At 73.7% G+C, this 57,671-nt stretch carries 40 protein-coding genes and 1 other RNA gene (1 of these 41 cut by a window edge); 24 read left to right on the forward strand and 17 right to left on the reverse strand.

The annotated features are described in order from the left end of the window. The first annotated feature begins 736 nt into the window (after positions 1-736). The 4 genes from ABZ858_RS31815 to ABZ858_RS31830 all read left to right on the forward strand — a co-directional run bounded on the left by ABZ858_RS31815 (position 737) and on the right by ABZ858_RS31830 (position 9,137). Entirely contained in the window at positions 737-1,246 is a 510-nt protein-coding gene (locus tag ABZ858_RS31815) for a hypothetical protein (RefSeq protein ID WP_361386475.1), read from the forward strand. A gap of 30 nt (positions 1,247-1,276) precedes the next feature. Next, positions 1,277-1,945, forward strand: a complete 669-nt coding sequence (locus tag ABZ858_RS31820) for an HAD hydrolase-like protein (protein WP_361386478.1) — start codon at positions 1,277-1,279, stop codon at positions 1,943-1,945. A gap of 502 nt (positions 1,946-2,447) precedes the next feature. After that, a complete protein-coding gene (locus ABZ858_RS31825) occupies positions 2,448-7,382 on the forward strand; it encodes an NAD-glutamate dehydrogenase (protein ID WP_361386481.1) in 4,935 nt (1,644 codons plus the stop codon). Positions 7,383-7,622: 240 nt separating this feature from the next. Next, positions 7,623-9,137, forward strand: a complete 1,515-nt coding sequence (locus ABZ858_RS31830) for a hypothetical protein (protein ID WP_361386484.1) — start codon at positions 7,623-7,625, stop codon at positions 9,135-9,137. 37 nt (positions 9,138-9,174) lie between these two features. Here ABZ858_RS31830 and ABZ858_RS31835 read toward each other — a convergent pair whose 3' ends face one another. Together ABZ858_RS31835 and ABZ858_RS31840 are read right to left on the reverse strand one after the other, a co-directional pair. Beyond that, on the reverse strand, positions 9,175-9,972 hold the full coding sequence (locus ABZ858_RS31835; RefSeq protein ID WP_361386487.1) for an ABC transporter ATP-binding protein: 798 nt from the start codon (positions 9,970-9,972) through the stop codon (positions 9,175-9,177). Beyond that, entirely contained in the window at positions 9,965-10,879 is a 915-nt protein-coding gene (locus tag ABZ858_RS31840) for an ABC transporter permease (RefSeq protein WP_361386490.1), read from the reverse strand. The genes ABZ858_RS31835 and ABZ858_RS31840 overlap by 8 nt, the downstream gene beginning before the upstream one ends. 182 nt (positions 10,880-11,061) lie before the next feature. Between ABZ858_RS31840 and ABZ858_RS31845 the strand changes: the two genes are divergently transcribed. Next, positions 11,062-11,688, forward strand: a complete 627-nt coding sequence (locus ABZ858_RS31845) for a TetR/AcrR family transcriptional regulator (RefSeq protein WP_361386493.1) — start codon at positions 11,062-11,064, stop codon at positions 11,686-11,688. A gap of 1,096 nt (positions 11,689-12,784) precedes the next feature. On the opposite strand, the gene galE is transcribed toward ABZ858_RS31845, so the two are convergent. The 4 genes from galE to ABZ858_RS31865 form a co-directional block, all read right to left on the reverse strand. Further along, on the reverse strand, positions 12,785-13,765 hold the full coding sequence (galE, locus tag ABZ858_RS31850) for a UDP-glucose 4-epimerase GalE (RefSeq protein ID WP_361386496.1): 981 nt from the start codon (positions 13,763-13,765) through the stop codon (positions 12,785-12,787). 93 nt (positions 13,766-13,858) lie between these two features. Beyond that, entirely contained in the window at positions 13,859-15,475 is a 1,617-nt protein-coding gene (locus ABZ858_RS31855) for a glycosyltransferase family 2 protein (RefSeq protein WP_361386787.1), read from the reverse strand. 46 nt (positions 15,476-15,521) lie between these two features. Continuing rightward, positions 15,522-16,808, reverse strand: coding sequence for a glycosyltransferase 87 family protein (locus ABZ858_RS31860; RefSeq protein ID WP_361386499.1), 1,287 nt, complete (start codon positions 16,806-16,808; stop codon positions 15,522-15,524). Positions 16,809-16,917: 109 nt separating this feature from the next. Next, entirely contained in the window at positions 16,918-17,412 is a 495-nt protein-coding gene (locus ABZ858_RS31865) for a MarR family transcriptional regulator (RefSeq protein ID WP_361386502.1), read from the reverse strand. A 108-nt stretch (positions 17,413-17,520) separates the two neighbouring features. Between ABZ858_RS31865 and ABZ858_RS31870 the strand changes: the two genes are divergently transcribed. Beyond that, positions 17,521-17,934 carry an organic hydroperoxide resistance protein gene (locus tag ABZ858_RS31870; protein WP_361386505.1) on the forward strand — a complete coding sequence of 138 codons (414 nt, stop codon included), beginning with the start codon at positions 17,521-17,523 and terminating at the stop codon, positions 17,932-17,934. Between the two features lie 11 nt (positions 17,935-17,945). Here ABZ858_RS31870 and ABZ858_RS31875 read toward each other — a convergent pair whose 3' ends face one another. The 8 genes from ABZ858_RS31875 to ABZ858_RS31910 all read right to left on the reverse strand — a co-directional run bounded on the left by ABZ858_RS31875 (position 17,946) and on the right by ABZ858_RS31910 (position 34,569). Next, positions 17,946-19,277, reverse strand: coding sequence for a hypothetical protein (locus tag ABZ858_RS31875; protein ID WP_361386790.1), 1,332 nt, complete (start codon positions 19,275-19,277; stop codon positions 17,946-17,948). A gap of 38 nt (positions 19,278-19,315) precedes the next feature. After that, positions 19,316-21,670, reverse strand: a complete 2,355-nt coding sequence (locus ABZ858_RS31880) for a CDP-glycerol glycerophosphotransferase family protein (protein WP_361386508.1) — start codon at positions 21,668-21,670, stop codon at positions 19,316-19,318. Positions 21,671-21,677: 7 nt separating this feature from the next. After that, a complete protein-coding gene (locus ABZ858_RS31885) occupies positions 21,678-23,921 on the reverse strand; it encodes a bifunctional glycosyltransferase family 2 protein/CDP-glycerol:glycerophosphate glycerophosphotransferase (RefSeq protein WP_361386511.1) in 2,244 nt (747 codons plus the stop codon). Positions 23,922-24,150: 229 nt separating this feature from the next. Beyond that, the gene (locus ABZ858_RS31890) at positions 24,151-26,442 is read right to left on the reverse strand and encodes a CDP-glycerol glycerophosphotransferase family protein (protein WP_361386514.1); all 2,292 of its coding nucleotides are present in this window, start codon (positions 26,440-26,442) and stop codon (positions 24,151-24,153) included. A 177-nt stretch (positions 26,443-26,619) separates the two neighbouring features. Beyond that, positions 26,620-27,549, reverse strand: a complete 930-nt coding sequence (locus ABZ858_RS31895) for a carbohydrate ABC transporter permease (protein WP_361386517.1) — start codon at positions 27,547-27,549, stop codon at positions 26,620-26,622. Beyond that, on the reverse strand, positions 27,546-28,826 hold the full coding sequence (locus ABZ858_RS31900; protein ID WP_361386793.1) for a sugar ABC transporter permease: 1,281 nt from the start codon (positions 28,824-28,826) through the stop codon (positions 27,546-27,548). The genes ABZ858_RS31895 and ABZ858_RS31900 overlap by 4 nt, the downstream gene beginning before the upstream one ends. A gap of 79 nt (positions 28,827-28,905) precedes the next feature. Continuing rightward, positions 28,906-30,336: an extracellular solute-binding protein gene (locus ABZ858_RS31905; protein WP_361386520.1), complete on the reverse strand. Its 1,431-nt coding sequence runs from the start codon at positions 30,334-30,336 to the stop codon at positions 28,906-28,908. Positions 30,337-30,627: 291 nt separating this feature from the next. Continuing rightward, on the reverse strand, positions 30,628-34,569 hold the full coding sequence (locus tag ABZ858_RS31910) for an FHA domain-containing protein (protein ID WP_361386523.1): 3,942 nt from the start codon (positions 34,567-34,569) through the stop codon (positions 30,628-30,630). 369 nt (positions 34,570-34,938) lie between these two features. On the opposite strand from ABZ858_RS31910, the gene ABZ858_RS31915 reads away from it, so the two are divergent. The 4 genes from ABZ858_RS31915 to ABZ858_RS31930 all read left to right on the forward strand — a co-directional run bounded on the left by ABZ858_RS31915 (position 34,939) and on the right by ABZ858_RS31930 (position 40,247). Beyond that, positions 34,939-36,687: a protein kinase gene (locus tag ABZ858_RS31915; protein ID WP_361386526.1), complete on the forward strand. Its 1,749-nt coding sequence runs from the start codon at positions 34,939-34,941 to the stop codon at positions 36,685-36,687. 163 nt (positions 36,688-36,850) lie between these two features. Next, the gene (locus ABZ858_RS31920; RefSeq protein WP_361386529.1) at positions 36,851-38,095 is read left to right on the forward strand and encodes a serine/threonine-protein kinase; all 1,245 of its coding nucleotides are present in this window, start codon (positions 36,851-36,853) and stop codon (positions 38,093-38,095) included. A gap of 67 nt (positions 38,096-38,162) precedes the next feature. After that, the gene (prfB, locus tag ABZ858_RS31925) at positions 38,163-39,278 is read left to right on the forward strand and encodes a peptide chain release factor 2 (protein WP_361386532.1); all 1,116 of its coding nucleotides are present in this window, start codon (positions 38,163-38,165) and stop codon (positions 39,276-39,278) included. Between the two features lie 303 nt (positions 39,279-39,581). Then, entirely contained in the window at positions 39,582-40,247 is a 666-nt protein-coding gene (locus ABZ858_RS31930) for an LPXTG cell wall anchor domain-containing protein (RefSeq protein WP_361386534.1), read from the forward strand. Between the two features lie 115 nt (positions 40,248-40,362). Here the strand turns inward: ABZ858_RS31930 and ABZ858_RS31935 are convergent, their stop codons facing one another. Next, entirely contained in the window at positions 40,363-40,560 is a 198-nt protein-coding gene (locus ABZ858_RS31935; RefSeq protein WP_361386537.1) for a hypothetical protein, read from the reverse strand. Between the two features lie 326 nt (positions 40,561-40,886). On the opposite strand from ABZ858_RS31935, the gene ftsE reads away from it, so the two are divergent. The 7 genes from ftsE to ABZ858_RS31970 all read left to right on the forward strand — a co-directional run bounded on the left by ftsE (position 40,887) and on the right by ABZ858_RS31970 (position 50,444). Further along, positions 40,887-41,576 carry a cell division ATP-binding protein FtsE gene (ftsE, locus tag ABZ858_RS31940; RefSeq protein WP_361386540.1) on the forward strand — a complete coding sequence of 230 codons (690 nt, stop codon included), beginning with the start codon at positions 40,887-40,889 and terminating at the stop codon, positions 41,574-41,576. Positions 41,577-41,608: 32 nt separating this feature from the next. Next, positions 41,609-42,526 (forward strand): permease-like cell division protein FtsX, encoded by a 918-nt coding sequence (gene ftsX / locus ABZ858_RS31945; RefSeq protein WP_361386543.1) that lies wholly within the window; start codon positions 41,609-41,611, stop codon positions 42,524-42,526. A 68-nt stretch (positions 42,527-42,594) separates the two neighbouring features. Further along, positions 42,595-43,776, forward strand: coding sequence for a S41 family peptidase (locus ABZ858_RS31950; RefSeq protein WP_361386546.1), 1,182 nt, complete (start codon positions 42,595-42,597; stop codon positions 43,774-43,776). 87 nt (positions 43,777-43,863) lie between these two features. Further along, the gene (gene smpB, locus ABZ858_RS31955) at positions 43,864-44,343 is read left to right on the forward strand and encodes an SsrA-binding protein SmpB (RefSeq protein WP_361386549.1); all 480 of its coding nucleotides are present in this window, start codon (positions 43,864-43,866) and stop codon (positions 44,341-44,343) included. A 162-nt stretch (positions 44,344-44,505) separates the two neighbouring features. Next, positions 44,506-44,906, forward strand: a transfer-messenger RNA (tmRNA) gene (ssrA, locus tag ABZ858_RS31960). A gap of 346 nt (positions 44,907-45,252) precedes the next feature. Next, entirely contained in the window at positions 45,253-49,719 is a 4,467-nt protein-coding gene (locus tag ABZ858_RS31965) for an RICIN domain-containing protein (RefSeq protein ID WP_361386552.1), read from the forward strand. Then, positions 49,716-50,444 carry a hypothetical protein gene (locus ABZ858_RS31970; RefSeq protein ID WP_361386555.1) on the forward strand — a complete coding sequence of 243 codons (729 nt, stop codon included), beginning with the start codon at positions 49,716-49,718 and terminating at the stop codon, positions 50,442-50,444. The genes ABZ858_RS31965 and ABZ858_RS31970 overlap by 4 nt, the downstream gene beginning before the upstream one ends. A 74-nt stretch (positions 50,445-50,518) precedes the next feature. On the opposite strand, the gene ABZ858_RS31975 is transcribed toward ABZ858_RS31970, so the two are convergent. Both ABZ858_RS31975 and ABZ858_RS31980 read right to left on the reverse strand, forming a co-directional pair. Continuing rightward, complete coding sequence (locus ABZ858_RS31975) at positions 50,519-50,881, reverse strand: hypothetical protein (RefSeq protein WP_361386558.1); 363 nt, start codon at positions 50,879-50,881, stop codon at positions 50,519-50,521. A 53-nt stretch (positions 50,882-50,934) separates the two neighbouring features. Then, positions 50,935-51,324, reverse strand: a complete 390-nt coding sequence (locus ABZ858_RS31980; RefSeq protein WP_361386796.1) for an ATP-binding protein — start codon at positions 51,322-51,324, stop codon at positions 50,935-50,937. Positions 51,325-51,550: 226 nt separating this feature from the next. Between ABZ858_RS31980 and ABZ858_RS31985 the strand changes: the two genes are divergently transcribed. The 7 genes from ABZ858_RS31985 to ABZ858_RS32015 all read left to right on the forward strand — a co-directional run. Beyond that, positions 51,551-52,375: a helix-turn-helix transcriptional regulator gene (locus tag ABZ858_RS31985; RefSeq protein WP_361386561.1), complete on the forward strand. Its 825-nt coding sequence runs from the start codon at positions 51,551-51,553 to the stop codon at positions 52,373-52,375. Continuing rightward, complete coding sequence (locus ABZ858_RS31990) at positions 52,360-52,671, forward strand: DUF397 domain-containing protein (protein WP_361386564.1); 312 nt, start codon at positions 52,360-52,362, stop codon at positions 52,669-52,671. Before ABZ858_RS31985 ends, ABZ858_RS31990 begins: the two co-directional genes overlap by 16 nt. Before the next feature lie 210 nt (positions 52,672-52,881). Continuing rightward, positions 52,882-53,613, forward strand: coding sequence for a translation initiation factor IF-2 (locus tag ABZ858_RS31995; RefSeq protein WP_361386567.1), 732 nt, complete (start codon positions 52,882-52,884; stop codon positions 53,611-53,613). Positions 53,614-53,810: 197 nt separating this feature from the next. Then, entirely contained in the window at positions 53,811-54,467 is a 657-nt protein-coding gene (locus ABZ858_RS32000) for a hypothetical protein (RefSeq protein WP_361386570.1), read from the forward strand. Continuing rightward, positions 54,455-55,486 carry a hypothetical protein gene (locus ABZ858_RS32005; RefSeq protein ID WP_361386573.1) on the forward strand — a complete coding sequence of 344 codons (1,032 nt, stop codon included), beginning with the start codon at positions 54,455-54,457 and terminating at the stop codon, positions 55,484-55,486. Before ABZ858_RS32000 ends, ABZ858_RS32005 begins: the two co-directional genes overlap by 13 nt. Positions 55,487-55,634: 148 nt before the next feature. After that, entirely contained in the window at positions 55,635-55,943 is a 309-nt protein-coding gene (locus ABZ858_RS32010) for a hypothetical protein (RefSeq protein ID WP_361386576.1), read from the forward strand. Between the two features lie 6 nt (positions 55,944-55,949). Continuing rightward, positions 55,950-57,671: the start of a DUF6531 domain-containing protein gene (locus ABZ858_RS32015; protein WP_361386579.1), read on the forward strand. The gene runs 2,736 nt beyond the window's last position; the window shows 1,722 of its 4,458 coding nt (coding positions 1-1,722); the start codon lies at positions 55,950-55,952; the stop codon falls past the right edge of the window.

Below are 57,671 nucleotides of genomic sequence, written 5' to 3' on the forward strand. Positions count from 1 at the left end.
GGTCTCCGCCGTACGGCTCTGGCTCGCGGCTGCCGTGCGATCCCGGCTCGTGCTTGTCGTGCCGTCTCGGTCGGTCTCCGCCGTACGGCTCTGGCTCGCGGCTGCCGTGCGATCCCGGCTCGTGCTTGTCGTGCCGTCTCGGTCGGTCTCCGCCGTACGGCTCTGGCCCGCTCCGGCCCCACGGCCTCGGCCCGTGCCCGCCGTGCCGTCACGGTCGGTCCCCGCCGTGTGGCCCTGGCTCGCCCTCGCCCTCGCCCCCGCCCCCGCCATCCGGTCCCGGCCGGCAGGGTCCGCCGTGCGGGGTGGTGTGCCGCCGGGGCGGCGGGTGTCGTGGCGGCTCGGGGGGCGGGTGGCCGGGCGGCGCTGGGCCCTGGTCATGACCTTGTTCATGAGTCCCCGTTCTGCGATGTCGTCATGGCTGCGACGCACGGTTCCACCGAGTTCTACCGATCGGTAACTTCGTGCAGGGATCTTGTACGGGACCCGGTTCGGCAGGGGCAAGCAAGGCGTCGCCCGCGTCGCACGCCCGGCGGATTCACCTATCCGGGTGACCGCGGGGTGCGAAATCCGGGCGGTGAGAGGGACGTACCGGGTGACTTGTGAGGCGTGGGGTGGACGGGTCCGAGGGGGTCGGCGGGGACACGAAAGGGGACCCCCGCGCGGCCCCGCACGTATCCTGAAGGGCGTCCGGGCGGCCTGGAGCTACGCCGCCCCTCCGACCAGAAAGCGGCCAGCCATGCGCGTCTACGTCCCCCTGACCCTCCCCGGGCTCGCCGCGGCGTACCAGGCGGGAGAGCTGGGCGCGGGGCCGCTCGTCGCCTACGCCGTCACGCCCGCCCTGCGCGAGTGGTACCGCTCCGACGACCTGGAGGAACTGGAGTACGCCGCGCTGAACCAGGCCGCGCTGGCCTCCCTGCGGCTGCTGGCCGCCGACGGAGCCGCCGCGCGGCGCCGGGTCGTGGTCGCCGTGGACGTCCCCGACGGCGCGGCGAGCGGCGGCGCGGACGCCGCGGAGCCCGGCGAGGTGCGGGTGACCGGGCCCGTGCCGCTGGCCAGGGCGGCGGCGGTGCACGTCGACGCGGACGACGCCGGGCCGGACGTGACCGCGGCGGCGGGCGCCCTGGCCGCGGCGGACGCCGGTGACGACGGGGCGCGGTCCACCGTGGAGGCGGCCGAGGACCACGAGCTGCTGTGGTTCGCCACGCAGGAGATCGCGAATCTGGTGGCGGTGGGCGAGAGGTTCTGACTGTCAGTGGTGGCGGGTACGGTCTTGGACATGGGGATGCACTCAGGGGCGCACATCGTCTGGGACTGGAACGGCACGCTGTTCCACGACAACGACGCGATCATCGGAGCGACGAACGCGGCGTTCGCCGAACTCGGCCTGGCGCCGATCACACTGGAGCGGTACCGGGCGCTGTACTGCGTGCCGGTGCCCAAGTTCTACGAGCGGCTGATGGGGCGGCTGCCCACCGAGGCCGAGTGGGACATCATGGACGGGACGTTCCACCGGCACTACACCGAGCACCGGGTCCGCTGCGGCCTGGCCGAGGGCGCGGTGGAGCTGCTCACCGGCTGGACCACGGCCGGGCACAGCCAGTCCATCCTGAGCATGTACGGGCACGACGATCTGGTCCCGCTGGTGCGCGGCTTCGGGATAGAGGCGCACTTCCTACGCGTCGACGGGCGCACCGGGCCGTCCGGCGGCAGCAAGGCCGAGGACATGGTGCGCCACCTCGGCGCGCTGGCCGGCGTCGCCGACCCGGCGCGCACGGTGGTGATCGGGGATGCCGCCGACGACGCGCTGGCCGCGCGGCACGCGGGGGCCAAGGCCGTGCTGTACACGGGCGGTTCGCACGGCCGGGCCAGCCTGGAGGGGGCCGGTGTGCCGGTGGTGGACACCCTGCACGAGGCGGTCGAGGAGGCCCAGCGCCTGGCCGCGTGACGGCCGGGGACGGACCGCCCCCGTCACGGGGGACGGACCGCCCCCGTCACGGGAACCGGCCGGACCTCTCCCGTCGCTGTGCAGAACGTCAAAGTTCCACCCCCGGTTTTGTACACATACGGCTCATGACGGGAGCCCCGTGAAGAGCGATAGCCTGGTGGCGTGATCAGCGCGATAGTTCGCGGGGGCGCCTTCGCCTCCGCCCTGCGCCCGGTGTGCACGGAACACAACCGTGACCGGGCGGCGGTCGCTGGTCCTCGCGGGCGGGACGGGGCCCCGACGGCCCCCAGGACGCCGCGTCACCCCCGGGCAGCGGCGCCGCCGAGAGCAGCGTCACACCCCTCGGGTGCGCCGAAGATGGCCGATATCCCCCCGCTCCTCGCGTCTCGCGGCATAGCGTCGACAGGGTCCGGACACCCCGGGCCGGGACGGTACGCCGAAAGGGACGAGACCGTACTTCCATCAACGTCACGCAACGGCGCGCGACAGGAGCCAGAGGACAATGCAGACCAAGCTGGACGAAGCCAAGGCCGAATTGCTCGGAAGGGCCGTTCGGGTAGCTGAGAACAGTCCGGCCGGGGGGCACCTCCCGGCCGGGATGACAGGCGAGGGCAGCCCGGACCGGGACTCCGTCCTCGCGTTCCTCCAGCGCTACTACCTGCACACAGCTCCCGAGGACCTCGCCGACCGTGACCCGGTCGACGTCTTCGGAGCCGCTTTCTCGCACTACCGCCTCGCGGAGAACCGCCCGCAGGGCACGGCCAACGTCCGGGTGCACACCCCGACCGTCGAGGAGAACGGCTGGACCTGCAGCCACTCCGTCGTCGAGGTCGTCACCGACGACATGCCCTTCCTCGTGGACTCGGTCACCAACGAGCTGACCCGCCAGGGACGCGGCATCCATGTCGTGGTGCACCCGCAGTTCGTGGTCCGCCGCGACCTGACCGGCAAGCTCCTGGAGGTGCTGCCGGCCGGCCCGAGCGGGCAGCCGCTGCCGCACGACGCGCACATCGAGTCCTGGATCCACGTCGAGATCGACCGTGAGACCGACCGCGCCGACCTCAAGCAGATCACCGCCGACCTGCTGCGCGTGCTCTCCGACGTCCGCGAGGCCGTCGAGGACTGGGAGAAGATGCGCGACGCCGCCGTCCGCATCGCCGACGGCCTGGCCGACGAGCCGGTCCCGGCCGACCTGCCCGGGCCGCAGGTCGAGGAGGCCCGCGAGCTGCTGCGCTGGCTCTCCGCCGACCACTTCACCTTCCTCGGCTACCGCGAGTACGAGCTGCGCGGCGACGACTCCCTGAGCGCGGTGCCCGGCACCGGTCTCGGCATACTGCGATCGGACCCGCAGCACGCCGGTGAGGACAGCCACCCGGTCAGCCCGTCCTTCGAGCGGCTGCCCGCCGACGCCCGCGCCAAGGCCCGCGAGCACAAGCTGCTCGTGCTGACCAAGGCCAACAGCCGGGCCACCGTGCACCGGCCGTCGTACCTGGACTACATCGGCGTCAAGAAGTTCGACGCCGACGGCGAGGTGATCGGCGAGCGCCGCTTCCTCGGCCTGTTCTCCTCGGCCGCGTACACCGAGTCGGTGCGCCGCGTCCCGGTCATCCGCCGCAAGGTGGACGAGGTCCTGGACCTGGCCGGGTTCTCGCCCAACAGCCACGACGGGCGCGACCTGCTCCAGATCATGGAGACCTACCCGCGCGACGAGCTGTTCCAGACCCCGCCCGCCGAGCTGGAGCCGATCGTCACCTCCGTGCTCTACCTGCAAGAACGCCGCCGGCTGCGGCTGTACCTGCGCCAGGACGAGTACGGCCGCTACTACTCGGCCCTCGTCTACCTGCCGCGCGACCGCTACACCACGGGCGTGCGCCTGCGGATCATCGACATCCTCAAGGAGGAGCTGGGCGGCACCAGCGTCGACTTCACCGCCTGGAACACCGAGTCGATCCTGTCCCGGCTGCACTTCGTCGTCCGCGTCCCGCAGGGCACCGACCTGCCCGAGCTGTCCGACGCCGACAAGGAGCGCATCGAGGCCCGCCTGGTGGAGGCCGCCCGGTCCTGGGCCGATGCCTTCTCCGAGGCGCTCAACGCCGAGCTGGGCGAGGAGCGCGCCGCCGAGCTGCTGCGCCGCTACTCCGCCGCCTTCCCCGAGGGCTACAAGGCCGACCACTCCCCGCGCGGCGCCGTCGCCGACCTGGTCAACCTGGAGCAGCTGAACGAGGACAAGAAGTTCGCGCTCAGCCTGTACGAGCCGGTGGGCGCCGCCCCCGAGGAGCGCCGCTTCAAGATCTACCAGAAGGGCGGCTCGGTCTCCCTCTCGCAGGTCCTGCCGGTGCTCAGCCGGCTCGGCGTGGAGGTCACCGACGAGCGGCCGTACGAGCTGCGCTGCGCGGACCGCACCACGGCCTGGATCTACGACTTCGGCCTGCGCATGCCGAGGACGGGCACCGGCAACGGCGACCACCTCGCCGACGACGCCCGGGAGCGGTTCCAGGACGCCTTCGCCGCGGCCTGGACCGGCAAGGCGGAGAACGACGGCTTCAACGCGCTGGTGCTGAGCGCCGGGCTGGGCTGGCGCCAGGCGATGGTGCTGCGCGCCTACGCGAAGTACCTGCGCCAGGCGGGCTCCACGTTCAGCCAGGACTACATGGAGGACACCCTCCGCAACAACGTCCACACCACCCGGCTGCTCGTCTCCCTGTTCGAGGCGCGGATGTCCCCGGAGCGCCAGCGCGCCGGGCACGAGCTGGTCGACGCCCTGCTCGAAGAGCTGGACGCGGCCCTCGACCAGGTGGCCTCCCTCGACGAGGACCGCATCCTGCGGTCGTTCCTCACCGTCATCAAGGCCACCCTGCGCACCAACTTCTTCCAGGAGTCCGCGCAGGGCCGTCCGCACGACTACGTCTCGATGAAGTTCGACCCGCAGGCCATCCCGGACCTGCCGGCGCCGCGCCCGGCGTACGAGATCTGGGTGTACTCGCCGCGGGTGGAGGGCGTGCACCTGCGCTTCGGCAAGGTCGCGCGCGGCGGCCTGCGCTGGTCCGACCGGCGCGAGGACTTCCGCACCGAGATCCTGGGCCTGGTCAAGGCGCAGATGGTGAAGAACACCGTGATCGTGCCGGTGGGCGCCAAGGGCGGCTTCGTCGCCAAGCAGCTGCCCGACCCGTCCGCGGACCGCGACGCCTGGCTGGCCGAGGGCATCGCCAGCTACCGGATGTTCATCTCGGCGCTGCTCGACATCACCGACAACATGGTGGCCGGCGAGGTCGTGCCCCCGCAGGACGTGGTCCGCCACGACGGCGACGACACCTATCTGGTGGTCGCGGCCGACAAGGGCACGGCGACGTTCTCGGACATCGCCAACGAGGTCGCCGAGTCGTACGACTTCTGGCTCGGCGACGCCTTCGCCTCCGGCGGCTCCGCGGGCTACGACCACAAGGGCATGGGCATCACCGCCCGCGGCGCCTGGGAGTCGGTCAAGCGGCACTTCCGGGAGCTGGGCGTGGACACCCAGTCCCAGGACTTCACGGTCGTCGGCATCGGTGACATGTCCGGTGACGTGTTCGGCAACGGGATGCTGCTGAGCGAGCACATCCGCCTGGTCGCCGCCTTCGACCACCGGCACATCTTCATCGACCCGAACCCGGACGCGGCCACCGGCTACGCCGAGCGGCGCCGGATCTTCGACCTGCCCCGCTCCTCCTGGGCCGACTACGACACCGAGCTGCTGTCGGCGGGCGGCGGGATCTTCCCGCGCGCCCTGAAGTCCATCCCGGTCAACGCGCACATCCGCGAGGCCCTGGGCATCGAGTCGCACGTCACCAAGCTGACCCCGGCCGACCTGATGCGGGCCATCCTCCAGGCTCCGGTGGACCTGCTGTGGAACGGCGGCATCGGCACGTACGTCAAGGCGTCCACCGAGACCCACGCGGACGTCGGCGACAAGGCCAACGACGCCATCCGGGTGGACGGCGGCGACCTGCGGGCCCGCGTGATCGGCGAGGGCGGCAACCTGGGCTGCACCCAGCTGGGCCGGATCGAGTTCGCGCAGTCCGGCGGCAAGGTCAACACCGACGCCATCGACAACAGCGCGGGCGTGGACACCTCCGACCACGAGGTGAACATCAAGGTCCTGCTGAACGGCCTGGTCACGGACGGCGACATGACCGTCAAGCAGCGCAACAAGCTGCTCGCCGAGATGACCGACGAGGTCGGCGCGCTGGTGCTGCGCAACAACTACGCGCAGAACACGGCGATCGCCAACGCGCTCGCCCAGTCCAAGGACATGGTCCACGCCCAGCAGCGCTTCATGAAGCACCTGGTGCGCGAGGGCCACCTGGACCGGGCGCTGGAGTTCCTGCCCACCGACCGCCAGATCCGCGAGCGTCTCGCCGCCGGCAACGGCCTGACCGGCCCGGAGACGGCCGTCCTGCTGGCGTACACGAAGATCACGGTCGCCGAGGAACTGCTGCACACCTCGCTGCCCGACGACCCGCACCTGCGGGGCCTGCTGCACACCTACTTCCCGACCCAGCTGCGCGAGCGGTTCGGCGAGCAGATCGACAGCCACCCGCTGCACCGCGAGATCACCACCACGGTCCTGGTCAACGACACCGTGAACACCGGTGGCACGACCTACCTGCACCGGCTGCGGGAGGAGACCGGCGCGTCGCTGGAGGAGATCGTCCGGGCGCAGACCGTGGCCCGCGCGATCTTCCGCTCGGGTTCGGTGTGGGACGCGGTGGAGGCGCTGGACAACAAGGTCGAGGCCGACGTCCAGACCCGCATCCGGCTGCACTCGCGCCGCCTGGTCGAGCGCGGCACGCGCTGGCTGCTGAACAACCGGCCGCAGCCGCTGGAGCTGGGCGGGACGGTCGAGTTCTTCGCCGAGCGGGTGGGGCTGGTCTGGGCCGAACTGCCGAAGCTGCTCAAGGGCGCGGACCTGGAGTGGTACCAGCAGGTCTTCGACGAGCTGTCCGACGCGGGCGTCCCGGACGAGCTGGCCACGCGGGTGGCCGGGTTCTCCTCCGCCTTCCCGGCGCTGGACATCGTCTCGGTGGCCGACCGCATGGGCAAGGACCCGATGGACGTCGCCGAGGTGTACTACGACCTCGCCGACCGGCTGTCCATCACCCAGCTGATGGACCGCATCATCGAGCTGCCGCGGGACGACCGCTGGCAGTCGATGGCGCGCGCGGCGATCCGCGAGGACCTGTACGCGGCGCACGCCTCCCTGACGGCGGACGTCCTGGCCGCGGGCAACGGCACGGCCACGCCGGAGCAGCGGTTCAAGGTCTGGGAGCAGAAGAACGCGGCGATCCTCTCCCGGGCGCGCACCACGCTGGAGGAGATCCGCGGGTCGGACGCGTTCGACCTCGCCAACCTGTCGGTGGCGATGCGGACGATGCGGACGCTGCTGCGCACGCACGCGTAGTACGGCGTGCGTAGTACGCACGCGTAGTACGGCGTGAAGGAGGGCGCCCCGGGCCGGACAGCCTGGGGCGCCCTCCCGCCGTTTCCGGGCCGCCGACCGCCGACCGCCGACCGCCGACCGCCGACCGCCGACCGCGAGACACGGCACGGCAAATTTCTCCTTTCCTGCTAATCGGGATCATCAGGAATGATTCGGATAAAGTGGCGCGCGTGACTGTGACCCCCCTGGTCCTGCGGCACGATGCGCGCCGCGCCGTCTGAGGCGCGCCCCGCCGGACGGGCCGCCGCGCGGCCGCCGGCCGCCGCGAAACGTTCCGTCGCCCCCCGGGCCGCCGCCGCGCTGGTCCTCGTCCTGCTCCTCCTGGTCGTCGTCCGGCTGCCCTGGGCCGGGGACCTCGGCATGCACGCCGCGACCGTCCAGCGCCTGCGCCACGACCTGGCACACCCGGGCAACCCGCTCGTCGACGCCGACACCCCGAGCCCGTACTACTCGCCCTGGATGCTCCTGCTCGGCGGCATCGCACGGCTGACCGGCTGGTCGGTCTTCGTCGTCCTGCGGCTGGCCGCGCTGGCCGCGCTGGCGCTGCTGGCGACGGGCGTACGGCGGTACGTGCGCGCCCTGAGCGCGCACCGGGCCGCGCCCGCCCTGGCCGCGCTGAGCCTGCTCCTGCTCTGGGGCACCGTCCTGATCAACTGGAGCGGCTTCCCCTCGCTCAACTCCCTGGCGCTGACGGTGTCCTACCCGAGCGCGTTCGCCCTGGGCCTCGCCTTCCACCACTGGGCGTGGCTGACCCGGGCGCTGCGCACGTGCGCCGGCTGGGAGGTGTGGCTCGGGCTCGGGGCGCTGTGGGCGCTGATCCTGCTCTGCCACCAGTTCACCGGCGTGGTCGCCACCCTGGGCGCGCTCGCCACCGTGATCGCCGCCCGGCCCGGCCGGTCACTGGCGCCGCGGCTCGCCGCCGGGGCGGCCCTCGGGCTGCTGGTGCTGTGGCTGTGGCCGTACTACGACTTCTTCGCGCTGTTCTCGGCCGGCGGCGACCTGGAGGGCGTGCACCGCGCGCTGTACGCGTACTTCCCGGGCCGGTACTGGCTGGCGCTGCTCGGGGTGGCGGCGCTCATCCCGCGCGGGCGGCGCGACCACCGGGACGCGCTCGTGGTCTTCTTCGCGCTGGGCGCGCTGGTGTGCGCGGCGGGCTTCGCCACCGGTCACTACTCCTGGGGCCGGGCGCTGCCCGCCGCCCTGATCCCGGCGCAGCTCGCCGCCGCGCTGGCCGTGGTGGGGCCCGCCCGGCGCGCGGTGCGGGTGCGCTGGGCCCGGGTGCTGGGCGCCGCGTTCGCCGTGGGCGCCTGGACGCAGTCCGGGATGCTCGGCTACGTGGTGGGCCGGGCCGCGCTGCCCGCCGCGGTCGCCGTCAACTACACGCGCCCATGGCCCGGGTACCACTGGATCACCCCGCATGTGCGGTACGGCGACGTCGTGATGGCCCGGGACGAGCCGTCGCGGATGATCCCGGCGTACGGGGCCTACACCGTGGCGGCCGGCTACCCGGAGTTCTTCCTGCCGGACGAGGCCCGCCGGGAGCGGGCGGTGCGCCGCTACTACACGCGCAGCACACCGCTCGGCGTACGCCGGGACATCCTGCGCGCGTACGCCGTGCGCTGGGTGCTGGACGGCACCCGGCCCGAACGGGGCCCGCGGCTGCGCCCGGTGGCCCACGGCCCCGGCCGCCAGGTCCTGTACGCGGTGCTGCCCTGAGCGGCCCGGACAGGCCCACGGCCCCCCCGGAACCGAGCTAGGACTTCCCGCCGGTGAAGGACTCGTACGCCTCCAGGACCTCCTCGGTCGGCCCGTCCATGCGCAGCACACCCCGCTCCAGCCACAGTACGCGCTCGCAGGTGTCGCGGATGGAGTTGTTGTTGTGGCTGACCAGGAAGACCGTGCCCGCGTGCTTGCGCAGCTCGCGGATGCGTTCCTCGGAGCGCTTCTGGAAGGCGCGGTCGCCGGTGGCCAGGGCCTCGTCGATGAGGAGCACGTCGTGGTCCTTGGCGGCGGCGATGGAGAACCGGAGCCGGGCCGCCATGCCGGAGGAGTACGTGCGCATCGGCAGCGTGATGAAGTCGCCCTTCTCGTTGATCCCGGAGAAGTCGACGATGTCCTGGTAGCGCTCCCTGACCTGCTCCCGGGACATGCCCATGGCCAGGCCGCCGAGGTACACGTTGCGCTCGCCGGTCAGGTCGTTCATCAGCGCCGCGTTGACGCCGAGCAGGGAGGGCTGCCCATCGGTGTAGATCCTGCCGTTCTCCACCGGCAGCAGGCCCGCGACCGCCTTGAGCAGCGTCGACTTGCCCGAGCCGTTGGTGCCGATCAGGCCGATCGCCTCGCCCTTGTAGGCGACGAACGACACGTTCTTCACCGCGTGCACCCGGCGCGCGCCGGCGGCCTTCTCGGCCTTGCCGGGGCGCAGGATGCGGTTGAGGGCGGCGGTCGCGGAGCCGCGCCCCGAGCCCGTGCCGTGCACCCGGTAGACGATGTCGACCCCGTCGGCGACGACGGTGGGGATCTTCTCGGCGTTGCGCTCGTGCTCAGCCACGGCCGTACCTCTCCTCTGACTTCCAGAAGTAGACGAAGCCGCCGGCACCGGCGAGCAGCGCCCAGCCCACCGCGTACGCCCACACGTGGTGCGGGAGCTGGTGGGCCTTGAAGCTGTCGATGAGCGAGAAGCGCATCAGGTCGATGTAGACGGCGGCCGGGTTGGCCTCCAGCAGCGTCTTGACGAGCCTCGGCATGTGGCTGTGCTTGAGCGTGGCGTCGATGCTCCACATGACACCGGAGACGTACATCCAGGTGCGCAGCAGGAACGGCATGAGCTGCGCGATGTCCGGGGTCTTGGCGCCCATCCGGGCCATGACCATCGAGACGCCCGCGTTGAAGACGAACTGCAGCAGCAGCGTCGGGAAGGCCAGCAGCCAGGCCAGGCCGGGCGTCACCCCGAAGCAGAGCAGGATGATCACGAGCGCGGCCATCGAGAACAGCAGCTGCTGGAGCTGCTGGAGCGCGAACGAGATCGGCAGCGCGGCGCGCGGGAAGTGCAGCGCCCGCACCAGGCCGAGGTTGCCGGAGATCGCCCGGGTGCCCGCCATGATCGAGTTCTGCGTGAACGTCCAGACGAAAACGCCCGTCACCAGGAACGGGATGTAGTCGGACACGCCGTGGCTGGTGCCCAGCAGGACGCCGAAGATGAAGTAGTAGACCGCCGCGTTCAGCAGCGGGGTGGCCACCTGCCAGACCTGGCCGAGCTTCGCCTCGCTGTACTGCGCGGTGAGCTTGGCCGTGGCGAACGCGGTGATGAAGTGGCGGCGCGCCCACAGCTGCTGGACGTACTCCCGCAGGGAGGGGCGGGCGCCGCTGACCGACAGGCCGTGGCGGGCGGCGAGCGCCGCGAGATCGTCCTCGGCCGGAGCCGGGGTCGGGGGCGGTGTGTGGAGGACCTGGCTCACATCCGCTGCTTTCGCTCGGGGGGAGGGGTGCGAGATGCCCGGCTCCGTGTCCCCTGTCCGTTTTCTCGTGGTTCTCTTCACGAATTCTTACGTCGGGACGGGGCCGTATCGTCGCTACGTGAGCGTAGGGCCAAGTGACGTCGGAACGCAACCGTTTCGTCGTTACCCCTATGCTGGGTGTCATGACGACGAACGCCGGAGAATCCGAGACGCGTCCGCGCCGCCGGGCCCCCGCCGGGGCCGCCGTGCTCCGGGAGGACGTGACGGAGGCGATCAGGGCGGCCGTCTTCGGGGAACTCGCGGCCGTCGGCTACGCGCGGATGTCCATCGAGGGGATCGCGCGGCGCGCGGGCGTCGGCAAGACCGCCGTCTACCGCCGCTGGCGCTCCAAGCTGCACCTGGTGCTCGACGTCGTCTCGGCGCTCGCCGTCCAGGGGCTGCCCGCGCCCGACACCGGCGCCCTGGAGACGGACCTGCGGCTGCTGTACGAGGTGACCTCGCGCGCCCTGCGCCACCCGGTGGCCTCGCAGATCCTGCCCGACCTCCAGGCCGAGGCGGCCCGCAACCCCGACCTCGCCGAGGCCGTGCAGAACGCCCTGCGGGCCGGCCAGGAGGGCGTGGCCAGCAGCATCCTCACGGCGGCCGAGGAGCGCGGCGAGATCCGCCCCGGCCTCGACCGCGACCTGGCCCTCGACCTGATCTCCGGCCCGCTGTACTGGCGCGCGGTCGTCATCCGCACCCCGAACCTGCCCAAGGGCTACCTGGGCGCCCTGGCCCGGGGCACGGCGGAGGCGCTCAAGGCACTGTGAGTCCGGCGGGCCTGGCGACTGTCCTGGCGGGCAGGCCCGCCCGCCTGCCCATCCGCCGGTCGGCCGGCCTGCCCGCTGGTCGGCAGGCCTGCCTGCCCGCCTGCCCGCCTGTCCGCTGGTCGGCAGGGCCGCCAGCCCGCCGGTCGGCCTGCTGCCAGCCCGCCCGCCTGCCGCCGGTCCGGTCTGGTGAGGCCCGGTCTGGTTTGGTGAGGCCGGCGGGAGTGCCCGCCTGCCCGCCGACTGGCCCGCTACCTCGCCGGTCGGTCAGACGGCCCGCCCGCCTGCCGCCCGTCCGGGCCGGTTTGGTGAGGCCGGTCGGCCTGCCTGACCGCCTGCCCGCCGGTCGGCCTGCCTGACCGCCTGCCCGCCGGTCGGCCTGCTGCCAGCCCGCCCGCCTGCCGCCGGTCCGGTCTGGTGAGGCCCGGTCTGGTTTGGTGAGGCCGGCGGGAGTGCCCGCCTGCCCGCCGACTGGCCCGCTACCTCGCCGGTCGGCCAGTCGGCCCGCCCGCCTGCCGCCCGTCCGGGCCGGTTTGGTGAGGCCGGCTGGCCTGCCAGCCGGCCGACCGGTAGGCCCGCCCGCCGGTTGGCCTGCCCGTCTGCCACCGGTCCGGTCTGTGAGGCCGGACTCGGCATGGCGGGGCTCGGCCCGGCTCGGTCCGGTCCGGCTTGGAGCGGCCCGACTCCGGCCTGGCGGGGTGAGGTCCGGCTCGGTCCGGTCTGGCGCGGCCCGACCCCGGCCTGGTGCGGCCAGGCCAGCTCGCGTGAGGTCTGGTCTGGCTCGGTCCGGCTCGGTCCGGTCTGGCGCGGCCCGACCCCGGCCTGGTGCGGCCAGGCCAGGCTCAGCCCAGCCCGCGTGAGGTCCGGTCTGGCTCGGTCCGGCTCGGCTCGGTCTGGAGCGGCCCGACCTCGGCCCGGCCCGACCTCGGCCCGGCTCGGCCTGGCGCGACCCGACCCCGGCCTGCCTGGCCCGACCCCGGCCTGGCCCGGCGAGGCCCGGCTCGGGCCCGGCGAGGCCGGGCTCGGCCCGGCCTGGAGCGGCCCCGCCAGGCGTGGCCCAGCCCAGCCCGTATGAGGGACGGCCCGGCGCGGTCGTCCGTCAGGCTCGTGCCGCCTCCGGGTGGTGGTGGAGCCAGCCCGCCCAGGCCGAGGTGATCATGTCGTGCAGGTCGTGCCGGGCCTTCCAGGCGAGTTCGGTGCGGACGCGGTCGGCGGAGGCGACCACGCGGGCCGGGTCGCCGGGGCGGCGCGGGGTGACGGTCGGCGGGCGGTCGTAGCCGGTGACGGCGTTGATCGTGTCGATCATCTCGCGCACGGAGACGCCCTCGCCGCGGCCGATGTTGAGGGTGCGGGCGAGGCCGGGGGAACCGCGCAGGGCGCGGGCCGTGGCCACATGGGCGTCCGCCAGGTCCACCACGTGGATGTAGTCGCGTACGCAGGTGCCGTCCGGGGTGGGGTAGTCGTCGCCGAAGACGCGCGGCGGCGTGTCCTGCGTCAGCCGCTCGAAGACCATCGGGACGAGGTTGTAGACGCCGGTGTCCGCCAGTTCGGGGGCGGCCGCGCCCGCCACGTTGAAGTAGCGCAGGGACGCCGTCGCCAGCCCCGTCGCCCGGCCGGTGGCGCGCACCAGCCACTCGCCGGCCAGTTTCGTCTCGCCGTACGGGCTCATCGGCGCGCAGGGCGTCTCCTCCGTGACCAGTTCGACGTCCGGCATGCCGTAGACGGCCGCCGAGGAGGAGAACACGAACGCGCCGACGCCGGCCGCCGTGACCGCCTCCAGCAGCACGCGCAGCCCCTCGACGTTGTCCCGGTAGTACTCCAGGGGCCGGTCCACCGACTCGCCGACCTGTTTCTTCGCCGCCAGGTGGACCACGCCGGTGACCTCGTGCTCGGCGAGGGTCCGGGCCAGCCGCGGCCCGTCCAGGGTGGAGCCCACCACCAGGGGGACGGTGTCGGGGACCCGTGCGGCGATGCCGGTGGACAGGTCGTCGTAGACCACCGCCCGCTCGCCCGCCCCGGTCATCGCGCGGACGACGTGCGCTCCGATGTAACCGGCGCCGCCGGTGATCAGCCAGGTCATGTGCGGGCGTCTCCTCGTCGGTTGTTCCAGGATCAGGATGGGGTCGTGTCGTTCCAGGGGGGCCCGCGGGAGCGGCGCCCGGGGCCGGCCCGCTCAGCGCCGCGGCCGCCGCAGCCGCCGCAGCCGGCCGCGCACCACCGAGAGCGCGCCGTGCGCGCCGGTCGCCAGGCGCAGGGCGAGCGCGCCGGAGTGCGTGGCGTAGGGCTGGGCGAGCAGGACGCCGAAGCGCAGGCTCGGCACGGCCCGGCGGCGCAGTGGCCCGGCGTCCGTCCGGGCGTGCGCGGTCACCTCGCGGGCCGTGCCGTCGGCGAAGCGCACCCGCAGCCACAGGTCCCAGCTGCCGGTGCCCAGGGCCGCCAGGTCCACGGCCGCCGCGGCCGTCCAGGTGCCGTCCGCGGCGGGCGTGAGCGCGGCGATGGCGCGCCGCGCCGAGCGGCCGGCCTCCCGGTGCCGCCACTCCAGCTCCAGCGCGCGCGGGCCCGCGGCGGCCACCCGGCCGTACATGTCGTGCAGCCGCAGCCGCAGGACGGTGCCGCGCGGGCGGGGGCGCAGCGTGGCGTCCACGGCGAGCGGCAGCCGGTGCGCGGGCCGGGTCAGGTACGGCTCCAGGGTGACGCCGGGCAGGTCGCCGGCCCAGACCGGGACGCCGTCGCCGGTGCGCGGGTAGGGCGGGCACAGCCGGGCCGGGCGGGCGGCCAGCTCCCGCAGCCGGGGCAGGTCGCGCGGCTCGGGGCAGGCCAGGATCACCCGGGCGAGCAGCGGCCCGGGGGCGGCGGGTTCGGCGGTCCGGTCGGCCGCGTCGTACTCCGCGAGGTAGGCGCGGGTGTGCGCCCACCACGCGCGCCGGTAGTGCGCGTCGCGCAGGCCCAGCTCGCGCACGTACATGCGCAGGTCGTGGTCGAGGAACTTGGCGCGGGCCGCGCGCGCCAGCTCCTTGCGCCCGGCGCCCAGCAGGATGGCGTACGCCTGCCCGTTCGCCGTGGTGCGCGCCCGCCAGTTCTCGATGGGTGCCCGGTCCAGCGAGATCGACAGCCGTTCGGCGGACCGGCGCACGTGCCAGGTGTAGACCCGGTCCGGCACCAGGACCAGGCGCGGGGCCGCGGCCATGACCTGGGCGGTGAACACGATGTCCTCGTAGGGGAAGCGGCCCTCGGGGAAGCGGATCGCGTGTCCGCGCAGGAAGTCCGTGCGGTACAGCTTGTTGACGCACAGCGTGTCGTGCACGAGGTCCGGGCGCCCGTCCGGTCCGGCGAGCACCGCGCGCCGCGCGTACAGCCGCGGCTGCCAGGGCACCTCGCGCCCCGAGGGCAGCTCGCGGCGTACGCACAGCCCGCTCGCCACCTGCGCGTCCGCCTCCTCGGCGGCCGTCAGCAGCGCGTCCACCGCGCCCGGCGGCAGCACGTCGTCGCTGTCGAGGAACATCACGTACGGGGCGGTGACCGCGTCGATGCCCGTGTTGCGCGGGCTGCCGCAGCCGCCGCTGTTGGCCGCGCGGCGGATCACCCGCACCCGCCCGTCCGCCCCGGCGAGCCCCTGGAGCACCGCGTGGGTGTCGTCCGTGGAGCAGTCGTCGACGGCGACGACCTCGCGGACCGCGTCGCCCTGGGCGAGCGCCGACCGCACCGCGTGCGCTATCCGCCGGGCGTCGTCGTAGCCGATGACGACGACGCCGACCCGGTCGGTGCGGTGCGGTTGCGGTCGCGAGTGCATGGAGTCCACGGGCGCATATCGTAGGTGTGCGGCCGGCCCTCTCCGGTCAGGACGGACTGAGCGTCCCGGACGGGAGACGGTCCTGTTCGGGGTCGGGGAGCGGGGGCGGCGCCGGTGCTCTCGTCGAGCGCCACAGCCGGCGGAACGAGAGCAGCGTGCCGGCCGCGAGCAGGCCGTTGCGAACGAACATCAGCACACAGCCCGTCCACGTACAGCCTGCCACCTCGCGGTAGAGCATGGGGTAGGCGACCACGCTGACCAGGCAGGCCGCGGCGATCAGCGCGGCCACCGGGCGCTGGGTGGTGTGCCGGGAGGTCAGGCACACCGCGGCAAGGCCCAGCAGCCAGATCATGTACTGCGGGCTGATCACCCGGCTGGTGACGGTGAACAGCAGTACGGCGGTGAGCGCGGCGTCGTAGGGCGTGGCCGCGGTCCAGTGCCGGGCCCGGACGCGCCACAGCACCAGGAGCCCGAGCGCGGCCGCCGACAGGGCCAGCGAGATCCGGGCCACGGCGGCGACGTGCGGGCCGGTGAACTCCAGCGCCCCGTACTGGTAGCGGACGGTGCCCGGCCAGCCGGCGTGGGTCGCGAGGGCGAGCGCCGTGCCGCCGAACGACTCGATCTGCACGCCCCGGCCGCCCTGCTGGCGCACGAAGGCCAGCGGGTTGCGGAACACCCAGGCCAGGACCAGGGCGGCCCCAGTCCCCGCGCCGGCCGCCCAGCTCCACGCGGAACGCGTCGCACGGCCCCGGGGCGTGCCGAGCAGGACCAGCGCCGGCCAGACCTTCACCAGGGCGCCCAGCGCGGCGAAGACGCCGCACGCGCGCGTGGAGCGCTCCAGCGCCAGCAGGGAGAGCACGGCCAGGGCGGTGACCTGCACGTCGTAGCGGGCGAGCGGGATGTGCAGCAGCAGCGGCAGGCCCAGCGTCCAGTAGGCGGCCCCGCCCAGGCTGCGGCCGGTCCGGGTGCCCGCGCGGGCCAGCGCCGCCGCGATCAGCGCGTCGCAGGCCAGGGTGAGCGCCACGAACGCCTGGAAGTACGTCAGGCCCGGCAGCAGCGCCGGGGACAGCAGCACCGCCCCGGCGCCCGGCGGGTACTGCCACAGCGTGTCGTGGGCGGGGAAGGCGCCGTGCGCGAGCACGAGGTACCAGTGGTCGTACAGCTTCCACACCTCGCGCGCCACCGCGCCCCCGCCCAGCAGGGGCAGCGTGTCGCGGGCGAGCAGCCACAGCATCAGGGCGCGGGTGAGGAGCCAGGCGGCGGTCAGGGCGAGGAGGCGGTGCCTCGTCGACGCGACGGTCAGGGCGCGCGGCACCCTCGGGAAGGCACTCATCACGGCGGATCGTAGACCGCGTGAATGCCGCGTAAGCGGTGATACACCGGCAATCACCGGTAAGTGTGCCGGGTGGCGGCGGGGGTGCCGCGCGAGCCGGCCGGTGCGCTCACCCGTGGTCCGGGTCCGGCTCCTCCAGCGCGGCCGTGTCCAGGGCGTCGGTGAGCCGGTCCAGGCGGGCGCGCAGGTCGCCGACCTCCTCCGGGGTGAAGCCGGTCGCCGCCAGCATCCGGCGCGGCACCCGGGCCGCGCGCTCGCGCAGCGCCGTGCCCTCGGCGGTGAGCCGCACCTCGACCGACCGCTCGTCGCGCGCACTGCGCTCGCGGTGCACGAGTCCGGCCGCCTCCAGCCGCTTGAGCAGCGGGGACAGGGTCCCCGAGTCCAGGCGCAGCCGCTCGCCGAGCCGCTTCACGGGGGTGACGCCGTCCTCCCACAGCACCAGCATCACGAGGTACTGCGGATAGGTCAGCCCGAGTTCGCCGAGCAGGACGCGGTAGACACCGTTGAAGGCGCGCGAGGCGGCGTGCAGCGAGAAGCAGATCTGGCGGTCCAGGCGCAGCCAGTCCTCGTCCGGCGCGGTGCCCGGCGGAACCTCGGTAGTCATGCCCCCAGGGTAGCTCTGACGTCATTCAGTTGTGCACAATTTAATTGTGTGCTGTACTCAAGCGGTACGCACCGGACTCCACCGACGTTCCGAGAGGGATGGTTCTCCATGGACGCGCTCTACACCGCCGTCGCCACCGCCACCCACGGCCGCGAAGGCCGCGCCTTCAGCTCCGACGGCAAGCTGGACGTACGGCTGGCCCCGCCGGCGGAACTGGGCGGCGACGGGCAGGGCACCAATCCCGAGCAGCTGTTCGCCGCCGGGTACGCGGCCTGCTTCGCCAGCGCCCTCGCGCTGGTCGCCCGCAAGGCGTCGGTGGACCTGAGCGACGCCGCCGTCACCGGCGAGGTCGGCATCGGAAAGCAGGGGGAGGGCTTCGCGCTCGCCGTCACCCTGCGCGTGGAACTGCCCGACACCGTGGACCGGGCCACCGGCCGCGAGCTGGTCGAGCAGGCCCACCAGGTGTGCCCGTACTCCAACGCCACCCGCGGCAACATCCCGGTGGAACTCGTCGTCGAGTAACCCCGCCGGGATCACCCCATCGAGTGATCGGCCGCCGTGACGCCGCGTTCACCCGCCTGGTGCGGGAGCGCGGTCCGCGCGGCGGCCCGCCCCGCCACCGCCTCAAGGAGCAGCGGCACCCCCATCACGGGCAGCAGCCAGGCCAGCACGATCAGCCGGTCGCCCCACACCGTGATGTCGGGGTGTGCCGCCTGGTTGAGCAGCCCGGTGCACCCGACCGCCACCACGAAGGCGCCGAACGCCCGGCCGCCCCGCCGCAGCGCGCCCCACGCGCCCGCGGCCAGCAACGCCGCGAACAGCGGCTGCCACAGCTGCCGGCGCAGCCACTCCCGCCAGAAGTGCGCCTCCAGGCGCAGCAGTTCCGGCCAGGGGTGGGCGCGGTCGGGCCGGGCGTAGTGGTCGGTGAGCAGGTCCTGGAGGCTGTCGGACTCGGTCGGGTAGTGCAGCGCCCGCGCCGCCAGCAGCGTGCCCGCCACCGCGCAGCCGGCCAGCGCCGTGACCACCAGGACCTCCCGGCCCGCCGGCCGTCGCCGCGCCCACCGCCGCCCGCAGACCACCGCGCCCGCCCCGGCCAGGCACAGCCCGAGGAACAGCGCCTGGGAGTGCTTCACCGTGAACAGCGCGAGCAGCGCCCCGGCCACCAGCGCGTACCCGGAGCGGCGGTGGCCCGCCAGCGCCCGCGCGCAGCCCCACAGCGCCGCCAGGGTCAGCGCCATCATCAGGCCCTCGGTCATCGGCCGCATCGCGGTGGTGCCGCACGGCAGCACGTAGTAGAGGGCCTGGCCGGTCAGCGCCACCGGCACCCGCACCCGCCGGGTGCGCAGCACCAGATACACGAGGACACCGCCCGCCGCGGTGACCGCCACGCCCGCCGCCCACAGCCCCCAGGTCGCCCCGAGGACCGTGACGAACGGGATCAGGAACACCGGGTAGCCGGGCCGCACCTCGAAGATCCGCATGAAGCGCACCGACATGAACGGCAGCGTGTGCCCGGCGCTCTGCCCGGCCCGCAGCCGCGTGTCCACCTCGCGCCACAGCTCCGCCCGGCAGGCCCGCGCCACCCGGGCGGCCGGACTCGGCGCACGGAAGCGCAGCACGTCCACGCTGTGCTCCCGGCGGGCCCGCGCCGCCCGGCCCGCGCAGGCGTAGTCGATCGTGACGGCGGCCGTGGCCCGCTTGTCCTCGCCGCGCAGGCTCAGCGCGTACGCCAGGTAGTTCTTGGTGTCCGGGGTGTCCCGGCCGGTCACGGTGGAGAGCTGCACCAGCGCGAACAGCGCGGCCAGGACCAGCACCCAGGTACGCGGCCGCCAGGTACGCGGCCGCAGGCGGCCCGGCCGGGACATGCGCGGCCGGGGCGTGCGCGGCCAGAGCGTGCGCGGCCTCATGACGCCGCCAGCCGGTCGTGCCCGGCGGACTGCGCGGGCAGCCGGCCGCCCGCCGCGGACGGACCGTCCGTCGCGGACCGGGCGTCCGCCGCGGACCGGCCGGACGGCGCCGCCGGTGGTGGTGTCCACCCGTGCTCGCCGAGGATCAGCGTGCGCACCACCCGCTCGGCCGCCCAGCCGTCGTCCCACTCGCAAAAACGCGCCCGGAAGGCGGCCCGCAGCCGCGCCGACTCCGCGTCCCGCCAGCGCCCGGACGCGAACAGCCGCGCCAGCTCCGGGTACGAGCGCGAGACATGGCCCGGCGGTCGCGCGGTCACGTCGAAGTACGCGCCCCGGCTCGCCGTGAACGCCCCCCAGTCGTCCGCGTGCACCACGATCGGCCGGTCCAGATGGGCGTAGTCGAACATCAGGGCGGAGTAGTCGGTGACGAGCACGTCCGAGGCGAGCAGCACCTCCTCGGCGTGCGGCTCGTCCGTGGCGTCCACGAGCACCCCGCGCCGGTGCAGCTCGGCCAGGCCGAGGCCGCGCGCCGGGCCCGCCGCCAGCGAGGGGTGCAGCCGCACCACCAGGGTGTGGCCCTCGCCCAGGTCCGCGGCGAGGCGGGCCGGGTCGAACCGCTCCACGTACCCCTCGCGCCGGTAGTCGCGGCGGGTCGGCGCGTACAGCACCACCGTGTGCCCGGCCGGGATGCCCAGCCGGGCCCGCAGCGCCGCACCGTCCCTTCGGGCCGCGCCGTCCGCCCCGGCCGCACCGTCCGCCCCGGCCGCACCGTCCGTCCGGGCGGAGCCGGCCGCGCCGACCAGGACGTCGTTGCGCGGACTGCCGGTGCGCGCGGAGGCGAAACCGCACGGATAGGCCCGCTCCCAGACCAGCTCGGAGTGGCGGTTGGCGACCAGGCTGTGGTCCCAGCGGTCGGCGCGCGCCAGCAGCCCGGGCACGTCCACGCCGCGCCGGGCCCCCGGCTTGCCCAGCAGATCGGCCCCCATGTACTTCAGCGGGGTGCCCAGATGGGTGTGCACGTGCACGCTGCCGGGCCGCTTGTCCGGCACCTCGGGCCAGTCCACGTTGTTGACGAAGTACCCGGCCCGGGCGGCGAGCCGGCGGTGGCGCGGGGAGCCCGCGAGGACGTACTCCACCTCGGGCGGCAGCAGCCCGGCCCGCTCCGCCTGCTCCGCGTCGGCGACCACCCACACCCCGCGCAGGTGCGGCGCGATCTCCCGCGCCTTGCGGTGGATGGCCGCCGGGTCGCCGAGCACCCCGCGGTGCCGGAACGCCGAGTACAGCACGAGGTCCTCCTCCAGCGGCCGGCGGGTGTGCAGCGCCGCCCAGCCGCCCTTCGCGCGCCGCGCCGCCACCCGGCGCACCTGCTGGAGGCGGCGGCCCAGCTCCCGCTCCGCCCGCCCGGCCTGCCGCCTGATCCGGTACGCCGTCCAGCCGCCCTCCAGCACCCGGACCGCGCCCTCCACCGGCACTCCGGGGGGCCGGTGGGCGCGGAACATCTCGGCGGTGCGGCGGAAGAACTCGGCCTTGTCGCCCGGCGGCAGCCGGTCCGGCTTGGCGAGGATGTCCAGGCAGTGCTCGCCCATCTTGCGGTGCAGGTAAGGCCGCCACCGGGCCAGCTCGGGACGGGAGTCGAGGTGCGCGAAGACCCGCGCGTACTGGTCGTGGACGTCGAAGTGCTTGCGGCTGGTGGTGGACAGGATGTTGCCCTGCCGGCGCTGGCGGTAGGACAGGCAGATCCGGTCGAGCACCGCGATCCGGCCGGCCCCCAGCATGACCGGGAACGTCCAGGGCGTGTCCTCGTAGTAGCCGGGCGGGAAGGCGAAACCGTGCTCCTCGACGAAGGCCCGCCGGTACAGCTTGTTCCACACCACCATCAGCAGGTCCAGGATCTCCGGGCGCTCGGCGGCCGTGAAGGCGGCGTCCCCGGCCTCGGCCAGCACTCGCGCCAGCGCGTTGCGCCGCGTCCCGCCCCACCAGTACGCGCGCGCGTAGTCGAAGACCAGCACGTCCGGCTCGGCGGACTCGGCCAGCCGGTCGGCCATGGCGGCCAGCGCGCCCGGGGTGAGGGTGTCGTCGCTGTCCAGGAAGAGCAGGTAGTCGCCGGTGGCGAGCGGCAGCCCGGCGTTGCGGGCGCGGCCGAGCCCGGCGTTCTCCGGCAGGTGCAGCACCCGCACCCGCGGGTCGCGCGCGGCGTACGCGTCGAGGATCGCGCCGGAGCCGTCCGGTGAGCAGTCGTCGACGGCGATCACCTCGATGTCCCGGAAGGACTGGCCGAGCACCGAGTCGAGGCACTCGCGCAGGAAGCCCTGCACCTTGAAGCAGGGGACGATGACGCTGAGGCGGGGCACGGCGGGGTCAGCTCCTTACGAGGGGGGCGGCGGCCGGGGCCGGGACACGCCGGGCGAGGGGCACCACGGGCGGCAGCGCCGCCTCCGGTTCGCCCAGGAACACCCGGCGGACGACGCGCTCGGCGGCCCGGCCGTCGTCGAACTGGCAGAACCGCTCCCGGAACGCGGCCCGCAGCGCCGCCGACCGGGCGCCCGCGCAGGACCCGTCGCGGAACACCCGCGCCAGTTCCTCGGGGGTGCGCGCCACCGGTCCCGGCGGGGTCTCCAGGAGGTCGAAGCAGACGCCCCGGGTCTCCTGGTACACCTCCCAGTCGTCGGCGTAGATCACGACCGGGCGGTCCAGGGCGGCGTAGTCGAACATGATCGAGGAGTAGTCCGTGACCAGCGCGTCGGCGGCCAGGCACACCTCCTCGGTGGAGCGGTGCCCGGTCACGTCGATGATCCGGCCGCTGCCCGCCCGGCCGCCCCGGTCGTAGAAGTAGTGCGCGCGCAGCAGCACGACCACGTCCTCGCCGGCCGCCGCGCAGAACGCCTCCAGGTCGAGGCCGGTCTCGAAGCCGCCGTGGTGGTCGCGGTGGGTGGGGGCGTACAGCACGGCCGTCGCGCCCTCGGGGACGCCCAGCTCGCGGCGGACCCGGGCCACGTCCTCGGCGCCCGCCGTCAGGAAGAGGTCGTTGCGCGGATAGCCGTACTCCAATGCCTCCCAGGCGCCGGGGAAGGCGCGCTCCCACACCTCGGTGGAGTGCCGGTTGGCGGACAGGTTGTAGTCCCAGCGGTCCACGCGGGCCAGCAGTTTCGTGAAGCTGCCGGTCTGCGCCGCGACCACCGGGTACGTCGACTGGTCGCAGCCCATCGTCTTGAGCGGGGTGCCGTGCTGGGTCTGCACGTGCACGCTGCCGGGGCGCTTGACGACGGCGTCGGCGAAGTTGGCGTTGTTCACGAGGTACTTGGCGCGGGCGAGCACCTGCCAGGCGCGGCGGCTGCCGAGCACCGCGTGCTCCACGTCCGCGGGCACGGTGTGCGCCTGGTCCGCCTCGACCAGGAACACCCCGCGCAGGTGCGGGGCGAGTTCACGGGCCCTGGCGTGCAGGGCGGCCGGGCTGCACGCGTAACCGCGGCCCCAGTACGCGCAGTAGACGACGAGGTTCTCGTCGAGCGGGCGGCGCAGGTGCCACCGGTAGGCCAGGCGCGTGCCCAGGCTCCCGGCCGCCGCGCGGCAGGCGGCGGCCGCCCGCGCGGCCCGTGCGGCGAGCCGGGCGGCGGCGTGCGCCGCGCGCAGGGCGTCGTACCCGCGGGCCGCCGGCAGCCGGTGCGGCAGGCCCGCGAGGCCGCCGGGCGGCCGGAGACCGGCCGGGCGGTGGGCGCGGTACAGCCGCCGGGCCCGGCGCCGGAAGGCCCGGCGCCGCCGCGCGGGCACCCGGCCCGCCGCCGTCACCAGGGCGTCGATCACCTGTCCGAACAGGGCCGCCGCCCGCTCGGCGGGCAGGCCCTGCTCGGCGGCCCGGACGAGCACCCGTTCCGACTGGTCGAGGAGGTCGAACGGGTGCTCGCCCGGGAGTTCGAGACGGCTGCCCCGCCGGGGCAGCAGATGGCGTACGACGACCCGGTGCAGCACCGCGATCCGCTCGGCGGCCACGGTGACCAGGCCGCCCCAGCCGAGATCCGTGTGGTCCCCGGCGGGGAAGTCCAGGTGGTGGCCGGTCACGAAGGCGCGGCGGTAGACGGCGCTCCACGCGGGCCGCGCGACACCGGTCAGGTGCGGGGCCTCGGCGGGGGCGAAGGCCCGCGCGGGCAGGGCGGCCGGCAGGGGCGCCGCCGGTGCGGCCGGCACGCCCTCCCACCACGGCACCCGCTCGTACGCGCAGTACAGCGCGTCGACGTCACCGGTCTCCGCCAGGCGGTCGGCCAGCGCGGTCAGCGCGCCCGGCGCGAGCGTGTCGTCGCCGTCCAGGAACAGCAGGTACGCGCCGGTCGCCGCGCGCATCCCGGCGTTGCGCGCCCCGGCGAGCCCGGCGGCCGGCGGCGACTGGACCGGGCGCACCCGGGCGTCCCGCTCGGCGTACTCCGCGGCCACCCCGGCGGCCGGGGCGCCGGGCCCGCCGCACACCGGGATCAGCTCGAAGTCACCGAAGGACTGGGCGAGCACCGAGTCCAGGGCCAGGGACAGCCGGCCACCCACCGGCCGCGAACCGCCGCGACCGGGGGGCGGCCCGTCCCCGTGGGACGGGACGATGATGCTGAAGCGGGGCATGGGGGTCACTGGCTCTCTGTGTCGTCTGCTGGGCCGGGGGGTCGTACTGGCCGGTCAGGCCGCCGACTCGTCCAGTCCGGCCGGCCGTTCCGGCCGCCTGGGTGGTTCCGGTCGTCCCGGCCGCTCCTCCGCACCGGCCCGGCCGGCCAGTCGGCCGCCAGGTGGGGGGCCGGGGCGGGGCCGGGCGGGTCGGGTGGGGTGCATGCGGGCTCCGGAAGGCGAACGGTGGTCAGCGGCTCTCGGTGACGGCCTGGGGGCCGGCGGGCTGGGGCACGGTGGCGAGCAGGGAGCGCGCGCGGACGGCGGCGGCCCGCGACGGCACCGGATGGCGCTCGCCGAGCGGCACGACCGGCGGCAGCCCGGCCGCCTCGTCGGTCTGCCCGAGCACCACATGGCGCACCACGCGTTCGGCGGCGCGCCCGTCGTCGTACGGGCAGAAGCGCTCGCGGAACGCGGCCCGCAGCTGGGCCGAGCGGGAGCCGCGCCAGTGGTCGCCGGTCAGGATGTCGACCAGTTCGTCCTCGGTGCGGGCGACCGCGCCCGGCGGACTGGCCCGTACGTCGAAATAGGTGCCCCGGGCCGCCTCGTACGCCTCCTGGTCGTCGGTGAGGAGCACGATCGGGCGGTCCAGTCCGGCGTAGTCGAACATGATCGACGAATAGTCGGTGAGCAGGGCGTCCGAGGCCAGGCACAGGTCCTCGACGCAAGGGTGGCCGCTGACGTCGAGGACGCGGCCGCCTCGCACGGCCGGGAGCGGACCGGTCAGCGGGCCGTCCTGGCCGTAGTGGGCGCGGGCCAGGACGACGAAGCGCGGGCCGAGGCGGCGGGCGAGGCGGTACGGGTCCACGGCGGGGCGCTGGGTGCGGCGGTGGTCGCGGTGGGTCGGCGCGTACAGCAGCGCCACCGTGTCCTCGGGGATGCCCAGCGACTCGCGCAGCGCGGCCACCTCCGCCGCGGTCGCCCGCTGGAAGACGTCGTTGCGCGGGCCGCCGTACTCCAGCGTGGTGTAGCGGCCGGGGTAGACCCGCTCCCAGGTCAGCGTGGTGTGCCGGTTGCCGGTGACGACGTAGTCCCACTTGTCGACGTTGCGCAGCAGCTGCGCGAAGTCCATGCCCCGGGCCGCGGCGGGGCGCTCCTGGAGGTCGAGGCCCATGTGCTTGAGCGGGGTGCCGTGCTGGGTCTGCACGAAGACCTGGCCGCGCCGCTTGACCAGGCGGCGGTCGAAGTTGACGTTGTTGACCAGATACCGGGAGCGGGCCAGCGCGGTCCAGTAGGCCGCCGTGTCCGGAGTGAGCCGGCGGGTCGCGGCCGGCACGGTGTGCCGGTGCTCGGGGCGGGCGATCCACGCCGTGCGCACCTGCGGCGCGAACGCGCGGAAGGCCGCCTCCAGCGCGCCCGGGTGGCAGCCGTGCCCGCGCCCCCAGTACGCGGCGAACACGGCCCGGTCGGCGCGCACCGGCAGGCACAGCTGGACGCGGTAGTGCGCCTGGAGCAGCCCGGCCCGCAGCACGCGCAGCGCCCTGGCCGCCGCCCCGGCGGCGCGGCGGCGCACGGCCATCGCCCGGACCAGGGCGCGGAAGGTGCGGTGCAGTCCGAGCCGGACCAGGGCGTGCCGCAGCCGGGGGCGCGGGGCCAGGCGGGCGCCGGGGGTGCGGTAGCGGCGGTAGTACGTGCGGGCGGTGCGCAGGAACTCGGCGCGGCAGCCGCGCGGCAGCCGGCCCGGCCGGGTGAACACCGTGGTGAAGTGGTCGACCATGCGGCGGAAGAGCACCGGCCGCCAGCGGGCCAGTCCGGGGCGCCCGTCGAGGAAGGCGAACACCCGGTCGTACTGCGCGAAGACGTCGAAGTGGCGGCGGCTGGCGGTGCCCAGGATGCTGCCGTGCCGGCGCTGCCGGTAGTGCACGCACACCCGGTCCAGGGTGGCGATCGTCTCCGCCGCCAGCAGCACCGGGTACGTCCACGGGGTGTCCTCGTAGTAGCCGGGCGGGAAGGCGAGGCCCTCGCGGTGCACGAAGTCCCGCCGGTACGCCTTGTTCCAGGCCACCATCAGCACCCTGAGCAGCTCGGGGCGGTCGGCCAGCCGGAAGGGGGCCGGTCCGTCCTCGGCGAGCGGGGCGCGCAGCGGGTCGCGGACGGCCTCGCCGGTCCAGTCGGCGCGGGCGAAGCCGTAGACCAGGACGTCCGGCCGGCCGGTGGCCTCCAGGCGCTCGGCGATCGACCACAGCGCGTCCGGGGCGAGGGTGTCGTCGCCGTCCAGGTAGATCAGGTAGTCGCCGGTGGCCAGCGCGGTGCCCGCGTTGCGGGCCGGGCCCAGGCCCTGGTTCTCGGGCAGGTGCACGGCGCGCACGCGCGGGTCGCGGGCCGCGAACTCGTCGATGATCGCGCCGCAGGCGTCCGGTGAGCGGTCGTCCACGGCGATCAGTTCGAGATCCGTGAAGGACTGCGTGAGCACCGACTCCAGGCACTCGTGCAGATACGCCTGAACCTGATGCGCGGGGACGATGACACTGAACCTGGGCAAGGCGACATCCAACGGGTCGACGGGCGTTCTGCCCGGCAACGGCCGATGGAGTGAATCGGTTACGGTTTTGTACGGCATGTGGGGGACGGCGGGTGAACGCGCGGGGGCGGGCCGGTGCCGGCCCGCCCCCCTCCCACGCTGCTCACGTACCGCTCCCGTACCGCGGTGCGCGGGCGGTTACTTGACCGCGCCCGCCATCACCCCGGACACGAACTGCCGCTGGAACGCGAAGAACACGGCCAGCGGGATCACCATCGAGATGAACGCGCCGGGCGCCAGTACGTCGACGTTGTTGCCGAACTGGCGTACCTGCGTCTGCAGGGCCACCGTGATCGGCTGGGTGCCGGACTTGGTGAACACCAGCGCGACCAGCATGTCGTTCCACACCCACAGGAACTGGAAGATGCCCAGGCTCGCGATGGCGGGCCCGCCCAGCGGCATCACCACCCGGGTGAACAGGCGCAGTTCACCGGCCCCGTCGAGGCGGGCCGCCTCCAGCAGTTCGCGGGGGATCTCCGCGAAGAAGTTCCGCAGCAGGAACACCGCGAACGGCAGGCCGAAGCCGGTGTGGAACAGGACCACCCCGAAGATCGTGCCGAACAGGCCGATCTTCCCGAAGAGTTCGGCGATCGGGATGAGCGCCACCTGCACGGGCACGACCAGCAGGCCGACCACGGCCAGGAACCACCAGTCGCGGCCCGGGAACTCCATCCACGCGAACGCGTAGCCCGCCAGCGAGCCGACCACGACCACCAGGACCGTCGCCGGGACGGTGATCAGGACGGTGTTCAGGAGGGAGTGGGTGATGTCGCCGTTCTCCAGCAGCTTCCGGTAGCTGTCGAAGGTCAGCTGCGAGGGCCGGGTGAGCACGGTCCACCAGCCGCTGGAACTCATGTCCTGCGCCGAGCGCAGCGAGGACAGCAGCAGGCCGATCGTGGGGACCAGCCAGAACAGGCCCACCAGGATCAGGAACACCCGCACCAGGCCGCCGCTCGCGAGCTCCGCGAGCCGGGAGCCGAGCGAGGGCCTGCCCCGCGCGGGCCGGGCGCCCGGGACCGCCCCAGCCCCCGCCCCCGCTCCCGCTTCCGTGACGGCATCGGTCGTCATCGCCGCACCTCCCGCTTGAGCCTTCGGGTGTTGAAGAGCATCACCGGGATCACCAGCAGCAGCAGGAACACCGAGATCGCGCTGGCCACGCCCGGGCGGCCCTCGGAGAAGCCCTTGCGGTACAGCTCCAGGGCCAGCACGTCGGCGTCGTCCTGGGAGGAGCCGGGCGCGATGATGAACACCAGGTCGAAGATCTTCAGCACGTTGATCATCAGGGTGACCGCGACCACCGCGAGCACCGGCGCCAGCAGCGGCACGGTGATCCGCCGGAACACCTGCCACTCGCCCGCGCCGTCCACCCGGGCGGCCTCCAGCAGCTCCCTGGGCACACCCGCCAGTCCGGCCGCGATCAGCACCATCGCGAACCCGGCCCACATCCACACGTACGCGCCGATGATCGCCGGGGTGACCAGCGAGGGGCCCAGCCAGTCCACGCCGTTGTAGGGCGCCTTGAAGTTGCCCGCCGGGAGCCGCAGCAGGGCGCCGTCGGCCTTCGCGGGCAGCGTGAAGGTGCCGTCGCCCGCGGCCTTCGCGCTCGCCACCACCTTGCCGTCCTTGACCGCCTCGACGCGCATCCCGGAGTAGCCCAGCTCGGACGGGTCGACGGCGCCGAGCGTCCCGACGCCCTTGCCGCGCGTGAAGTCCTGCCAGGCGGTGCCGGTGATCTTCCCCGGCTCGGCCGGCGCCCGCACGGCCCGCTTCGTGCCGTCCGGCAGCTGGTCGGGCGCGACGCCCACCAGCGGCAGCGCCACCGACTGCCCGGTGTGCACCGGACGCGTGGTGAGGAAGCCGCCGTGGTCGGGCCGGAGCGGCGAGTCGCGGCCCGGGTGCGCCTTCGGGAACGCCGAGGACTGCGCGAACGTGTCGTGCACGCCCACCCACACCGCGTTGGCGACGCCCCGGTCCGGGTCCTGGTCGTACACCAGCCGGAAGATGATCCCGGCCGCCAGCATGGAGATCGCCATCGGCATGAAGACGACCAGCTTGAACGCCGTGCCCCAGCGCACCCGTTCGGTCAGCACCGCGAAGATCAGGCCGAGCGCGGTGGCCACCGCCGGGGCGAACACCACCCAGATGATGTTGTTCTTCAGCGCGGTGCGGATGCCGTCGTCGGTGAACAGCGCCTTGTAGTTGTCGAATCCGGCGAAGTGGTCGCCGGAGGAGTCGTAGAAGCTGCGGACCAGCGAGTACCCGATCGGGTAGACCACGAGCGCGCCGAGCAGCACCAGGGCGGGCAGCAGGAACAGGGCCGCCACGGCCTTGCGGGTGCCGGTCACGCTCTTGCGCGCGGGGGGAACGGGGGGCGTGGCCGGCTTCCCGGCCACCCCCTCCGCGGCTGCCGACGTCATCGCCGGATCAGCTCCCGTTCCCGTACGCCGCCGCCGCGTCCTTCTCCAGTTTCGCCTGGGTGCCCGCGACATCCGAGGGGTTTTGCAGGAAGTCCTGGAGGTCCTTCCACTCGCCCTTGCCGGGCGTGCCGCCGAACGCCTGCGGGGCCTGGTCGGACATGTCGAAGCGGAAGTCGTCGCCGGAGGCGACCAGCGCCTTGGCGATGGTGCGCTGCACCTCGTTCGGGTACGCCGACTCCGGCACGTTCTTGTTCGGCGACAGATAGCCGCCGAGCTTCGCCTGGATGGTCGCCGCGTCCGACGAGGCCAGGAAGGTGACCAGGGCCTGCGCCGCCTTGGAGTCCTTGAAGATCACCGCCGCGTCGCCGCCGGAGACCACGGGCGCGGACGCGCCCACCGCCGGGAACGGGAACACCTTGGCGTCCGTGCCCACCTTCGCCTTGGTCTCCGCGATGTTGACCTGCGCGAAGTCGCCCTCGTAGACCATGCCGGCCTTCGGCTGGTCGCCGCCGGTGAAGGTCTGGGTGACCGAGGCAGGGAACTCCGTCTGCAGCGCGCCGTCCGGGCCGCCCGCGAGGTATTCCTTCTTGGACCAGATCTGCGCGAGGGTGGTGAGGGCCTGCTTGACGGACGGGTCCGTCCACTTGATCTTGTGCTGGGCGAGCTGGTCGTACTTGTCCGGGCCCGCCTGGGAGAGATAGACGTTCTCGAACCAGTCGGTGAGCGTCCAGCCGTCGGCGCCGCCCACCGAGAACGGGGTGACCCCCGAGTCGTACACCGTCCGCGCGGTGGCCAGCAGGTCCTTCCACGTCTTGGGCACGCTCGCCCCCGCGTTCTCCAGGACCTTCGCGTTGTACCAGATCAGCGACTTGTTGGCGGCCTTGTAGTAGGCGCCGTACTGCTTGCCGTCGACCGTGCCGATGTCCTGCCAGCCCCGCGAGTAGTTCTTGGCGAGCTGCGCCCGCGCCTCCGGGCCGAGCGGCTTGGCCCACTTCTTGTCCACGGCCTGCTTGATGGCGCCGGGCTGCGGCAGCAGCGCCACGTCCGGCGGCTGGCCGCCCGCGATCTTCGAACCGAGGAAGTTGATGATCGGGTCCTGCGCGGGGACGAAGGTGACCTTGGCGCCGGTGCGCCTGGTGAACTCCGCGAGGACCTTCTTGAAGTTGGCCTGCTCGGCGCCGGTCCAGACGGCGGCTACCTCCAGCGTCGTGCCGTCCAGCTTCGGCAGGGAGACCGTGGTGCCGGTCTGCGCGCCCCCGCCGGTGCCGCTGTCGCTGCCGCTCGGGCCGCCGTCGCTCTTCTTGTTGTCGTCGCCGGAACCGCCGCACGCGGCCAGGGAGAGGGCCAGCGCCCCTGCGGCGACGGCCGCCGCGGCGGCCCGCGCGGCCCTGCCGGTCCTGTGTGTCCGGATGGTGCTGCTCGTGCTCGTGCTGTGCATCGATGCCCCGTTCTTCGTCCTCGTCGAACGTCCGAGCGCTGTCGCGTGCGCTCTGGTCTACGCCGGGCACCCGACGACGGCAAGAGCGCCCACCGCCCCAACGCCCTGATCGTGACCACGTCGTGACTGGCCGTCAGTGCTGCTCGGGGGCGCGGGGGAGAGGAGTAGGGGGCGCTTGGGGGATGGGCGGGCGCGGGGTAGGGGGTGCTCGGGGGGTGGGCGGGTGAGGGGTAGGGGTTCTCGGGGGTGTTCGGGGGTGGGAGCCGGTACGGCGCGCCCCGCCCCGCCCCGTCACAGCAGGGACGGGACCTGCGCGGCCGATACTTCGCGGGCCGCCCGTTCCAGGGCGCTGGCCAGGAGGGCCAGGTCGGTCGGGCCGTTGCCGAGTTCGCGCACCGAACGGCGGGCGGGCGGGTCGCCCATGCGGTGCCATTCCAGGGGGACGACCGTGGGGCGCTGGGTCGCCGTCCTCGGGATGCGGCCCGTGACGCGCCCGCCCTGGAACGGGGTCCCCCGGCCGTCGGCCGTGGTCAGCCGCCCGCGCCCGGGCGCCGGGGCGCCGCCCGGCTCCCCGCCCGCGCCCCCGCCGGGCGCCGGGTAGGCACCTCCGCCGCCCGGCGCCTCCAGCGCGACCCGCAGCGTGGCCCGGCGCGCCGGTTCCCACTCCGCCGTACGGCCCCCGGGCGCGGTGGCCGCCACCAGGTGGACGCCGAGCCGCTCGCCCTCGCGGGCCACCGCCTCCAGCGCGCGTATCACCGACCCGGCCGCGGGCCGCCCCGGCGAACCGAGCGGCGGCGACAGCAGGGCGTCCAGATCGTCGACGACCACGACGAGCCGGGGCAGCGGCGGCACGGCCTCCTCCCGTGCCCGGGCCGCCGCGGGCCGCAGCCGCAGGGTCCGGCTGGGCGGCGCGTCCAGGTCGGCCGCGCCCGGGCCGCCCGGCCCGGACGGCCCCGGCACGGTCGCGGGCGGGGTCCGGCCCGGCGCGGTGCGCTGGGCGACGATCCGGCCGGACACCTCGCGCCCGGCGTGCCACCCGGTGAAGTCGGCCAGTCCGAGCAGCTCGGCCCGCCGCTTCAGCTCGGCGCTCAGCGACTGCGCGAACTCCCGCATGCGCACCGGGTCGTTGGCGGTCAGATGCGTGGTCACATGCGGTACGTCCGTACAGACGCGCAGGCCCTCGCCGGACCCGCCGCCCGAGGCCGCGCCGTCCCGGCCGTCCACCAGCACGATGCCGAGGCGGTCGGGGCGCTCGGCGGCGGCGAGCGAGGCGACCACGGCCCGCAGCAGCTCCGTACGGCCGCTGCCGGGCGGTCCCTCGACCAGCAGGTGCGGGCCCTCGGCGGCGAGGTCGGCGCAGACCGGACCGCGCGGACCGGCCCCGAGTATCGCCCAGGCCCGGCCGCCGAGCGCCTTGGCGTCGTCGGCCGCGTCCGCCCAGCGCGTCCGCAGCGACGCGGGGGTGGCCCGGGCCAGTCCCAGTTCGTCCAGCAGCCGCGCCGACAGCGGCAGCGGGGCCGAGACCCGCGCGGGCCGGTTCCCGCCCGCCGTCCCCTCCGCCGTCCGCAACGGCGCGAGCGCCCGCGCGAACCGCTCGGCCCACGCCAGGGACACCGCGTCGACGACGGCGACGGTCCCGGGGGCCACCGGGTGGCGCGCCTGGCCGCCGGAGCGCGCGACCCGCATCAGCCGCAGCGCCGTCGCCACGTCACCGCTGAGCAGCGCGACGGCCCCGCACTCCCGGAACACCGGCGACACCGCGCACGCCGCCTCGTACGTCTCGGTCACCGGGGAGGCGGGCGAGGCGGGCACCGCCTCCGCGAGGCACACCACGTGGATGCCGGCCCGGGGCCCCTCCTGCGCCAGCCGGGCCACCGCGTCGCGTACGTCGGCACCACCGGGGTCGCCGTCCACGACGACCACGGTGCACGGCCCGGCGAAGCCGCCCGCGCGGCCGTCCCCGCCGTGCCTCCCGTCCTCGCCGTACCTGCCGTACTCGCTGTCCCTGCCGTACTCGCTGTCCCTGCCGTACTCGCTGTCCCTGCCGTACTCGCTGTCCCTGCCGTACTCGCCGTCCCTGCCGTACTCGCCGTCCGCGCCGTCCGTGTGGTCGTGCCGGGCCCAGGAGGGCCGCCGGCCGTCACCGGGCGCGGACTCCGGCCCGTCCGGTTCGCCAGATCCGGCTGGTCCGGCTGGTCCGTTCGGCCCGACTGGTTCGTTCGGTCCGGCCGGCCCGGCTGGTCCGTTCGGCGCGCCCGGCGCGCGTGTACCGCGGTCGGCCGGAAGCCCGGCGGCGGCCCGGGTGTCGGCCGCGTGGTCGTCCAGGCGGCGCAGGAGTTCGCCGGTGCGGGCCGCGGCCTGCTCGCGGTCGTAGGCGAGCAGCAGCCGGCAGTCCTGGCCGCGGCCCGGGCGCACATGGGGGAGCCAGCCGAGCCAGGACCACTCCGCGGTGCGCTCCGCCAGCGGGCGGGCGCGGTCCGTGCTCAGCAGCACGATCTCCAGGCCGTCGGGACAGTGCAGCGCGGCGAGCTGGGCCAGCACCGCGCGGGCCAGCCCGGACAGCCGGGCGCGCGGTCCGGCCAGGCCCAGCGCCCCCACCTCGCGCAGGCCGGCGGTCACCGGGACCGCGGGCAGCAGCCGCCCGGAGCCGTCGGGGGCCGGCCGGTCGGCCGTGCCGAGGCGCACGGTCAGCGCCTCCGGGTGGCCCGGTCCGCGCTCCCACAGCCGCGGCCCCGGGCCCAGCGCGGTCAGCAGCAGCGCCGCCGGGTCCGGCCAGGTCTCCGGCAGGTGCGGCGCCGCGTACGCCTCGGGCGCGTCCTGGTCCGGTACGCCGGGCACCACGTCGTCGTACGCCTCGCTCCGGGGCGCCGCCGCCTCGCCGCGCCCGCCCGCCAGCCGCCGCGCCCACGCGCCGAGCCCGCCGCGCCTGCGCAGCCCCTGCGGCACGTCGGTGCCCCGCAGGGGCGTGCCCTTGCGCCCGCTCGCGCCGCTCGCGTCGTCCGGCCGCTCGCCCTCGAAGGCCCCGGCGGTCCCGGCCGCCCCGAACCGTCCCGCGTGGGTGTCCCCGTCATGGCCCCCGATGCCATGGCTCTCGATGCCATGGCTCTCGATCCGCGGCGCGCCGCCCTGCTCGGGCACGGCGCCCCAGCCGGCCGGCCCGTCGTGCTCCCGCCCCCGCTGCGGACGCGCAAACGGGTGCGGCACGCCCGGGGCGGGTCCGGCCGGGCCGGTGCTCAGGCCCGGGGCCGTACCGTGCCCGAAGGCGGTGTCCGCGGCCGCGCCGGCGTCCCGCACGCGCGCGTGGACCGCACCGGCGTCCCCCGCGCGCGTGGGGTCCGTGCCGGCGTCCCCCGCGCGCGTGGGGTCCGCGCCGGACGCCCCCGGGCCGGACGGTCCCGCCCCGTACGATCCCGTGCCGGACGACCCCGGACCGCCGCCGTCCTCCGCCTCCGGCACACGCACATGGCCCTCGCCGTCCGGTGCCGTCTCCACCCGGGCCGCCGGTCCCGCGGCCGGGGTCAGGCGCAGGGCCGACTCGCCGAGGCGCAGCAGCGCGCCCGGGGCGAAGCGGACCGGGCGGGAGCCCAGGTGCCGCCCGTCCAGGACGGTGCCGTTGGTGGAGCCGAGGTCGGCGACCGAGACCCGGCCGTCGGCGCCGACCGTCACCGCGCAGTGCAGGCGGGAGACGTCCGGGTCGTCGAGCGGTACGTCGGCGTCGGCGGAGCGGCCCACTGTGATCTGCCCGCCGTGCAGCAGGTGGACGCCGCCCGCGTCCGGGCCCGCGACCACGTGCAGCTGGGTGGGGGCCTCGTCCAGCTCGGGGTGGGCCTCGGGCTCGGCGGGGGCGCCCAGGGAGAGCACCGCGCCGTCCAGCAGCGGGGGCTCGCCCAGCGTGCAGCGCTGGGCGTCGAGCCGCTCCGCGCCGGCGTACAGCACCACCGGGCCCGCTCCGGGCTCCCGGCCGCGCTCGGCGGCGCCGCGCTCCCGGCCGCCCCGCTCGGCCGCCGTACCGGTCTCGCCCGCGACCGCGGCGGCCAGCGCCGAGGCCACCGCGGCCAGGGCCGTGCCCGCGGGCGCCGTGACCAGCACGTCACGGCGCGCGGCCCGGTCCGGCGCCGCCGGACGCGCCCCCGCTTCGGGCGGAGCCGAGGGCTGTGGAGCCGGGGGCTGTGGAGCCGAGGGCTTGGGGGAGGGCGGTCCCAGCGGGTCTACGACGGTCAGCCGGATCTGCATCGCGTCAGCGGTCCCTTCTGCGCGGGCGCGGACTCCCCCCACCCCACACGACACGTCGGCCAGTCTCTGGAGGGCATCCTCGCACCTGCCACGGACAACGCGCCCGCCGTCCCCCGACAAGTGATCTTGAATGGTCGGCTCTGCCCCCAAAAGTGCCTGGCCGGTGTGGTACCGGTGACCGCTTGAGATCGGTCACGTCCGCTTTCGGCAACCTGCGGGACCGGCTCGACGTCTTTCCTGCGAACGTGCCGAGCGGAACACGAGCGGCCCGGCGTACGCGGGCGCACAGCGCTTCGACAGCCCGGCACGATGCACACCAGAGGCCCTAGAGTGGGTCGGAATGCAGGCAAGCGACAGGGAGCGCATGACGTGCGGCCGGTAGGCAGCAAGTACCTCCTGGAGGAACCGCTCGGACGCGGCGCCACCGGGACCGTCTGGCGGGCCCGCATGGGGGTCCCCCCTGCTCCGGAGCTTGTCGGAGGAGCTAGGGGGAGGGAGACCGCGGGCGCCGAGGCGGCCGTGGCCGGCCAGCCCGGGGAGACCGTCGCGATCAAGGTCCTCAAGGAGGAGCTGGCGAGCGACGCGGACGTCGTGATGCGGTTCCTGCGCGAGCGCTCCGTGCTGCTCCGGCTCACCCACCCGAACATCGTCCGGGTCCGCGACCTCGTGGTCGAAGGTGATCTGCTCGCCCTGGTCATGGACCTCGTCGACGGCCCCGACCTGCACCGCTACCTGCGCGAGAACGGCCCGCTCACCCCCGTGGCCGCCGCGCTGCTCACCGCCCAGATCGCCGACGCGCTCGCCGCCAGCCACCACGACGGGGTGGTCCACCGGGATCTGAAACCGGCCAATGTGCTGCTCAAGCAGGACGACGGCCGGATGCACCCGATGCTGACCGACTTCGGCATCGCCCGGCTGGCCGACTCACCCGGCCTGACCCGCACGCACGAGTTCGTCGGCACGCCCGCGTACGTGGCGCCCGAGTCCGCCGAGGGCCGCCCGCAGACCTCCGCCGTGGACATCTACGGCGCCGGCATCCTGCTGTACGAGCTGGTCACCGGACGGCCGCCGTTCTCCGGCGGCTCCGCCCTGGAAGTCCTGCACCAGCACCTGAGCGCCGAGCCGCGCCGCCCGTCCACCGTGCCCGACCCGCTGTGGACGGTCATCGAGCGCTGCCTGCGCAAGAACCCCGGCGAACGGCCCGGCGCCGAGCACCTCGCCCGCGCCCTGCGCGTGGTCGCCGAGGGCGTCGGCGTGCACGCGAACCCGGCGCAGATCGCCGCCGCGGAGGGCGTCGGCGCGCTGCTGGCCCCCGACCCGGCGCCCGCGCCCGTGCCCGCCCCGGACGGCGTGCCCGGCGCCGCCGACCCCACCCAGGTGCTGCCGCAGGGCGCGGCGTCGTACGACCCGAACGGCGCGACCAGCGTCCTGCCGCACACCGGCGCGCCGGGCGCCGGCCCCGGCGCGGCCGACCCCACGCGCGTGCTGCCGCAGGGCGCGGGCTACGGCCCGGACGGCGCCGGCGGCCCGGACCAGGCGGGCCAGGGCCGGCAGCCCGAGCAGCCGCACCCCTGGCAGTCGCAGCTGCGCGCGGCCCGCGACCGCAACGAGCAGACCCAGGTCCAGTACCTGGACCCGAACGAGGACCCGCTGCGCCGCCGCCCCCAGCGGCAGGTCGCCCGCCCGCAGCAGCAGCCGCCGCGCCGGCAGCCTCCGCAACCGCAGCCCGGCTACGGCTACCCGCAGCAGCAGCCGCAGTACGGCCAGCCGCAGCCGCAGTACGGCCGTCAGCAGCCGCCGCAGTACGTCCCCGAGCCGCAGCGCCGGCAGAACCCGCAGCCCCAGGGGTACGCGCCGCCGCCCGCCGCCGAGCCCCAGCGCCCGGCGCGCGAGCCGCGCGCGCCCCGGCAGCGGGGCGCGAACCCGATGAAGATCCCCGGCCTGGGCTGCCTCAAGGGATGCCTGTTCACGATCGTCATCCTGTTCGTCGCGGGCTGGCTGATCTGGGAGCTGAGCCCGCTCCAGGGCTGGATCGGCACCGGCAAGGGCTACTGGGACCAGCTGTCCGACTGGTTCGACACGGCCGTCGGCTGGGTCAAGGACCTCGGCGGCCGCTGACGCCGGACACGCGGCCCGCGCGGGGGAGCCGCACCCCCGCCCCCGCGCGCGGTGCCAAGTCTGGAGATTTGTCGACACCTGGCGGGTGATTTCGGCCTCGGCGGTGAAGGCCGCCTCCCCGGGCGCGTAGTTTTAGCCGGAACACGCGTCTGTAGGAGCAGTCTTGGCACGGAAGATCGGCAGCCGGTACACCGCGCACCAGATCCTGGGGCGGGGCAGTGCCGGGACGGTGTGGCTCGGTGAGGGCCCGGACGGGCCCGTCGCCATCAAGCTGCTGCGCGAGGACCTCGCGTCCGACCAGGAACTCGTGGGCCGTTTCGTGCAGGAGCGCACGGCGCTGCTCGGCCTGGAGCACCCGCACGTGGTCTCCGTGCGGGATCTGGTGGTCGACGGCAACGACCTCGCGCTGGTCATGGACCTGGTCCGCGGCACCGACCTGCGCACCCGCCTGGAGCGGGAGCGGCGGCTGTCGCCCGAGGCGGCGGTGGCCGTGGTCGCCGACGTGGCCGACGGGCTCGCCGCCGCCCACGCGGCCGGCGTGGTGCACCGGGACGTCAAGCCGGAGAACGTGCTCCTGGACATGCAGGGCCCGCTCGGCCCGGGCGGCGCCCACCCGGCGCTGCTGACCGACTTCGGCGTGGCCAAGCTCATCGACTCGCCCAAGCGGACCCGCGCCACGAAGATCATCGGCACCCCGGACTACCTCGCCCCGGAGATCGTGGAGGGCCTGCCCCCGCGCGCGGCGGTGGACATCTACGCCCTGGCCACGGTCCTGTACGAGCTGCTGGCGGGCTTCACCCCCTTCGGCGGCGGCCACCCGGGCGCGGTGCTGCGCCGGCACGTCACGGAGACCGTGGTCCCGCTGCCCGGCATCCCGGACGAGCTGTGGCAGCTCCTCGTGCAGTGCCTGGCCAAGGGACCGGCGTCCCGGCTGCGGGCGTCCGAGCTGGCGGCGCGGCTGCGCGAGCTGCTGCCGCTGCTCGCGGGCATGCCCCCGCTGGATGTGGACGAACCGGACACGGACCCCGACCCGGAGGACCGGGCGGAGGCGCACGAGGAGCCGGTGGCACCCGCCGGGGAGCGGGCGCGCCGCCGCGGCGCGGTCCCGCTGGTGCGCGGCGCGCAGCCGGACTCCAACCGGGACACGCACACCTCGATGCGGGTGCCCGCCCCCGACGAGCTGGCCGGCGGCGCCCGCGGCACGGCCCGCGCCCCGCGCACGCCCGGCGCCCCCCGCCCCGGCTCCGCCCGCCACCGCACCGCCGCCCGCCGCCGCCGGATCACGCTGGGCGTGGCCGGCCTGGTCCTGGTGGGCGCCGTGGGCGCGGGCGCCTGGTGGGCGGCCTCCGGCGACGACGGGAAGGCGCCCGGCCAGGACACGACGCACTCGGCTCCGGCGTCCCCCTGACCCCGCCCGCAGCTGTGGACCCGGCCGTCCGGCGTTCCCCGCTTGGCGGAGCCGTTACGCTGGAGGCGTGGCAGTCGTCGATGTATCCGAAGAGCTGAAGTCCCTCTCCTCGACCATGGAGTCGATCGAGGCCGTTTTGGACCTCGACAAGTTGAGGGCAGACATCGCCGTGCTCGAGGAGCAGGCGGCCGCGCCGTCCCTGTGGGACAACCCGGAAGAGGCGCAGAAGGTCACCAGCAAGCTCTCCCACCTCCAGGCCGAGGTCCGCAAGGCGGAGGTGCTGCGCGGACGGATCGACGATCTCGCCGTGCTCTTCGAGATGGCCGAGGAGGAGGACGACCCGGACACCCGCGCCGAGGCCGACTCCGAGCTGGCCGCGGTGAAGAAGGCGCTGGACGAGATGGAGGTCCGCACCCTCCTGTCCGGCGAGTACGACGCGCGCGAGGCCCTGGTCAACATCCGCGCCGAGGCCGGTGGCGTGGACGCCGCCGACTTCGCCGAGAAGCTCCAGCGCATGTACCTGCGGTGGGCCGAGCAGCGCGGCTACAAGACCGAGGTCTACGAGACGTCGTACGCGGAGGAGGCCGGCATCAAGTCGACCACCTTCGCCGTGCAGACGCCCTACGCCTACGGCACCCTCTCCGTCGAGCAGGGCACCCACCGCCTGGTGCGCATCTCCCCCTACGACAACCAGGGCCGGCGCCAGACCTCCTTCGCGGGCGTCGAGATCCTGCCCGTGGTCGAGCAGACCGACCACGTGGAGATCGACGAGTCCGAGCTGCGGGTGGACGTCTACCGCTCCTCCGGCCCCGGCGGCCAGGGCGTGAACACCACCGACTCCGCGGTGCGCCTCACCCACCTGCCCACCGGCATCGTCGTCTCCTGCCAGAACGAGCGCTCGCAGATCCAGAACAAGGCGACCGCGATGAACGTCCTCCAGGCCAAGCTGCTTGAGCGGCGCCGCCAGGAGGAGCAGGCCAAGATGGACGCCCTCAAGGGCGACGGCGGCAACTCCTGGGGCAACCAGATGCGTTCGTACGTCCTGCACCCGTACCAGATGGTCAAGGACCTGCGCACCGAATTCGAGGTGGGCAACCCGGAGGCCGTGTTCAACGGTGAGATCGACGGGTTCCTGGAAGCCGGAATTCGCTGGCGCAAGCAGCAGGAACAGCAGAGCGAGTAAAGAAACGACGCTTTGTCGACAAGGCAACTGCCGCCCTCGGGGTGGCAGTTGCCTTTTCCGTTCCCGGATGTCTGGGTTTTGCGTCACACTCACATCGCACTTCCCACGGCAAAGAGCGCGTACCGGGACATCACGGCCGCAACGGCCTTGACGTTGCTTTGAAATATGGGAAGGGTGAAGCGCGGCATGCGTATCCAGCGGGGCGCATGTGAACCGGGGGGCTCCACGCAGGCAGCTACTCCCGTCGATCACTGCCCCCGAACGCGGCCTCATTGACGATCAGCTACTGGGGGTAGCAAGCACATGACAAAGAAGACGCGGATCCGGGTCGCGCGCATAGCCGCGGGCGCGGTGATCGCCGCGGGCGCCTCGCTGATGGTGACCGGCGTGGCGTCGGCCGACCCGGGCGACAACGACCCGGGCTGCGGGCTCCTCGGCACCTGCCCGACCACCGAGCCGACGACCCCGGGCACCACGGAGCCCACCGACCCGGGCACCACCATCCCCACGGACCCGGGCACCACCAAGCCCACCGACCCGGGCACCACGAAGCCCACGGACCCGGGGACGACCCAGCCCACCGACCCGGGCACCACCAAGCCCACCGACCCGAGCAACGGTGGCACCGGGAACAACGGCGGCAACCAGAACGGTGGCACCGGGAACAACGGCGGCAACCAGAACGGCGGCACCGGCAACAACGGCGGTGCCGGCGCCGACAACGGTGGCGGTGTCGGGACCGACGGCAACCAGACCGTCCCCCAGGAGCAGGGTTCCTCGGCGCTGACCGACACCGGCTCGCAGGCCCCGGCCAACGCCACCCCGCAGGGCAACGGCAAGCAGCTCGCCGAGACCGGTGCGGGCGAGACCACCTTCCTGCTCATCGGCGCCGCGACGATGATCGCCGGCGGCATCGGCTTCCGGGTCCTGCCGCGCGTGATGGCGGGCCGCGGCGGCACCGCTGCCTGACCCGTGGCCACAGCCTCACGAGGCGTGCCCGGCGGATGACGACGAGGGGCCCGGAGCACACCGCTCCGGGCCCCTCGCTCGCTCTTGCGCCTCTTGCGCCGCGCCCCTGCGCGCCCTACGCGCCCTGGTGCGCCAGCAGCGCCACCGCGGCGATCAGCACCGCCAGCAGCGCGATCAGCGTCGCCGGATTGATCCCGGCGAAGAAGTTGCCGTTCTCCTGCTGCAGCCGCTCGCGGTTCGCGCGGCACACCGGGCACCGGCCCTCGCTCACGGGCGCCGCGCAGTTCGCGCACACCAACCGGTCGTACGTCATGCGCTCGCCCTCCTTGCACCGGTCACATACGGACAACGCCCGCGGGCACGCGAACGTTCCCTCTTCCACCATGCCAGGTACCCCGGCTTTCGGCGCGCGGTCCCCGCAGGTAACCCATGGCCCTTCGCGGAACGCGGAAAACCCGCCGCGGCACAGACGAGACGACGCGCGGACGAAACGGTGGCACGGACGAGACGGTGGCACGGACGAGACGGTGGCACAGACAAAACGTACTACTGTCCCGCAACCCAGACCGGCGACTGCGCGCGCACACCCGACTCGCGTATGGTCACGCTCATCTACCCCCGGCGACCCGTGGTGCATCCGTGATCCGATTCGACAACGTCTCCAAGGTCTACCCCAAGCAGACCCGCCCCGCTCTCAGGGATGTCTCCCTGGAGGTCGAGAAGGGCGAGTTCGTGTTCCTCGTGGGGTCCTCCGGCTCCGGCAAGTCCACCTTCCTGCGGCTGGTCCTCCGCGAGGAGCGGTGCAGCCACGGCCAGGTGCACGTCCTGGGCAAGGACCTCGCGCGCCTGTCCAACTGGAAGGTGCCGCAAATGCGCCGCCAGTTGGGGACGGTGTTCCAGGACTTCCGCCTCCTGCCGAACAAGACGGTCGCCGAGAACGTCGCCTTCGCGCAGGAGGTCATCGGCAAGTCCAAGGGCGAGATCCGCAAGTCCGTGCCCCAGGTGCTCGACCTCGTCGGGCTCGGCGGCAAGGAGGAGCGGATGCCCGGCGAGTTGTCCGGCGGTGAGCAGCAGCGCGTCGCCATCGCGCGGGCCTTCGTCAACCGGCCCAAGCTGCTGATCGCGGACGAGCCCACCGGCAATCTCGACCCGCAGACCTCCGTCGGCATCATGAAGCTGCTCGACCGGATCAACCGGACGGGCACCACCGTGGTGATGGCGACCCACGACCAGAACATCGTGGACCAGATGCGCAAGCGCGTCATCGAGCTGGAGCAGGGCCGCCTCGTCCGCGACCAGGCACGCGGCGTCTACGGCTACCAGCACTGACAGTCCACGACGGAAAGGCTTGACCAGACGCCATGCGCGCCCAGTTCGTCCTGTCGGAGATCGGTGTCGGTCTCCGCCGCAACCTGACGATGACGTTCGCCGTCATCGTCTCCGTCGCCCTGTCCCTGGCCCTGTTCGGCGGGTCGCTGCTGCTGAGCGATCAGGTGACCAAGATGAAGGGCTACTGGTACGACAAGATCAACGTCTCGATCTACCTGTGCAACAAGTCCAACGCGGAGTCCGACCCCAACTGCGCCAAGGGAGCGGTCACCGAGGACCAGAAGAAGGCGATCCTCGCCGACCTGCAGAAGATGCCGGTGGTGGAGAAGGTCACCTACGAGTCCCAGGACGAGGCGTACAAGCACTACAAGGAGCAGTTCGGCAACTCCCCGCTGGCCGCCGCCGTCACGCCGGACCGGATGCAGGAGTCGTACCGGATCAAGCTCAAGAACCCCGAGCAGTACCAGGTCATCGCCAGCGCCTTCAACGGGCGTGACGGCGTGCAGTCCGTGCAGGACCAGAAGAGCATCCTGGACAACCTCTTCACCCTGCTCGGGTACATGAACTGGGCCGCGCGCATCGTGATGCTGGTGATGCTGACGGTGGCGACCCTGCTGATCGTCAACACCGTGCGCGTCTCGGCGTTCAGCCGGCGCCGGGAGACCGGCATCATGCGCCTGGTGGGCGCCTCCGGCTTCTACATCCAGGCGCCGTTCATCATGGAGGCCGCGGTCGCCGGGCTCATCGGCGGCGCCCTCGCCTCCTCCATGCTGGTGGGCGTGCAGTACTTCGTGATCGACCACGGAGTGGCGCTGTCGACGAAGCTCCCGCTCATCAATTTCGTGGGCTGGGACGCCGTCCTCACCAAGCTCCCGTTCATCATCGCGGCGAGCTTCCTGATCCCGGCCCTCGCCGGTTCCCTGGCGTTGCGCAAGTATCTGAAGGTGTGACACATGCCAACGGGGCCGCACCGCCGAGCGCGCGTGCGGCCCCGTTCGTGTGTCCTAGACTCACCGCCATGTCAGACCGTGACCCGTTCTGTCAGCCCCGTCGCACCCGCACCGGGGCCGCTCTGACATTGGTCTTCGTGGGGGTGCTGGTGGCCGGCGCGGCGACCGGGTCGCTGCCCGGACACGAGCGCGGGTCCGCCGCGGCGGCGCCCTCTTCGCGTACGCCGCTCCCGGCCGCCGCCGGCCGGCACGAACAGGTCGCCCGGGCCGCCGCCGAGGCCGCCGCGTCCGGCAAGTCCCCCATGGAGGCCGCCGAACGGGCCGTCAGCCGCAGCGGCGACCGCTGGGGCGCCGTGTACTCGCCCGGCGACTACCAGGAGTTCCAGGAGGCGCTAGACGGCCAGTACACCGGCGTCGGCCTGTGGGCGCGGCGGGAGCGGGACGGCCGGATCGACGTGACCAAGGTGCGGTCCGGCTCGCCGGCCGCCGGGGCCGGGGTCCGCGCGGGCGACCGGCTGCGCAGCGTCGACGGCAGGCGGGTGGACGGGCTGCCCGTCACCGAGGTCGTCTCCCTGCTGCGCGGCGACGCCGCCGACGCGCCCGCCGGCACCGCCGTCACCCTGGGCCTCGAACGCGGCACGCGCACCTGGCGCGAGACGCTGCGCCGGGCCCGGCTGTCGACGGACCCGGTCGCGGTGCGGCGCCTGGCCGACGGCACGACCGTCATCAAGGTCACCGCCTTCACCAAGGGCACCGGCGACGAGGTCCGCGCCGCCGTGCGCGACAGCCCGGCCGCCTCCGGGATCGTCCTCGACCTGCGCGGCAACTCCGGCGGCCTGGTCACCGAGGCCGTCTCCACCGCCTCCGCCTTCCTCGACGGCGGCCTGGTCGCCACCTACGACGTGGACGGCGAGCAGCGCGCCCTGCACGCCGCGCCCGGCGGCGACACCGCCCGGCCCCTGGTCGCGCTCGTCGACGGCGGCACGATGAGCGCCGCCGAGCTGCTCACCGGCGCCCTCCAGGACCGCGGCCGGGCGGTCGTGGTGGGCTCCCGCACCTTCGGCAAGGGCTCGGTGCAGATGCCGACCCGGCTGCCCGGCGGCTCCGTGGCCGAGCTGACCGTCGGCCACTACCGCACCCCCGGCGGGCGCGGCGTGGACGGCCGCGGCATCACCCCCGACCTGGACGCGGGCGGCGACGCGCTGGCCCGCGCCCGCACGGTGCTGACCGGCCTCGGCGATCCCTCGTAGCCGGACGCGCCCGGGGGAGGCCCGGGGGCAGCCCAGGGAAATGGACTTTCCGCGTACCCCCGGGGCAGTGTCAAAATGGTCGGCACTATGGCTAAGGAAAAAGGGCGCAAGCTGATCGCGCAGAACAAGAAGGCGCGGCACGACTACCACATCCTGGACACCTACGAGGCCGGCCTGGTCCTCATGGGTACCGAGGTGAAGTCGCTGCGCCAGGGGCGGGCCTCGCTGGTCGACGGCTTCGTGCAGCTGGACGGCCACGAGGCGTGGCTGCACAACGTGCACGTGCCCGAGTACAGCCAGGGCACCTGGACCAACCACAGCGCGCGGCGCAAGCGGAAGCTGCTGCTGCACCGCGAGGAGATCGACAAGCTGGAGGCGAAGTCGCAGGAGACGGGTCACACGATCGTGCCCCTCGCCCTGTACTTCAAGGACGGCCGCGCGAAGGTCGAGATCGCGCTGGCGAAGGGCAAGAAGGAGTACGACAAGCGGCAGACCCTGCGTGAGAAGCAGGACCGCCGGGAGACGGATCGGGCCATCTCGGCGGTGCGGCGCAAGCAGCGGGCCTGAGCGGGCCCCTGGCGCCGGGCCGCCGGGCCGCCGGGCCGCCGGGAATACGCTGGCGGGGACCCGCGTTGGTCACGTACGATGGCAACGCACCGTGAGACCGGTGCACGCCCCCTCTCCGGAGGGCCTCCAGGGACTTCCCCGGAGGGCTTGAAAAATCAACATGGGGATGATCGGTTTCGACAGCGGTTGTCGAAGCAGGGGAAGCGTGTCGAGGAAGCGGCCATGATCTCGTAAACCACAGGCCGAAAAAAATAATCGCCAATACCAAGCGCGATTCCTCCCAGCAGGCCTTCGCCCTCGCTGCCTGATCTCAGGTAGCGATCGCGAGCCTCCTATACAGGGAGTGTCAGCCCGGGGCTGTTCCCGACCCGGATCCTGGCATCAGCTAGGGGACTAAACCTTGATCCCGGTCACGGGGTGAAGAGGGAAACCAAACAGTGACTGAGCCCGTCGGAGACTTGTCCGCGTGATCTCCGGGGCTGAGAAAATCGCAGCGGACTGCACACGGAGAAGCCCTGGTTCCGCACCGTTGGACGCGGGTTCGATTCCCGCCATCTCCACTCGCCCGCCCCCGCGCGGGTACCCCATGTGGGCGAAGGCCCCGTCGCTGCGAGCGACGGGGCCTTCGCCGTTCCCGTGAGCCCCGCCCGCAGCCGGGCCCTCAGCCGTACCCGCCCCTCGGCGCCCGCGAGGGACGATTTTCGGCCACTCCCTGACCGAGATCTTGTCATGTACGCAGGTGCCCTGCCTAGAGTTGCCGACGCACCCGGCCGGAACTGACTCCTCCGTCGCCGGGCGCATGGCCTGCGGTCGGGGGGGACCGCCACCACGTGTCTGCTCGCGTCCGCGTACCGGAGGACCCTGCGGACGGGCGCCCCCGGCTGCCCGTTCACGACGTCAGGGATCACCGTGAAGTCCAGATCAGGTGCCAGGTCACTGGCACCGCGCGGCCCAGGACGCCCCGCGCGCCTCCGCCTCGTACCCGCTCTCCTCGCCCTCGCCGTGCTGACGCCGTTCGCGGCCCGCCCCGACCTGCTCGACCACGCGCTTCCGGACGCCGCCCCGGTGGCCGACAGCTACGACGGCTTCGACGCCGCCGCGGCCGAGCAGCTGCGCGAGGACCAGTGCCTGATGGCGGGCGTCCTGCGCCAGGGCGGCCCCGGCATGTACGGCGTCGCCCAGAGCGCCCTGGACCAGGGCCCGGAGCAGCTGCACACGGCGGCGAACCGGGAGTACTGGAACAAGACCCCGCTGTCCGACGCGTTCGCCGCGGACCGGAGCGCCGCCGACAAGGAGGGCACCGCCCTCTACGACCGCGTCAACGCCTGGAAGATCTCCGGGCTGCCCGCCCCCGGCGGCTTCAAGTCGGTCGCCGACTTCGAGGACCCGCCGGGCCTCGGCGGCGACGACCGGCCGAACTTCTTCTCCCAGACCGGGCTGTTCCAGTGGACCTCGGCGCAGTTCTGGAAGGCCGAGGACGGCTTCTACGAGGACCCCACCCCGAAGGCCGACGACGCCACCGTCAAGGCCGTCAAGGACCTCGGTACCCCGCTCTACGGTAAGGACCCCGACCCCAACGCCCCCGGCCAGGACTGGCAGCGGGCGTACGCCGAGCACCAGGCCTGGGACGATCTGGTGAACGATGTCATGGAGCCGGCCGGCGCGGACAACGCCCGCCTGTTCCTGTCCTCCGGCGGCTTCCCGCGCACCGCGCCCGAGCCCGGCACCCTGGAGTACCGGGTGGCGGTCGAGGACCTGAAGACCCGGTTCGCGGCCTGCGCCTGGCGCACCCCGGTCGACCCGGACAAGGTGCTCGGCAAGGAGGTCGCCGCCGCGTCCGCCGAGTGGCAGCGGGAGATCTCCGGGCAGGCCGCCCAGCGCGACCAGATCCTGACCGCGAACGCCGGTGCCACCAAGGCCCTCGCGGCCGGCGCCAAGGCGCTCGGCGAGATGATCGGCCAGTCCTGGTACGCCGACCATCTCACCCGCTGGCAGGACTACTGGTCCGCCGGCGGCCCCGGCTGGATCGGTGACAGCCCGCTGGTCCTGCACGCCCACGGCTCCTCCGCCAACTGCCTGGAGGCGCAGGGCGGCAAGAAGGACAACGGCACGCCCGTGGAGATCTCCACCTGCAACGGCGGCGCGGCCCAGCAGTGGCGGATCAGCGGCGGCACGCTGGTCAACGTGAACTCCGGCAAGTGCCTGGACGTCAAGAGTTCCGGCACCGCGGACGGCACCGCCATCCAGATCTGGACGTGCAACAAGAGCGCCGCCCAGAACTGGCAGTACACCTCGCACGCCACCACGCGCCTGTTCAGCACCGGCACCGGCAAGTGCCTGGACCTCAAGACGTACACCAAGGGCCAGGACGCCCGGCTGTACACGTGCAGCGGGGGCGCCCCGCAGCAGTTCGACATCGTGCCGTCGGGGCACCAGGGCACCGACAGCCTGGAATACCCGAAGACGGCCCAGTTCGACCAGGCGAAGAAGGGCGTCGCGAGCGCCCAGGCCGCCGCGAAGAAGCAGCTCGACCTGCTGAAGGCGCAGGCCACGGCGGCCAAGAAGGACGCCACCGACACGGACACCGCCGAGCAGGCCGCGTACGCGATCGCCGACCAGCAGGGCGCCCCCCGGGGCCGCGCGCTGCTGGCGGGCCAGCAGAAGGCCCAGGTGACCAAGGCGTCCGCCGCCGCCCTGGACGCGATGGCGAAGGCGGGCGACACGGCGTACGCCGCCACCCGCGCCGCGGCCGGGGACAGCGCGACCATCGCCGCGCGCGCCCTGACGCAGGCCGCCGAGTCGAAGGCCGCGTTCCGCACGGCCGCCGCGCAGGAGGCGAACGCGCAGGCGAAGGCCGCCGCCGACGCCGCCGCGGCGCAGGCGCAGAACGCCAAGGACGCCCGGGACACCGCGCGGGCCAAGCTGGCCGAGACGCAGAAGGCCGAGGGGGACGCGAAGGCGGCCGCGGCCACCGCGCACGCCAAGCGGCTCGCCGCCGAGGCCGAGGAGGCCACCGCCAAGGCGGAGCAGGCCACCGCCGCGCAGAAGCAGGCCGAGGCCGCCGCGCACCGCAAGGACGCCGAGGGCTACGCCAAGACGGCCGACGACGCCAAGGGCCGGGCCGAGGCCGCCGCGTCCACGGCGGCGGACAAGCGGCAGGCCGCCGAGCAGGCCCGGGACGACGCCAAGGACAAGCGGGACGACGCCTGGGACGCGGAGAGCAAGGCGAACGCGGCCCGCGCCCACGCCGACGCCGAGGACGCCTACGCCGACGCCCACGAGTCGGCGGCCGACGCCAAGGACTCCCGGGCCGCGGCCGACGACGCCGACAAGGCCGCCGACGACGCCGAGAGCGCGGCCACGTCGGCCCGCGGCGAGGCGGACGCGGCCACCCGGGCAGCGGCCGACGCGGACGCCGCAGCCACCCGCGCCGAGGCGGCCGCCCAGCGCGCCCGCTCCGACTCCGACGCCGCCCAGGCCGCCAAGCTCACGGCGGACGCGGCGGTACGCACGGCGACCAGCGCGGCGGCGGACGCCATCACCGCGTCCCAGGCGGCGGCGACCGCGGCCCGTACCGCGGTGCGGCTGGCCGACGAGGCGGAGAAGCACGCCGCCGACTCCAAGAAGCAGGCGGACGCCTCCCAGGCGGAGGCCGACAAGGCCGTCGCGGGGGCGGCCGACGCCGCCGGGCACGCGTACGTCACCGCGCAGGCCGCGGAGGACGCCCGCAACTCGGCCCAGCAGGTCGCCGCCCCGGCCAACGACGCGATCCAGCTCGGCTCGCCCTACGTCACCACCGACTCGGCGGCCGGACTCGCCGTCCTGACCGGCCAGTCCTCCAAGACGATCGCCGAGCAGCAGCAGGCGGTCGCCGAGGCGCACGCCCAGAACGCGCAGCAGGCCGCCGCGCAGGCGCAGAGCACCGCGAACGCGGCGACCGGCGACGCCAAGGCCGCCTACACCATCGCCGCCGAGGCCGCCGGTCACGCGGCGGACGCCCGCAAGTCGGCCAAGGAGGCCCTGGGCTACGCGGCCGAGGCGGCCCAGGCCGCCGCCGACGCGCAGAAGTCACTGGCCAACACCCTGGAGTACGACCGCCAGGCCGGCGAGGACGCGGCGGCGGCCGACAAGGCCGCCGGGAACGCCGAGGGCTACGCCAAGGACGCCCGGGACTCCGCCGACCAGGCGGCCCTGGACGCCGACGCCGCCCGCACCGCCGCCTCCGAGGCCGAGCAGGCCGCCAAGGACGCCCGGACCGCGGCCGACCGCGCCGACGCCGACGCCACCGCGGCGGAGCAGGCCGCCAAGGACGCGCAGAAGTACGCGGACTCCGCGCAGCAGGCCGCCGACGAGGCCGACCGCAAGTCGGCGAACCAGCAGGTGTCCGACGGCGCGGGCATCGGCATGGAGCACGTCTTCTACGTCGTCGGCAAGGTCACCGAGGCCGGCCCGGCCAAGCAGCTCAACGACTGCCGGCTCACCCTCAAGGGGTGCACGGTGACGTACGAGCTGCACCTGGACGTCTCGGTCAGCTACTACTACTGCACCAACCCGGACGTGCCCGCCACCGAGTCCGGCTGCCCCAAGGCGGACACGGTGTTCCTGGGCACCGACGTCCTCAAGAACCGGACGACCGACTGGACGCACCACTTCAGCGCGGGCGACATCACCCGGCTCGGCTGGGAGAACCTGTTCGGCCAGACGCTGGGCGACGTGCTGTACGCCATCGTCCTGCACGACGCCATCGACTGCTACCACGGCAGCGCGGGCGGCTGCGCCCTCGCGGCGGCCGTCTTCGTCCCCGGCGACAAGATCGTCGAGGCGCTCCGGTACGCCGGCCTGGTCGAGGACGCCATCAGGACCGGCGTCGACGCCGAGAAGCTGCTCGGCAACCTGAAGGCGATCTTCGGGGAGGCGCCCACCGCGAAGGACCTGGCCGACCCGGACAGCGTGGCCGGGATGGCACTGCGCCTCGCCAAGCGCATGGCGGGCCGCTCGCAGGCGGCGAACAGCCTCGACCTGGACCTCGTCAAGAAGCTGGAGAGCAGCGGCGCCAAGTTCAACCGGGCCGACCTCGTCATGGTGGTCCGCTACCCGCGGCCCGGCGTGCCGGTGGCCTGGCTGGAGATGGGCAACGCCAAGGCGGGCCTGGTGCACATCATCTTCCGGCACGCCGGTGAGTTCATCGAGCGGGGCATCGCCTCCGAGGACATCCCCAAGGTCCTCAACAAGGCGCTGACCGAGGGGGAGATCGTCGGCTACCAGGGCGCCGACAAGGGCCGCCCGATCTACGAGACCGTGTACAACGGAAAGGTGCAGCGCATCGCCATCACCGTGGGCGACAACGGATTCATCGTAGGAGCGAACCCCGCATGACCGCCCGTACGTCCCGTACGTCCCCTGCGTCCTCCGCCGCCGCCCCGCGCCACCTGCTCGTCCGGGCGGCCGGGGACGGTGACTCCCCGCTCCTCGCGGCCCAGGACCCGGAGAGCGGCTCGGACGACCTGTCCGGTCTCACCGCCCCCCTGCCGCTGGACGACCCCTCGCTGGGCCTGCCCGGCCGGCTGGCGGACCGCCTGTCCGCCTGGTCCCGGGCGCGCCCGGCCACCGGCTCCGCCGCCCGCGAGGACGTACGGCGGCACGCGGCGGAGGGCCTTTCGGCGGCACAGGCGCTCGCCCGGCACCTCGGCCCGAGCTGGGTCGTGCGCTACCGGGACGAGAGCCACGGCACGGCGAAGTTCCTGTGCTGGGGCTGCGACCGCCTCCACTGGAGCGGCGACGCCCACGGCACCCCGCCGCACCCGCTCGCCCTCACGGTCCTCGGCGAGTACAAGTGGTCCCCGCTGCGGGCGGAGGGCTTCGGCGACTTCGCCCCCGACGACCCCGCCGCGGGCCTCACCCTGTCCGACGCCCTCGTGGCCGAGCTGTACACGTGGTCGAAGGACATCGACGCGAGCATGGAGCGTTACCTGAACGACCGCGACGAGGAGGCCGACGACGCGCGCCGGGAGGAACTGGACCGCCGCGGCCGGTCCCTGGCCGAACGCGTCGCCCACGAGGCGGGCCCGGACCGGACGGTGACCTACGGAGGTCTCGCCTGACCCCACCTGCCCGCCCGCGGCCCGCACCCCTGCAACAGGGGCGCGGGCCGCGGTGTTTCGGCGGGTGAGGCGGACTACAGGGCGCGGGGTGCCGACTGACGGGCCTCGGTCTCGACCGCGTGCAGTTCGTCCATCGCGGCGCGGAACTCCGGGGCGTCCTTGCCGCCGCTCTCGTTGACGGCCGCGAGGGCGGCATGGTGCCGGGCGTGGAGGTCGGGACGCCGTTCGATCTCGACCTGGACCTGCCCGTGCGTGAGCCAGTGCTGGAGGTGGCCGATCCTGCCGTCCTGGATGGCCGTGGCCAGCGCCTGCCCCTGGTGCTGTTCCCTCTCGCCCAGCCGGTGCGGGGCGACACGGGCCAGGGCGACCCGAACCGCCTCCGGGGTGCGTTCGGGGCGCGGGACGAGTCCGTGCCCCTGCTCGGGATGCGTGGTCACACCGGACTCCGTCGAGTGTGCTTCTGCGCCCACGGTACTGGCAGCCACCGGCATCAGGAGGCGTCCCGCGGCGGTGACTCCAGCTCGAACCAGACCGTCTTGCCGATCCCGCACGGCCGGGGTGCGGCGCCCCAGTCGGCCGCCAGCGCGGCCACCAGGGCCAGGCCCCGGCCGGACTCGTCCTCCGGGGCCGCCCGGCGCGGGACCGGCAGCGTGTCGTTCGCGTCGGTGACCGTGACGCGCAGCCGGCCCCCGTCCTCCAGGACGCAACGCGCCCAGATCTCCCGGCCCGGGGACGTCCTCGCGTGGCGGTACGCGTTCGTCATCAGCTCGCTCAGCAGGAGTACGGCCGTCTCCGTGACCTCGTCCGGGATCTTCCACGAGGCGGCCTGCTCGCGCAGCAGCGTGCGGGCCCGGCCCACACTGCGGGCGTGCCGGGGCATGCGCCACTCGATGTCACGGGGGAGCGCGCCGGGGGAGCGGCGGGGTGTGGAACTGGGCGGTGGGGGCGGTGGTGGTGTCGTCGGCATGGGGTGGGGTTCCCTCGCGTGTGGTTCTCCGTCGTTCTGTGGGCCAAGGCTGGCGTCGTGCGTCTAGCCTCGGGAAGTAGCGATTCGGGTACGCAGCGTGCTTGTACACGGTGCGACGGCGGGAGGCGGGTGAGGGCACGTGGCCGCGGGGGAGTCCCAGCAGGCGCAGCAGAACTGGCGGTACTGCGGAGGGCAGATCAAGTTATGGCGCGAGGAGGCCCAGGTCACTCGCCTGGCGCTGGCGAAGGAGACGGGGTACGACTACGAGTACGTGAAGTCGATGGAGTGCGGGCGGCGCAGGCCGACGATGCGGTTGTTGCAGGCGGCGGATCAGTTGTGCGGGGCGCGGGGGAAACTCGTTGCGGGGCACGAGTTCCTGAAGCCGGAGCGGTATCTCTCGTATGCGGAAGACTATGTGCAGTACGAGGCCGAGGCGGTCGTGCTCAGTTCCTACCAGCCTCTGCTGATCCCGGGCCTGTTGCAGACCGAGCAGACGATCAGGGCCTATCTCAACACGCACTTCCCACCGCTGGATGACGAGACGATCGAGGAGCGGCTCGCAGGGCGGATGGCACGCCAGTCATTGCTTGAGCAGCGCACCAAGGCATTCAACTTCGTCATCGCAGATCTGGTGTTGCGCAACCGGGTGGGCAGTGTGGAGGCGCATCGGGAGCAACTGTGCAGGTTGATCGAGGTCGGCAAGGCGCGCAACGTGACGATCCAGGTGCTGACGTTCGCGGGTGCGGGACCCGAACTGGACGGGCCCTTCGTACTGCTTGAGACAACTGAACACGAGGCCTTGGCCTACGAGGAAGGACAGGCGTCCGCAACGTTGTATGCCGAACCGGATAGGATCAGTGCTGTCGCACAGCGCCATGCGACGATCCTTCGGAAGGCACTCAGTCCTGATGAGTCGGCGCGCTTCATCGGAAAGTTGGCGGAGGAGCTATGTCCACCGAGCTGATGTGGTTCAAGTCCAGCTACAGCAGCACCGGGGGCGGCGAATGCCTCGAACTCGCCTACACCTGGCGTAAGTCCAGCTACAGCGACTCACAAGGCGGCGAATGCCTCGAAGTCGCCTCCACCTGGCGTAAGTCCAGCCACAGCGACTCACAAGGCGGCGCATGCCTCGAAGTCGCCACCACCCCCCACATCACCCACCTCCGAGACTCCAAGCTCGGGGAGGCGAGTCCGCACCTCACCGTGGCCGCCGACGCCTGGTCGACCTTCCTCCAGCACGCCGCGAGCGAACTCACCTAACGACGAGGTTCGTTTCCAGCCACCCCTAGATCGGTCACTTCCGTTCAGAACCGGTCTTCCGGGCGGATAGCCCCCTCATGGGCGTACGTTCATGACCGCCGAGCCGGTGGTACTAGGGGGGCGCTCGGGCAGGTGGGGGCCTGTTCCGGCGACGCGGGCCCGGAGTCGTACGCGCACCCGTGACACTCCCGTGGGGGGAAGAACGTGCGCGTGAAAAAGGGGCTGGAACAAGCCCGACCAGTATGGCCCGCCGCTGCCGAAGGCTCGCAGGACGGCGCCGGTGCCCAGACGTTCCCGGCGACCGGCGCCTTGCACGCACTGCGCGTCGACGTGCCGGACCGCCGCAGCCGCCGCTTCCGGCGGCTCGGCTGGGCGGTCGGGTTCGCCTGCGCGGGCTACGCCGTCGCCATCGTCGTCGCACTCGTGTCGGGCAACTCCCACGCCCCGTGGCTGCCGGTGCCGGGTCGGGCCGGCGACCGGCCGGCGGGCAAGGCCGACACCACTCCCGGCCCTTCGGGGCCGGCCCGGGCGCCGGGGAACGGGGCGGGCGTGGCCGCGCCGGGGGTGCCGGGCCTGCCCGGGGCTTCCGCGACGGCCACCGGCATCGTGCCTGGACCGGCCGCCTCCGCCACGGCGGCCGGAACGGCGACCGGCCCGCACGCCCCGGGCTCCACGACCGTCCCCCGGCCGACCGCCTCGGGAACCGCCGGGCCGAAACCGCCGGTACCGGGCGCGAGCGGCCCGGTGGCCGTGCCCACCCCGCCCCCGGCGTCCGCGCCCGGCGACCCGGCCCCGAGCACCGGGGACAGCTCGCCCTCGACGGCCCCCTCGGAACCGGCGGGCGGCGGGAGCGGCGGCACCTCCGCGCCCGAAGGGTCCAGGACGGTCGCCCGGGCCGGCACCGGCACGTCAGCCCGTACGCCCATGAAAGCCATGGCCTGATGGTGCCGGAGGAGATCCTCGCTCAAGAAAGACCGCGCGCACGACGGCCGCCCGCCCCTCGGCGGAGGGCGGCGGTCCGTTCGCGTACGTCTCATGTACGGCGGTGGGGAAGGCAATCCGCCCTGGTGCGGGCGAGGGTGACCTCGGTACGGTGTCGCCTGCGCCATCGACCCCACACGCCCCACCAGGAGCCAGCCGTGAACCGCCGCCCCCGCCTGCTCACCACGGCCGTCGCCGGCACGACGGCCGCACTCCTGCTCACAGCCTGCGGCACAAGCGACGGCGGCACCAAGCCGAACGACAAGATCGCGGGCGCGGACACGGGGTCGTCGACCCCGGCTTCACCGAGCGCGTCGGCTTCCGCGGTGGCGGGGCGGCCGAAGGTCGGGTTGCCCTCGGACCTCACCCTGACCTTCGAGGACACGAAGACGGGTGATCCGGTACTGGACGCGGTGCTGGCGGACAGTGCGGAGCGCATGCGTGCCGTGGACGCCGCGATCACCGGAACGGACCCGAAGGGCCAGGCGCTCGCGTACTACAACACGGGCAAGGCCCGGGAGGCCGCGCTGTCCTGGGTGGCCCAGTTCAAGGCCGCCGACGCCACGCTCACCGGCGAGGCCCGCTACTACGACCGCAAGGCGACGCTGCGCGGTACGACGTCGGCGGCCGTCACCTTCTGCGCCGACGAGGGCAAGGGCTTCAGCAAGGACAAGAAGACCGGCAAGGTCGCCAGGACGCCTGTCACCAAGAACAGCTACGTGCTCTACAACACCCGGCTGGACAAGAACGCCGACGGTGTCTGGCAGACCTCCCAGATCGTCTCCACCAGGGGAGCAGCTCAGTGCCAGCCGTAACCAGGATCACGGTGTGCGCCGCCACGGCCGGCGTTCTCATATGGGCCTCCGGCCCGGCCGCTTGGGCCGACTTCGTACCCGGAGGCAAGGGCACGGGCTCCGAGACGCAGGTGAGCGGCGACCAGCAGAACCAGCAGCTTTCCGCCACCGCCGGTGCCATCGTCTACGACCGTTCCCGCAACGGCTCCGGCCCCTCCGTCGGGCCCGTGGCCTCGACCACGACGTGGACGCCGCCCGCCTGCTACTACGCGCCGAAGTTCACGCCGGATCAGCTCAAGGCGTACCTGGAGCCGATCTGGGGGGTGGACTCGACGGGCTACCAGTGGGACGCGCAGCAGCGTGACCGCTATGTCAACGGGCACCCCTACAAGGACTTCAACAAGGACAAGGACGGCAAGGGCTACTGGTGGGACTCGTACGTCACCCCCGGCCGTGAGGGCGACCCGGGCGCACTGGACTGCACCAAGGACATCTTCTGGGTGGACAAGGGCGCCCCGCCCCCCGCGGACACCCCGCAGGCCATCACACCCGAGATCCTCGCCCAGCTCGCGTACAACGAGATCCGCGTCCCCAGCACGCAGGTCAGCCTCGCCCCGGCGAAGGTGACGAAGGTGAACCTGCCGACGTGGGCGTGGCTGGACGGCGCGCAGTTCAAGCCGGTCGCCGTCACCGCCTCGGTGCCGGTCCTGGGCATCTCCGCGACGACCACCGCCGTACCGGTCTCGGTGAAGATCGACCCGGGCACGCCCGACGCGCAGACCTACCCGGCCTCGGGTGCCTGCCGGCTCGCCGGGGGCGGCATCGGTGAGCCGTACGCCCCCGGGAAGGCGGACCAGACCCCGCCGTGCGGAGTGAAGTACCTGCGCTCCTCGGGCGACGGCACGTTCCAGCTGCGGGCCACGATCACCTGGAAGATCAGCTGGACCGGAACCGGCGGCACCGGCGGCCCCCTGGACGACGGCACCTTCGGCGGCACCCAGGACGTCACGGTGCAGGAGATCCAGTCGGTCAACCGCTGAGGGCGACGTGTACGGCTCGGGGACCCGGCTGCCCCTCCCCTCAAGCGGCTTTGCTCGCCCATGGGCTCACCGTTGCCCCGCCGTGAAGGTGACTCACTAGGGTCACGGACTTGGCATGTGCACAGTGCGAAGTACGGGGGTCGGTGGCGTGTCGGATCTGAAGAAGGAAGCGGTGTCGATGCACCGGGCGGCGACGGGGCTGCGGGGGGTGGAGCATCACACGGCGCAGCCGTTGCGGGAGTTCAGGGCCGCTTCGCATGACCTTGGCGCGCTGGGTGCGCTGGGTTCGCTCACCCATGCCAAGAGCCAGGTCCGGGAGGGCATGGACACGCTGGTGAAGCTGACCGGGCAGCTGGGGGAGGAGTGGGCGGCGCAGGCGACGTTCATGGGGGACGTGTCCGCCGCGTTCGACCTGCTGGACCTGCTGCTGGCGGCGGCCCGGCACGAGAAGGGCTGAGCCGGCGTGGTCAGTCTCAATCCGCTGCACTACATCAACAAGTTCAACCACATGTTCGGCGACACGGTCGCCAGCGGTCTGGAGTTCCTGGGGATCTCGGACCCGGCGGTGGACCCGGACGGGGTGCGGGAGATCGCCAAGAAGTGGCGCCACCTGGCCGAGGGGCTGGAGGGCGCGGCCGGTGCCGCGCAGCAGTCGCTGACCGGTGTGGAGTGGAAGGGCCAGGCGGCGAAGGCGTTCGGCAAGCGCTCGAAGGCGGCCCGCAAGCAGGCCACCGACATGGCGCACGCGCTGCGCAAGGGCGCCGGCGCGCTGGACGACTTCGCGGACAAGGCGCACGAGCTGCTCTCCGAGATCGGGGTGCTGCTGGCGGAGATGGTGGAGTTCGAACTGGCGGGCCTGGCACTGGATGTGCTGACGGCCGGCGCGGCGTCGGTCGCTTCCACGCTGATGGCGGGTGAGCGGGCGGCGAAGGTGGTCGCCCTGGTCGGCCGGATCGAGGAGGAGGGCAGCGCGCTCGGTTCCGTGGTCCGTGAGGTCCTGTCGGTGATCCGGCAGGTCGAGCGTGCGCTGAAGGCGCTGAAGGACCTCCGCGGGGTCAAGGCCGTGGGGGACATGGCCCTGAAGGGCGCGGAGTTCACGGCCTTCACCACGGCGCTGGAGGACCCGGGCGCGTTCAAGGACCCGGGCAAGCTGGCCGGGATCCTCGCCGAGGGCGCGGCGATGGGGGTCGGCTTCGGTGTGCTGGGCAAGGCCCTGGGGAAGGGCCTGAAGGCGCTGGGGCCGGCCGCGCTGGCCAAGCTGGGCAAGAGCATGGGCCTGGACTGCGCCGCCTTCGAACGGCTCAGCCTGCGCCCCGGCTTCGACAAGCTGCCGGCCTCGATCCGCAACGCGGCCAAGAGATTCGTCCGCGACCCGATCGACGTGGCCACCGGCGACATGGCGCTGCCCCGCACGGACGTGACCCTGCCGGGCGTGCTGCCGCTGGTCCTGGAGCGCGTGCACCTTTCCTCGTACCGCTGCGGCGGCTGGTTCGGGCCGAGCTGGGCCTCCACCCTGGACCAGCGGCTCCAGGCCGACGAGGACGGCTTCGTGTACGCGGCGGCGGACGGTTCCCGCCTGTGCTTCCCCGTCCCGGACACCGACAGCGGCGAGCCCGTGCGTGCGGACACCCCCGGCTCACGCCTCACCCTCTCCTGGGACGACACGGTCGACGGCGCGCTGCGCGTCACCGACCCCGACACGGGCCTGGTCCACGTCTTCCACTCCCCGGTGCCCGCCGCCGACGGCACCGCGGTCGACCTGCCCCTGCAGTACCTCCAGGACCGCAACGGCAACCGCATCACCATCGAGTACGACCGCGGCGACATCCCCGCCCGGATCGTCCACTCCGGCGGCTACCGGGTCGCCCTCGACCACGACACGTCCTTCTCCCGCGTCACCGGCCTGCGCCTGCTCGACCCCGGGGCACCCGGCGGCCCCGGCACCACCCTGCTCACCTTCGGCTACGACCGGGCCGGCCACCTGACACAGGAGACCAACTCCTCGGGCCTGCCGCTGCGCTACGCCTACGACACCGAAGGCCGCATCACCTCCTGGACCGACCGCAACGACACCACCTACTGGTACCGCTACGACCAGCACGGCCGCGTCACCGCCACCGGCGGCACCGGCGGCGCCCTCGCCTCCACCCTCACCTACGACCCCACCACCCGCACCACCAAGGTC

Source organism: Streptomyces sp. NPDC047017 (assembly GCF_040644175.1).
Lineage (GTDB): Bacteria > Actinomycetota > Actinomycetes > Streptomycetales > Streptomycetaceae > Streptomyces.

Excerpts from the sequence above, each read along its gene's own strand:
- ABZ858_RS31970 (WP_361386555.1), top strand. The coding sequence starts at position 49,716 with ATGACCGCCCGTACGTCCCGTACGTCCCCTGCGTCCTCCGCCGCCGCC.
- ABZ858_RS31905 (WP_361386520.1), bottom strand. The coding sequence starts at position 30,336 with ATGCACAGCACGAGCACGAGCAGCACCATCCGGACACACAGGACCGGC.
- ABZ858_RS31980 (WP_361386796.1), bottom strand. The coding sequence starts at position 51,324 with ATGCCCCGGCACGCCCGCAGTGTGGGCCGGGCCCGCACGCTGCTGCGC.
- ABZ858_RS31875 (WP_361386790.1), bottom strand. The coding sequence starts at position 19,277 with ATGTCCCGGCCGGGCCGCCTGCGGCCGCGTACCTGGCGGCCGCGTACC.
- ABZ858_RS31910 (WP_361386523.1), bottom strand. The coding sequence starts at position 34,569 with ATGCAGATCCGGCTGACCGTCGTAGACCCGCTGGGACCGCCCTCCCCC.
- ABZ858_RS31870 (WP_361386505.1), top strand. The coding sequence starts at position 17,521 with ATGGACGCGCTCTACACCGCCGTCGCCACCGCCACCCACGGCCGCGAA.
- ABZ858_RS31845 (WP_361386493.1), top strand. The coding sequence starts at position 11,062 with ATGACGACGAACGCCGGAGAATCCGAGACGCGTCCGCGCCGCCGGGCC.
- ABZ858_RS31820 (WP_361386478.1), top strand. The coding sequence starts at position 1,277 with ATGGGGATGCACTCAGGGGCGCACATCGTCTGGGACTGGAACGGCACG.
- ABZ858_RS31815 (WP_361386475.1), top strand. The coding sequence starts at position 737 with ATGCGCGTCTACGTCCCCCTGACCCTCCCCGGGCTCGCCGCGGCGTAC.
- ABZ858_RS31855 (WP_361386787.1), bottom strand. The coding sequence starts at position 15,475 with ATGCACTCGCGACCGCAACCGCACCGCACCGACCGGGTCGGCGTCGTC.
- smpB (WP_361386549.1), top strand. The coding sequence starts at position 43,864 with ATGGCTAAGGAAAAAGGGCGCAAGCTGATCGCGCAGAACAAGAAGGCG.
- ABZ858_RS31950 (WP_361386546.1), top strand. The coding sequence starts at position 42,595 with ATGTCAGACCGTGACCCGTTCTGTCAGCCCCGTCGCACCCGCACCGGG.
- galE (WP_361386496.1), bottom strand. The coding sequence starts at position 13,765 with ATGACCTGGCTGATCACCGGCGGCGCCGGTTACATCGGAGCGCACGTC.
- ABZ858_RS31990 (WP_361386564.1), top strand. The coding sequence starts at position 52,360 with ATGTCCACCGAGCTGATGTGGTTCAAGTCCAGCTACAGCAGCACCGGG.
- ABZ858_RS31895 (WP_361386517.1), bottom strand. The coding sequence starts at position 27,549 with ATGACGACCGATGCCGTCACGGAAGCGGGAGCGGGGGCGGGGGCTGGG.
- ABZ858_RS31860 (WP_361386499.1), bottom strand. The coding sequence starts at position 16,808 with ATGAGTGCCTTCCCGAGGGTGCCGCGCGCCCTGACCGTCGCGTCGACG.
- ABZ858_RS31825 (WP_361386481.1), top strand. The coding sequence starts at position 2,448 with ATGCAGACCAAGCTGGACGAAGCCAAGGCCGAATTGCTCGGAAGGGCC.
- ABZ858_RS31935 (WP_361386537.1), bottom strand. The coding sequence starts at position 40,560 with ATGACGTACGACCGGTTGGTGTGCGCGAACTGCGCGGCGCCCGTGAGC.
- ABZ858_RS31865 (WP_361386502.1), bottom strand. The coding sequence starts at position 17,412 with ATGACTACCGAGGTTCCGCCGGGCACCGCGCCGGACGAGGACTGGCTG.
- ABZ858_RS31830 (WP_361386484.1), top strand. The coding sequence starts at position 7,623 with ATGCGCGCCGCGCCGTCTGAGGCGCGCCCCGCCGGACGGGCCGCCGCG.
- ABZ858_RS31930 (WP_361386534.1), top strand. The coding sequence starts at position 39,582 with ATGACAAAGAAGACGCGGATCCGGGTCGCGCGCATAGCCGCGGGCGCG.
- ftsX (WP_361386543.1), top strand. The coding sequence starts at position 41,609 with ATGCGCGCCCAGTTCGTCCTGTCGGAGATCGGTGTCGGTCTCCGCCGC.
- ABZ858_RS31885 (WP_361386511.1), bottom strand. The coding sequence starts at position 23,921 with ATGCCCCGCTTCAGCATCATCGTCCCGTCCCACGGGGACGGGCCGCCC.